54 protein-coding genes and 2 pseudogenes (1 of these 56 cut by a window edge) are annotated in these 55,462 nt (G+C 71.0%); 21 read left to right on the top strand and 35 right to left on the bottom strand.

Annotated elements, in window-relative coordinates; genetic code table 11:
- Window positions 1-852, bottom strand: the 5' portion of a protein-coding gene (locus ACZ4SA_RS17940; protein WP_468275261.1) for an APC family permease. Its footprint begins 420 nt before the window's first position; the window shows 852 of its 1,272 coding nt (coding positions 1-852); it begins with the start codon at window positions 850-852; the stop codon falls past the left edge of the window.
- Between the two features lie 312 nt (window positions 853-1,164).
- On the opposite strand from ACZ4SA_RS17940, the pseudogene ACZ4SA_RS17935 reads away from it, so the two are divergent.
- Both ACZ4SA_RS17935 and ACZ4SA_RS17930 read left to right on the top strand, forming a co-directional pair.
- A pseudogene (locus tag ACZ4SA_RS17935) lies at window positions 1,165-1,215 on the top strand (hypothetical protein); the annotation flags it as partial.
- Between the two features lie 220 nt (window positions 1,216-1,435).
- A complete protein-coding gene (locus ACZ4SA_RS17930) occupies window positions 1,436-1,981 on the top strand; it encodes a recombinase family protein (RefSeq protein WP_468275259.1) in 546 nt (181 codons plus the stop codon).
- A 59-nt stretch (window positions 1,982-2,040) separates the two neighbouring features.
- On the opposite strand, the gene ACZ4SA_RS17925 is transcribed toward ACZ4SA_RS17930, so the two are convergent.
- The 3 genes from ACZ4SA_RS17925 to ACZ4SA_RS17915 form a co-directional block, all read right to left on the bottom strand.
- Window positions 2,041-2,205, bottom strand: a complete 165-nt coding sequence (locus ACZ4SA_RS17925) for a hypothetical protein (protein WP_468275478.1) — start codon at window positions 2,203-2,205, stop codon at window positions 2,041-2,043.
- A 149-nt stretch (window positions 2,206-2,354) separates the two neighbouring features.
- Window positions 2,355-3,122, bottom strand: coding sequence for a class F sortase (locus tag ACZ4SA_RS17920; RefSeq protein ID WP_468275258.1), 768 nt, complete (start codon window positions 3,120-3,122; stop codon window positions 2,355-2,357).
- A 125-nt stretch (window positions 3,123-3,247) separates the two neighbouring features.
- A complete protein-coding gene (locus ACZ4SA_RS17915; RefSeq protein WP_468275256.1) occupies window positions 3,248-4,342 on the bottom strand; it encodes a hypothetical protein in 1,095 nt (364 codons plus the stop codon).
- Window positions 4,343-4,977: 635 nt separating this feature from the next.
- Here ACZ4SA_RS17915 and ACZ4SA_RS17910 point away from each other — a divergent pair.
- The gene (locus ACZ4SA_RS17910) at window positions 4,978-5,232 is read left to right on the top strand and encodes a hypothetical protein (RefSeq protein WP_468275254.1); all 255 of its coding nucleotides are present in this window, start codon (window positions 4,978-4,980) and stop codon (window positions 5,230-5,232) included.
- On the opposite strand, the gene ACZ4SA_RS17905 is transcribed toward ACZ4SA_RS17910, so the two are convergent.
- From ACZ4SA_RS17905 to pgfA, 14 genes are all read right to left on the bottom strand, one after another.
- Window positions 5,226-6,821, bottom strand: a complete 1,596-nt coding sequence (locus ACZ4SA_RS17905; RefSeq protein ID WP_468275251.1) for a polyamine aminopropyltransferase — start codon at window positions 6,819-6,821, stop codon at window positions 5,226-5,228. The two genes, ACZ4SA_RS17910 and ACZ4SA_RS17905, sit on opposite strands and share 7 nt — an antisense overlap.
- 7 nt (window positions 6,822-6,828) lie before the next feature.
- A complete protein-coding gene (locus ACZ4SA_RS17900; protein WP_468275249.1) occupies window positions 6,829-7,266 on the bottom strand; it encodes a DUF350 domain-containing protein in 438 nt (145 codons plus the stop codon).
- Window positions 7,267-7,317: 51 nt separating this feature from the next.
- The gene (locus ACZ4SA_RS17895) at window positions 7,318-7,719 is read right to left on the bottom strand and encodes a DUF4247 domain-containing protein (RefSeq protein ID WP_468275247.1); all 402 of its coding nucleotides are present in this window, start codon (window positions 7,717-7,719) and stop codon (window positions 7,318-7,320) included.
- A complete protein-coding gene (locus tag ACZ4SA_RS17890) occupies window positions 7,716-8,210 on the bottom strand; it encodes a DUF2617 family protein (protein WP_468275245.1) in 495 nt (164 codons plus the stop codon). The genes ACZ4SA_RS17895 and ACZ4SA_RS17890 overlap by 4 nt, the downstream gene beginning before the upstream one ends.
- Complete coding sequence (locus ACZ4SA_RS17885; RefSeq protein ID WP_468275242.1) at window positions 8,207-8,338, bottom strand: hypothetical protein; 132 nt, start codon at window positions 8,336-8,338, stop codon at window positions 8,207-8,209. Before ACZ4SA_RS17885 ends, ACZ4SA_RS17890 begins: the two co-directional genes overlap by 4 nt.
- Before the next feature lie 86 nt (window positions 8,339-8,424).
- The gene (locus ACZ4SA_RS17880) at window positions 8,425-9,195 is read right to left on the bottom strand and encodes an FkbM family methyltransferase (RefSeq protein ID WP_468275240.1); all 771 of its coding nucleotides are present in this window, start codon (window positions 9,193-9,195) and stop codon (window positions 8,425-8,427) included.
- Window positions 9,192-9,401 (bottom strand): Trm112 family protein, encoded by a 210-nt coding sequence (locus tag ACZ4SA_RS17875; protein ID WP_468275237.1) that lies wholly within the window; start codon window positions 9,399-9,401, stop codon window positions 9,192-9,194. The genes ACZ4SA_RS17880 and ACZ4SA_RS17875 overlap by 4 nt, the downstream gene beginning before the upstream one ends.
- Before the next feature lie 54 nt (window positions 9,402-9,455).
- A complete protein-coding gene (locus ACZ4SA_RS17870; protein ID WP_468275234.1) occupies window positions 9,456-10,337 on the bottom strand; it encodes a hypothetical protein in 882 nt (293 codons plus the stop codon).
- A gap of 4 nt (window positions 10,338-10,341) precedes the next feature.
- On the bottom strand, window positions 10,342-11,061 hold the full coding sequence (locus ACZ4SA_RS17865) for a class I SAM-dependent methyltransferase (RefSeq protein WP_468275231.1): 720 nt from the start codon (window positions 11,059-11,061) through the stop codon (window positions 10,342-10,344).
- Window positions 11,058-12,377 (bottom strand): condensation protein, encoded by a 1,320-nt coding sequence (locus ACZ4SA_RS17860; RefSeq protein WP_468275228.1) that lies wholly within the window; start codon window positions 12,375-12,377, stop codon window positions 11,058-11,060. Before ACZ4SA_RS17860 ends, ACZ4SA_RS17865 begins: the two co-directional genes overlap by 4 nt.
- Window positions 12,377-16,846, bottom strand: coding sequence for an alpha-(1->3)-arabinofuranosyltransferase (locus tag ACZ4SA_RS17855; RefSeq protein WP_468275468.1), 4,470 nt, complete (start codon window positions 16,844-16,846; stop codon window positions 12,377-12,379). The genes ACZ4SA_RS17860 and ACZ4SA_RS17855 overlap by 1 nt, the downstream gene beginning before the upstream one ends.
- Entirely contained in the window at window positions 16,843-17,562 is a 720-nt protein-coding gene (locus ACZ4SA_RS17850) for a class I SAM-dependent methyltransferase (RefSeq protein WP_468275226.1), read from the bottom strand. The genes ACZ4SA_RS17855 and ACZ4SA_RS17850 overlap by 4 nt, the downstream gene beginning before the upstream one ends.
- Complete coding sequence (locus ACZ4SA_RS17845) at window positions 17,559-18,764, bottom strand: glycosyltransferase family 4 protein (protein WP_468275224.1); 1,206 nt, start codon at window positions 18,762-18,764, stop codon at window positions 17,559-17,561. Before ACZ4SA_RS17845 ends, ACZ4SA_RS17850 begins: the two co-directional genes overlap by 4 nt.
- A gap of 167 nt (window positions 18,765-18,931) precedes the next feature.
- Window positions 18,932-19,915, bottom strand: a complete 984-nt coding sequence (pgfA, locus tag ACZ4SA_RS17840; RefSeq protein WP_468275221.1) for a cell envelope lipid trafficking protein PgfA — start codon at window positions 19,913-19,915, stop codon at window positions 18,932-18,934.
- Window positions 19,916-20,099: 184 nt separating this feature from the next.
- On the opposite strand from pgfA, the gene ACZ4SA_RS17835 reads away from it, so the two are divergent.
- Together ACZ4SA_RS17835 and ACZ4SA_RS17830 are read left to right on the top strand one after the other, a co-directional pair.
- Entirely contained in the window at window positions 20,100-20,252 is a 153-nt protein-coding gene (locus ACZ4SA_RS17835) for a hypothetical protein (protein ID WP_468275219.1), read from the top strand.
- On the top strand, window positions 20,249-21,457 hold the full coding sequence (locus ACZ4SA_RS17830; RefSeq protein WP_468275216.1) for a PucR-like N-terminal domain-containing protein: 1,209 nt from the start codon (window positions 20,249-20,251) through the stop codon (window positions 21,455-21,457). Before ACZ4SA_RS17835 ends, ACZ4SA_RS17830 begins: the two co-directional genes overlap by 4 nt.
- 159 nt (window positions 21,458-21,616) lie before the next feature.
- Here ACZ4SA_RS17830 and ACZ4SA_RS17825 read toward each other — a convergent pair whose 3' ends face one another.
- From ACZ4SA_RS17825 to ACZ4SA_RS17815, 3 genes are all read right to left on the bottom strand, one after another.
- Window positions 21,617-22,303 (bottom strand): HAD family hydrolase, encoded by a 687-nt coding sequence (locus ACZ4SA_RS17825; protein WP_468275214.1) that lies wholly within the window; start codon window positions 22,301-22,303, stop codon window positions 21,617-21,619.
- Window positions 22,304-22,327: 24 nt separating this feature from the next.
- Window positions 22,328-22,810, bottom strand: a complete 483-nt coding sequence (locus ACZ4SA_RS17820) for an Lrp/AsnC family transcriptional regulator (protein ID WP_468275212.1) — start codon at window positions 22,808-22,810, stop codon at window positions 22,328-22,330.
- Between the two features lie 105 nt (window positions 22,811-22,915).
- Complete coding sequence (locus ACZ4SA_RS17815) at window positions 22,916-25,636, bottom strand: SpoIIE family protein phosphatase (RefSeq protein ID WP_468275210.1); 2,721 nt, start codon at window positions 25,634-25,636, stop codon at window positions 22,916-22,918.
- 274 nt (window positions 25,637-25,910) lie between these two features.
- Between ACZ4SA_RS17815 and ACZ4SA_RS17810 the strand changes: the two genes are divergently transcribed.
- The 3 genes from ACZ4SA_RS17810 to ACZ4SA_RS17800 all read left to right on the top strand — a co-directional run bounded on the left by ACZ4SA_RS17810 (window position 25,911) and on the right by ACZ4SA_RS17800 (window position 30,165).
- Window positions 25,911-27,131: an FG-GAP-like repeat-containing protein gene (locus tag ACZ4SA_RS17810; protein WP_468275207.1), complete on the top strand. Its 1,221-nt coding sequence runs from the start codon at window positions 25,911-25,913 to the stop codon at window positions 27,129-27,131.
- A gap of 374 nt (window positions 27,132-27,505) precedes the next feature.
- Window positions 27,506-29,023 (top strand): FUSC family protein, encoded by a 1,518-nt coding sequence (locus tag ACZ4SA_RS17805; protein ID WP_468275465.1) that lies wholly within the window; start codon window positions 27,506-27,508, stop codon window positions 29,021-29,023.
- 92 nt (window positions 29,024-29,115) lie between these two features.
- Window positions 29,116-30,165, top strand: a complete 1,050-nt coding sequence (locus ACZ4SA_RS17800) for a lactonase family protein (protein WP_468275204.1) — start codon at window positions 29,116-29,118, stop codon at window positions 30,163-30,165.
- A 279-nt stretch (window positions 30,166-30,444) separates the two neighbouring features.
- Here ACZ4SA_RS17800 and ACZ4SA_RS17795 read toward each other — a convergent pair whose 3' ends face one another.
- Window positions 30,445-31,365, bottom strand: a complete 921-nt coding sequence (locus ACZ4SA_RS17795) for a sirohydrochlorin chelatase (RefSeq protein WP_468275202.1) — start codon at window positions 31,363-31,365, stop codon at window positions 30,445-30,447.
- Between the two features lie 99 nt (window positions 31,366-31,464).
- Window positions 31,465-32,448, bottom strand: a complete 984-nt coding sequence (locus tag ACZ4SA_RS17790) for an N-acetylglucosamine kinase (protein WP_468275200.1) — start codon at window positions 32,446-32,448, stop codon at window positions 31,465-31,467.
- Window positions 32,449-32,577: 129 nt separating this feature from the next.
- On the opposite strand from ACZ4SA_RS17790, the gene ACZ4SA_RS17785 reads away from it, so the two are divergent.
- Window positions 32,578-33,255 carry a uracil-DNA glycosylase gene (locus tag ACZ4SA_RS17785; RefSeq protein WP_468275197.1) on the top strand — a complete coding sequence of 226 codons (678 nt, stop codon included), beginning with the start codon at window positions 32,578-32,580 and terminating at the stop codon, window positions 33,253-33,255.
- Window positions 33,256-33,610: 355 nt separating this feature from the next.
- Entirely contained in the window at window positions 33,611-33,979 is a 369-nt protein-coding gene (locus ACZ4SA_RS17780; protein ID WP_468275194.1) for a hypothetical protein, read from the top strand.
- A 95-nt stretch (window positions 33,980-34,074) separates the two neighbouring features.
- On the opposite strand, the gene ACZ4SA_RS17775 is transcribed toward ACZ4SA_RS17780, so the two are convergent.
- Complete coding sequence (locus tag ACZ4SA_RS17775) at window positions 34,075-34,758, bottom strand: hypothetical protein (protein WP_468275192.1); 684 nt, start codon at window positions 34,756-34,758, stop codon at window positions 34,075-34,077.
- Between the two features lie 318 nt (window positions 34,759-35,076).
- On the opposite strand from ACZ4SA_RS17775, the gene ACZ4SA_RS17770 reads away from it, so the two are divergent.
- Complete coding sequence (locus tag ACZ4SA_RS17770; protein WP_468275189.1) at window positions 35,077-35,406, top strand: hypothetical protein; 330 nt, start codon at window positions 35,077-35,079, stop codon at window positions 35,404-35,406.
- 218 nt (window positions 35,407-35,624) lie between these two features.
- Here the strand turns inward: ACZ4SA_RS17770 and ACZ4SA_RS17765 are convergent, their stop codons facing one another.
- Window positions 35,625-36,857, bottom strand: coding sequence for an NAD(P)/FAD-dependent oxidoreductase (locus ACZ4SA_RS17765; protein ID WP_468275187.1), 1,233 nt, complete (start codon window positions 36,855-36,857; stop codon window positions 35,625-35,627).
- A gap of 286 nt (window positions 36,858-37,143) precedes the next feature.
- Here ACZ4SA_RS17765 and ACZ4SA_RS17760 point away from each other — a divergent pair, with 286 nt between their 5' ends.
- Window positions 37,144-37,323 (top strand): hypothetical protein, encoded by a 180-nt coding sequence (locus ACZ4SA_RS17760; protein ID WP_468275184.1) that lies wholly within the window; start codon window positions 37,144-37,146, stop codon window positions 37,321-37,323.
- A gap of 107 nt (window positions 37,324-37,430) precedes the next feature.
- Entirely contained in the window at window positions 37,431-37,781 is a 351-nt protein-coding gene (locus ACZ4SA_RS17755; RefSeq protein WP_468275181.1) for an alpha/beta fold hydrolase, read from the top strand.
- Between the two features lie 119 nt (window positions 37,782-37,900).
- Here ACZ4SA_RS17755 and ACZ4SA_RS17750 read toward each other — a convergent pair whose 3' ends face one another.
- The gene (locus tag ACZ4SA_RS17750; protein WP_468275463.1) at window positions 37,901-39,142 is read right to left on the bottom strand and encodes an LmeA family phospholipid-binding protein; all 1,242 of its coding nucleotides are present in this window, start codon (window positions 39,140-39,142) and stop codon (window positions 37,901-37,903) included.
- Between the two features lie 119 nt (window positions 39,143-39,261).
- Window positions 39,262-40,347, bottom strand: coding sequence for a WD40/YVTN/BNR-like repeat-containing protein (locus ACZ4SA_RS17745; RefSeq protein WP_468275178.1), 1,086 nt, complete (start codon window positions 40,345-40,347; stop codon window positions 39,262-39,264).
- A 221-nt stretch (window positions 40,348-40,568) separates the two neighbouring features.
- Between ACZ4SA_RS17745 and ACZ4SA_RS17740 the strand changes: the two genes are divergently transcribed.
- The gene (locus ACZ4SA_RS17740; protein ID WP_468275460.1) at window positions 40,569-40,859 is read left to right on the top strand and encodes an ArsR/SmtB family transcription factor; all 291 of its coding nucleotides are present in this window, start codon (window positions 40,569-40,571) and stop codon (window positions 40,857-40,859) included.
- Between the two features lie 36 nt (window positions 40,860-40,895).
- On the opposite strand, the gene ACZ4SA_RS17735 is transcribed toward ACZ4SA_RS17740, so the two are convergent.
- Window positions 40,896-42,269 carry an FAD-dependent oxidoreductase gene (locus tag ACZ4SA_RS17735; protein ID WP_468275176.1) on the bottom strand — a complete coding sequence of 458 codons (1,374 nt, stop codon included), beginning with the start codon at window positions 42,267-42,269 and terminating at the stop codon, window positions 40,896-40,898.
- 183 nt (window positions 42,270-42,452) lie between these two features.
- Window positions 42,453-43,136, bottom strand: a complete 684-nt coding sequence (locus tag ACZ4SA_RS17730) for a DUF305 domain-containing protein (protein WP_468275174.1) — start codon at window positions 43,134-43,136, stop codon at window positions 42,453-42,455.
- Between the two features lie 179 nt (window positions 43,137-43,315).
- Here ACZ4SA_RS17730 and ACZ4SA_RS17725 point away from each other — a divergent pair, with 179 nt between their 5' ends.
- Window positions 43,316-44,827 (top strand): LVIVD repeat-containing protein, encoded by a 1,512-nt coding sequence (locus ACZ4SA_RS17725; RefSeq protein WP_468275171.1) that lies wholly within the window; start codon window positions 43,316-43,318, stop codon window positions 44,825-44,827.
- Here ACZ4SA_RS17725 and ACZ4SA_RS17720 read toward each other — a convergent pair.
- The 5 genes from ACZ4SA_RS17720 to ACZ4SA_RS17700 form a co-directional block, all read right to left on the bottom strand.
- Window positions 44,803-45,456, bottom strand: a complete 654-nt coding sequence (locus tag ACZ4SA_RS17720) for a TetR/AcrR family transcriptional regulator (RefSeq protein WP_468275168.1) — start codon at window positions 45,454-45,456, stop codon at window positions 44,803-44,805. The genes ACZ4SA_RS17725 and ACZ4SA_RS17720 overlap by 25 nt on opposite strands.
- A 190-nt stretch (window positions 45,457-45,646) precedes the next feature.
- The gene (locus ACZ4SA_RS17715) at window positions 45,647-46,366 is read right to left on the bottom strand and encodes an HAD family hydrolase (protein ID WP_468275457.1); all 720 of its coding nucleotides are present in this window, start codon (window positions 46,364-46,366) and stop codon (window positions 45,647-45,649) included.
- A 24-nt stretch (window positions 46,367-46,390) separates the two neighbouring features.
- Complete coding sequence (locus ACZ4SA_RS17710; RefSeq protein ID WP_468275165.1) at window positions 46,391-47,083, bottom strand: phosphatase PAP2 family protein; 693 nt, start codon at window positions 47,081-47,083, stop codon at window positions 46,391-46,393.
- A gap of 28 nt (window positions 47,084-47,111) precedes the next feature.
- Entirely contained in the window at window positions 47,112-48,047 is a 936-nt protein-coding gene (locus ACZ4SA_RS17705; protein WP_468275162.1) for a M56 family metallopeptidase, read from the bottom strand.
- Between the two features lie 119 nt (window positions 48,048-48,166).
- On the bottom strand, window positions 48,167-48,727 hold the full coding sequence (locus ACZ4SA_RS17700) for a DUF5134 domain-containing protein (RefSeq protein ID WP_468275161.1): 561 nt from the start codon (window positions 48,725-48,727) through the stop codon (window positions 48,167-48,169).
- 208 nt (window positions 48,728-48,935) lie between these two features.
- Here ACZ4SA_RS17700 and ACZ4SA_RS17695 point away from each other — a divergent pair, with 208 nt between their 5' ends.
- Complete coding sequence (locus ACZ4SA_RS17695; protein ID WP_468275158.1) at window positions 48,936-49,508, top strand: GNAT family N-acetyltransferase; 573 nt, start codon at window positions 48,936-48,938, stop codon at window positions 49,506-49,508.
- A gap of 45 nt (window positions 49,509-49,553) precedes the next feature.
- On the opposite strand, the gene ACZ4SA_RS17690 is transcribed toward ACZ4SA_RS17695, so the two are convergent.
- The gene (locus tag ACZ4SA_RS17690; protein ID WP_468275156.1) at window positions 49,554-50,237 is read right to left on the bottom strand and encodes a glycerophosphodiester phosphodiesterase; all 684 of its coding nucleotides are present in this window, start codon (window positions 50,235-50,237) and stop codon (window positions 49,554-49,556) included.
- A 487-nt stretch (window positions 50,238-50,724) separates the two neighbouring features.
- Here ACZ4SA_RS17690 and ACZ4SA_RS17685 point away from each other — a divergent pair, with 487 nt between their 5' ends.
- From ACZ4SA_RS17685 to ACZ4SA_RS17665, 5 genes and pseudogenes are all read left to right on the top strand, one after another.
- Complete coding sequence (locus tag ACZ4SA_RS17685) at window positions 50,725-52,122, top strand: DUF6421 family protein (protein WP_468275154.1); 1,398 nt, start codon at window positions 50,725-50,727, stop codon at window positions 52,120-52,122.
- A 23-nt stretch (window positions 52,123-52,145) separates the two neighbouring features.
- The gene (locus ACZ4SA_RS17680) at window positions 52,146-52,901 is read left to right on the top strand and encodes an SDR family NAD(P)-dependent oxidoreductase (RefSeq protein WP_468275454.1); all 756 of its coding nucleotides are present in this window, start codon (window positions 52,146-52,148) and stop codon (window positions 52,899-52,901) included.
- The gene (locus tag ACZ4SA_RS17675) at window positions 52,898-53,959 is read left to right on the top strand and encodes a threonine aldolase family protein (protein ID WP_468275451.1); all 1,062 of its coding nucleotides are present in this window, start codon (window positions 52,898-52,900) and stop codon (window positions 53,957-53,959) included. Before ACZ4SA_RS17680 ends, ACZ4SA_RS17675 begins: the two co-directional genes overlap by 4 nt.
- Before the next feature lie 83 nt (window positions 53,960-54,042).
- Window positions 54,043-54,618 carry a transglutaminase-like domain-containing protein gene (locus tag ACZ4SA_RS17670; RefSeq protein ID WP_468275150.1) on the top strand — a complete coding sequence of 192 codons (576 nt, stop codon included), beginning with the start codon at window positions 54,043-54,045 and terminating at the stop codon, window positions 54,616-54,618.
- Window positions 54,619-54,638: 20 nt separating this feature from the next.
- A pseudogene (locus tag ACZ4SA_RS17665) lies at window positions 54,639-55,330 on the top strand (B3/B4 domain-containing protein).
- The last annotated feature ends 132 nt before the right edge of the window (window positions 55,331-55,462 follow it).

The raw sequence follows: 55,462 nt of genomic DNA, 5'->3' as shown, positions 1-55,462 counted from the left end.
CGCAGCCACCGCAGCGCCGACGCGGACGACGGGGACGAGCCAGTCGGCACCCGCGGCCCGGGCGGCATCCGACAGCGGCGCCGCCGCCTCGGCAAGCCCGTCCGGCCCCAGCACCACCAGGACGGAGACAGCGACGACGGCGTAGACGACCAAGGTGATGCCCAGCGCGATCGGAATGGCGCGGGGAATGGTTCGCTGCGGGTCGCGGACCTCCTCGCCGAGGGTGGCGATGCGCGCGTACCCGGCGAAGGCGAAGAACAGCAGACCCGCCGCCTGCAGCACCCCACCGACGGTCGCGTCGTCCCCGATGTCGAGCCGGACCGTGTCCGCCGTACCGGAGGTGAGCGCGCCGACCACCACCGCGGCGAGCACCGCCAGGACCACGGCCACGATCGCCCTCGTCAGCCAGGCCGACTTCTGCACCCCGGCGTAGTTCACCGCGGTCAGCGCCACCACCGCGGCGACCGCGACCGCATGAGCCTGGCCCGGCCACACATACGAACCGACCGTCAGCGCCATCGCCGCGCACGAGGCGGTCTTACCGACGATGAACCCCCACCCTGCGAGGTAGCCCCAGAAGTCGCCCAGGCGTTCACGGCCGTAGACGTAGGTGCCTCCCGACGCCGGGTACCGAGCCGCGAGCCGGGCCGAGGAGGTTGCATTGCAGTACGCGACCAGGGCTGCGAGCGCCAGGCCGAGCAGCAGCCCGGACCCGGCCGCGCGAGCCGCCGGGGCCAGAGCGGCGAAGATGCCGGCGCCGATCATCGAACCCAGACCGATCAGGACCGCGTCGGACACCCCCAGCCGCCGGTGCAACTCGTCCGGCACCCCGGCGGTCGATGGCTTGCTCATGGCCCCACTCCTTCGGCGGCGGCGCAGCCGCACGTCTTACAGAATCCGATATCGGCAGACGATACGGGACCAGACAGGCCACCTCGACCGCGCCCCGGGCCAGAGGTGCACACACGGTGATTCTCATAAATGAGTGGTTCTGAGAGATCACGAACCCACATCGGACCGTGTCCGGTTTGCCCCTGATCTTCGTTCTCACAACCTCTCGCAAAACGCCATTCGCACAATGCCCCTCGCGATAGGTTCTGCGACATGCCCCAGCTCGCCTAACCGGCCGTCGCCGTCGAACAGTTCGACTGCCCCACCTGTGAGGTGCCTGCCGGAAGCACCTGCCGCACCCGCGGCGGCAAGGTCGCCCCGAAGTACCACACCCCGCGCTTCATGCTCGTCCCCCAGCTCCGCGCCGAGCTGGAGGTGAAGACCCCCGCCGACCGCGGCCCCGGCCGCGCGTGGGAGATGGGCCCGGCGATCGACGCCGCGGTGCCCGAGGCCGCGACGAAGCCCACGAGGGTGGGGTACGCCCGGTGCAGTACCGCCCAGCAGGAACTCCAGAGCCAGCTCGACGCCCTGGAAGAGGCCGGGTGTGACCCGGTTCTCGGAGAAGATCAGCACCCGGGTCAAGGTGAGGCCGGAGTTCGTCAAGGCGATGGACTTCGCCCGAACCATCAAGAAGGCCGTCCCGCACCAGCGGGTGATCTTCACCGTCCACGAGATGAAGCGGCTCGGCCGCGGCGCCGCCGAACCGCTGACCATCGCCGAGGACCTGCGCCACCACGACATCCAGCTCGAACTCCTCACCGGCCCCCTCCAAGGGGTGTACGACCCCTCCGGGCACGGCGCCGCCCTGTTCGCGTTCTTCGCCGGCATGGCCGAGTCCGAGCGTGAATACATCCGGGAGAAGTCTCTCGAAGGCCAAGCCTCCGCCCGCGAGCGCGGCCGGCACGGCGGACGGCCCAAGGCCGTCGACGACGACATGGCCGCCTACGCCCGCAGCCTGCGGGCCAACGGGGTCTCCGTCCCCGAGATCGCCCGCAAGCTCGTCATCACCTCGGGCAAGAACCAGGGCAAGCGCCCCTCGGTCGCCACCGTCTACCGCATCCTCGCCGAGGACGACGACGGCGCCGAGTGAGACCGGCCGTACGAAAGTCGTCCCGGATACTCCGGCTGCGGCCTCTCAACGGCTCAAGATCAACTCATTGCCCCTTTGACCCGTATCTCGGCGATACCCGCGGTAAGCAGGGGCCGGATCTCGCGGACGACGTTCCCGATCGAGGACCTGCTCACGTCTTCCAGCACATCGGCGAGGACGTCCAGGGTCGGCTGGCAGGACATGCAGACCCTGATCAGAGTCATGCTCGAGTCCGCGGATGCAGGACCTCGCCGTGAGCGAGGAGATCCGCGCAGGTTGCTGGACAAGCGCTCCCTGGCGCATCGTGCCGGGGAGGCGGCCGTTCCGCCCATTCGCAGGTTCCTGTAACGCCCGGTCGGCTTTCGAGGCAGGATCAGCGCTTCGGCTTGGCGGACAGCGAAGGCGTGGCCGAGTCGAGATGCGCGAAGACGACCACGTTCTCGGTGTAGTCCTTGGCGGCGCGGTCGTAGGCGCCACCGCAGGTGATCAGTCGTACCTGGGCGGTCGCCGTGTCGGCGTAGACCCGCTTGTTGGGGAAGTTGTCCTTGCGGAAACTCTCCACGGAGTCGACGACGAACTCGGCGATGGTGCCGTCCGCGCGCCGGATGCTGAACCGGCTGCCCCGCTTCAACTCGCTGAGCTCGACGAATACGGCAGGGGAGGTCTTGGTGTCGAAGTGTCCGCCGATGATCGAGGTGCCGATCTCGCCGGGGGAGGGACCGGCGGCGAACCAGCCGACGAGGTTCGCATTGTCAGCAGGCGGCGGGTCCAGCTGACCCGACGAGCCGATGGCGAGGTCGGTGAACGGTGCGTTGACCGAGATCTCCGGAATCACCAGGCGGACCGGCGAGGACCGGGGGAGCGACAGCAGTTTCGCCTTGGCGGCGGCGGAGCGCTTGGGGCTGGGTGAGGCGTCCTTCGGGGCTGCCGGAGCGGGGGAGGGCGCGGACGAGCCGGCAGCGGAGGGGGACGCGGACGAGCTTTTCGCGGGAGGCGCCACGGACGGCCCGGCGGCGCAACTGGTGACCAGACTGACCACCAGCATGACCATGGCGATGGGCCACAGAAGGATCGGGACAACATGCCGGGACGGACGGGTGGACCACGACGACCTCGACGCGGAAGGCAGGCCGGCCACCATGTGACAACACCTCACTCAAAACCGGTTACAGCAGGAAGAGACACGGGCCATACGGAAAGAGACATGGGCTGTGGCCGCCGCCCAGCAGGCCGGCGGCCACAGCCACACGTCATTCGCGATCACACTCAGGCGGTGGTGCCGCTGTTCGCGCCCTTGCGGCGGAGCATGTAGCCGCCGGCGCCCAGGCCACCGAGCAGCAGCAGCGCGCCGGCTGCCATTCCGCTGCCGGAGTTCGCCAGGCCGCCACCACCGGTGTGCATGCCACCGTCGGGCTTGTCGTGGTCGTCCTTGTCGTCCTTGTCGTAGTCCTTCTTGTCGTAGTCCTTGTCGTGGTCGTCCGTCTTGTCGTGGTCGTCCTTGTCCCAGTCCTTCTTGTCGTAGTCCTTCTTGTCGTAGTCCTTGTCGTCCTTGTCGTAGTCCTTCTTGTCCTTGTCGTCCTTGTCGTCCTTGTTCCAGTCGTCCTCGTTCAGGCCGGCAAGGGCGCCGCCACCGGTGTGCAGGCCACCGTTGGGCTTGTCGTGGTCGTCCTTGTCGTCCTTGTCGTAGTCCTTGTCGTAGTCCTTCTTGTCGTGGTCCTTGTCGTAGTGCTTGTGACCCTTGTCGTGGTCGTCCTTGTCGTAGTCCTTCTTGTCGTAGTCCTTCTTGTCGTGGTCCTTCTTGTCGTAGTCCTTGTCGTAGTCCTTCTTGTCGTGGTCGTCCTTGTCGGACTTCTTGTCGTAGTCCTTCTCGGAGTCGTCCTTGTCCCAGTCGTCGGACGTGATCCCGGCAAGGGCGCCACCACCGGTGTGCATGCCACCGTTGGGCTTGTCGTGGTCGTCCTTGTCGTAGTCCTTGTCGTAGTCCTTCTTGTCGTGGTCCTTCTTGTCGTGGTCCTTGTCGTAGTGCTTGTGACCCTTGTCGTGGTCGTCCTTGTGGCCCTTGTCGTAGTCCTTCTTGTCGTAGTCCTTGTCGTAGTCCTTGTCGTGGTCGTCCTTCTTGTCGTGGTCGTCCTTGTCGGACTTCTTGTCGTAGTCCTTCTCGGAGTCGTCCTTCTTGTCGTAGTCCTTCTTTTCGTAGTCCTTCTCGGAGTCGTCCTTCTCGGAGTCGTCCTTGTGCTCGCTGCTGTACGAGGAGTCGTCCTTCTCCCAGTCGTCGCTCGCCTGGGCGTAGACGCTGGGGGCTGCGATCGCCATGGCCGCTGTGGCGGTAGCTGCGGCGAGCAGAATGCGGGCAGAGCGCATTTCACGTTTCCTTTCGTCGCGACTGCGTCAGCTGACATCCCGTCGGCTCATCGGTCCGCAGGGGCGACGTGATCCACCGTCAGTCAGCACGCAAGTCCGCACCACTCGGGATGCTCCTTGCGGGGAAGGCTGTGGGCTCTTCGGGTGACGCGGGCCGACAGCACGGCGGGGTCCTCGAGCATGGGCGGCGGAGCGCCGGCGGCGGGGCCGACGTTGCCCTGGGGGCGGTGTGCCGGGTCGGGGTCCAGGCGAGCGAACACGGTGTTTCGGAGGGCCGTTGGCCCGGCCCGAGGGCTTCCTCGGGCCCCGGCCACCCGGTCGGACGATTAACCCGTTCGCCGCGACGCGCGGGCCGATATGCGTCTTTCTGCACTATCGGCCGCATCGATCTGCTTGTCTGCTGCGCGTCGACGTCGCTTCCCGGTGGTGTCCGGAACGGTGTCGGAGACGTGGATGCGCAAGGCAGCAGTCGCCCTCACGCCGGTCGCCTCGGTGATGGCCGTGCATTCGGCCATGGACGTCGCCCTGCCCCTGAACCAGAACTGACATAGGGCGACGCGATTGCGACGACCGGTTGCTCCTGCCGGGGCATCCCGTCGGACATCGCGCCATCGGCCCGGAACGCGAGCGACGACATGGCCGAACACACCGAGTCCTGGAGCAGCACCCAGATTCCCGGCCTCGAGGTCCGTACGGACGGAGCTGGGTTGGTCGCCATGAGGCTGTGGGGCTGGGAGGGGGTCCTGCCGCTGTCCCTCATCCGCATGACCAGCGTCCTGCCCACGGATGTAGCAGCCGCCGGCCACATGACCACCCTGCCGAACGTGAACGGGAACGAGAACGGGGACGGGGACGGGGACGGACGCCGGAGTACCGACTCGTCTCAGTAGTTCTGCCATTCGTGGCGGGTGTACTCCAGGACCACGGGATCCATCAGCGTGCTGGCACGCACGTTCTGGGGGCGGCGGTCCACGGGGAAGACCGTGGCGGCCTCGAGGACGGCGTCGTCCAGGAAGCGCAGCGGCGGGGCGTCCTCGGCCAGGCGCAGCTGCGGCGGTGCGCCGGCGCCGGGGGTGGCCAGGACGTAGCCCCAGTTCCCGAAGCTCGGGACGTCCACCTGGTACTCGGTGGTGCGGTAGCCGGCCGCGCCGATCGTCTTGGCGATGGACCAGTACGACTTGGGGGCGAAGAACGGGGAGCCGCCCTGCACCACGACCTGGCTGTCCGGGTTCAGAACGTGCTCCAGCAGGTGGTAGAACTCGACGGAGTACAGCTTGGCGAGAGCCGCCGTGTCCGGGTCGGGGAAGTCGATGAGCACCGTGTCGTAGCGCTGGTTGGCGTCCCGCAGCCATTTGAAGGCGTCGGCGTTGACGGAGGTGACGCGGGGGTCGGCGAGCGCGTCGCCGTTCAGTTCGCGGAGCGGCCCGAACGAGCGGGCGAGCCGTGTCATCGCCGGATCGAGATCGACGAGCGTCACCTTCTCGACGTCGTCGTAGCGCAGGACCTCCCGCAGGGCCAGCGCGTCGCCGCCGCCCAGGATCAACACGGAGGAGCGTTTTTTCGACAGGCCGGGGTGGACGAGCGCCTCGTGGTACCGGTACTCGTCGACCGAGGAGAACTGCAGGTCACCGTTGAGGAACAGCCGGGTGTCCTGCTCCCCCGTGAAGGCGGTGGACCGGGTGACGACGATGTCCTGGTACGGGGTGGTCTCCGCGTGGACGATCGGGTCGCGGTAGAGCTGCTGCCGGGCGGTGACCTCGATGTCGTCCGCCAGCACGTACACCGAGCCGAGCACCGCCAGGACGGCGGCCACCCCGGTGAGCAGCGTGTTCCGCACGACACGGCGGGTCTCCCGGCGGAAGATCCACAGGACGACGATCACGCCGGCCACCGCATTGACCGCCCCCACCACCAGGGCGCCCTTGAGCTGGCCGAAGGTCGGCAGGAGCAGCAGGGGGAAGCACAGTCCGCCGACGAGCGCTCCGACGTAGTCCACCGCGAACATGTCGGCGACCGCACTGCCTGCCTCCTGCCGTCTGATGCGCTGAAGCAGTGTCATCAGCAGCGGTATCTCGGCCCCGATGAGCAGGCCCACCAGGAAAGAGACCACGACCATCGCCGGCATGTAGACCCGCAGCCAGGCGAACGCCATATAGAGCACGAGCACCGACAGACCGCCGGCCAGCGCGAGCAGTGCCTCCACGAGGGCGAAGGCGCCGACCGCGCGCCGTTGCAGCGGCTTGGCCGCCAGCGAGCCGACGCCCATCGCGAAGACCATCACGGAGATGACGACGGAGGTCTGCATCACCGAGTTGCCGATGAGATAGCTGCCCAGCGCGGTCAGTGCCAGTTCGTAGACCAGGCCGCAGGCCGCGCAGAGGAACACCGAGAACAGCAGCAGGAAACGCGCCGCCCGCGAATGCGCCACGGGTGGGGGAGGCAGGGCGGGAGTGGTGCGGTCGAGCAGGGTGGTGCCCATGGGGTGGCTACGAGACCGCGGCGCCGACCATGAAGGCCGTGCCGATGTACATCGCGGCCTGGACCCAGGCGGCGGGATGGGGGCGGTCACCGTTGTCGTCGAGCACGGCGTGGCCGAGGCGGCCCGGGGTCAGGAGACCGACGACGACGGAGATGAGGGTCATCACGGCGACTCCGGCGAGACCGTACAGCAGGGTGCTGAACAGGCCGAGGCCGAGCCCCTGCTCCGACTCGCTGGCCCGGATGGCCTGGTCGATGACGAGGCCGATGGCGATCGTCTGACCGGCGAGGAGAACGGCGGCGCCGCGGTTGCGCTCCGTCCACACCACATGCAGGAGCTTGCCGGGGGTCACGAGGTCGAGAGCGATGAAGCCGACCGCCATCACGATGAAGCCGACCAGGCCGTAGAGCAGGGCGTTCCCTGCCGACTCGAAGATCTCTGCCACGGGGATGCCTTTCGGGGACGTCGAGGAGTTCGAACGGATGAACCGGAGGAGCTACTTGCCTTCGCCGGGGCCGCCGCCGCGGAACGAGGCGCTGTCCGGGTCGGGCCACGCGGACCGGATGCTGGACTTCCAGCGGTAGTAACCGGTGCGGTAGTTGTCGATCTCGATCCGGCTGCCGCTCTTGTGGGGGGTGATCGCGACGATGTCGTCCCGGTAGCGGAGCAGGACGGTGTCCTCGTCGTCGATGCGGTCACGGGCCGGGGTGTGACCGTCGATCTCCTTGGCGACCCCGGAGGTCGAGTCGCTGCTGTCGACGTAGCCGGCGCCGGCGGCGGTGTACTCCTGCCGGATCCAGGGCGACGGCACGCTGTTGCCGTCCTCCGGCTCGCTCGAACAGGCGGTGAGCAGGGCCGTGGCGAGAATCGTCACGCTGATGAGTCGGGCGGTCTTCATCGGGCCTCCAGCCGGGTGTGCGTCGCCACGATCTGGCGGCTCTGCGGGTACGTGTGCCAGGTGCGCCAGCCCGGTCCGGTGCCGTGCCGCTCGACGATCAGGGCGGTGACGGCTTCCGGGGAACCGGGGAACACTCCGTACAGCGACTCCGGGTCCGCTTCGGACCGGCTGCGTATCCACGCCACCTGTTCGCTGAACTCGTCGGCTGCGAAGTGCTGCACGCGGGCACTGAAGCGGTAGTCCCAGGCGTCGAACTCCTGCGCGGCCGAGTCCGGCAGGCCTCCCGCCACGCCGGGCAGGCAGGCCACGGTCTCCCCGACCGGCCCGGCGAAGACCTGATGGGAGGCGCCGAGGAGCCTGAGCTGGAGGTCGAGTCCGGCAACCGTCAGGTCGCGCACGGCCAGTGCCTCGAGCGGCGGCCGGCCCAGCGCGAAGGACAGCTGTTCCGCGTCCGTGTCCAGATAGGGGGTGCTGAGTGCTATGCCGCTCACGTGCCGCTGTCCCGGCGGATGTCGGACGCCTGCACGGCGGGGCGCTCATCCGGCACGGTCGTCCTGGTGAGGACGGCTCGGACGACGGCGCGTGCGGCGGCGCCGGGGACGGCGCGCTCGGGCTTCAACGATGATCCCCACGACTTCGGAACGGGCAGCGAGCGCGCTGAGTATGGCACAGGGGTGAGGCGTCACTCACGTGCGGGGAGAGGCGTCACTCACCGCCGGGGCGTCGGCCCTCCGGCAGGAACAGCACCGAGTTGATGTAGCGGCCGCCGCGCGGCACCACGGCCCGGCGCAGCAGCCCCCGGTGTACCAGGTGCTCGGTCCTCGCCTGGTGCACCGCCAGGTCGAAGTCGCTCAGTGGCACCCATGAACGAGCGGCCAGTACCCAGCCCCTGTAGCCCTGGCCGGTCAGCAGGGCGACGACCGGTGCGATGGGACGGATACGCGTCTCCAACTCGACGAGCAGCGCGGGGCGCTGCCTCTGCAGCAGACCCGACGCGCCCAGCAGCGCGGGCAGTTCCTCGCCGTCGACGTCCACCTTGACGAAGCCGACGTCGCGGAGACCGAGGCTGTCGATCGTGAGGCAGGGGACGTCCAGGCTGTGGGCGTGGATGTCCCGGCGGGCGAGCGAGGAGACCCCCCGATCCCCTCGGTCGCCCGCCGGAAGCCACAGGCGTGCCATGCCGGTGCGGTCGCTCGCTGCCGCCTGCACCACTCGGGCGTTGCCCGGCAGGGACGACTCGAGGTATCGGGCCAAATGGGGAACGGGTTCGACGGTGACGACGCGCGCGCAGCGGGCGGCGAGCCGGCGCGACCAGGGGCCGTACCAGCCGCCTATGTCGAGCGCCGTGCCACCCGCCGGGCAGAAGTCGGCGAGCCGCTCCAGCTCCGGCTCGAAACGGGGGTAGACGGCGCAGGCGGCGGAGCCGACCCAGCGGGTGGGCAGGCGGGCGGCGACCGCTGCCGCCAGGGTGGTCACTCGGCGGCCGTCCGCAGGTACCTGTTGTGGTCCTCCTCCGTGACCCTGCTCCCGGAGGAGGGGAGCAGTTGGGGAATGCCGTCCAGGATGGGGTAACTGAGCTGCAGCCGTGGGTTGTACAGCAGGTTCTGGTCGGCCAGGAGAGTCAGCGGGCCCTTGTCGAGCGGGCAGGCGAGGATGCGGAGCAGCGGGTCTTCGGGGTCCATGGGGGCTTCCTTGCGGTCGGGGCGATCCGGTCGGGGAAGGGTCGAGGGAGCGGGTCAAGGGGACGGGTCGTGGCGGGGGAGCGCGAGGAGCACCGACAGCGCCAGCGCGGTGCCGGCCACCCGGAGCGTCAGCAGCAGCGGATCCTCGGGCAGCGTCTCGCCGAAGGTGAGCGTCCCGAGCACGGCCGTGAACAGGCAGGTCACCGTGGTGCAGACCGGCACGATGAGCGAAGCGCGGCAACGCTGCAGCGCCGCCTGCGACATGACCAGACCGGCCGCCGCGGTGAACAGCAGCAGATAGGGGTACGGGGACGTGAACAGCGCGCGGGCGGTGTCACCGATGTCGGAGCCGGTCAGACGGCTCGACGCGCCCTTGATCGCCAGTGAGCTGACTCCGTAGAGCAGTCCCACGGCCACGCCGTAGCCGATGCCGTTCGTCGGCACCCGGTGCCGTTTGCGGGACCGCTCCTCGACCCGTCCGTACAGCCACACGCCCGCCGCCAGTGTCGGCACGCACACGAGAAGCACCAGCGCCCAAGGAGCGCCGCTGCTCACCACGTCCTCGTCCTCACGGACCGAGGCGACGACCATCAGCAGGGCGACGAGTACGGCGCCCAGCGCGTAGCGCTCGCGCCCCGACGGCTGTTCGCCCAGGACGGCCGACGACAGCAACAGCAGCAGGACGAGACCGGAGACGAAGATGCCCTGCGCGGCGGCGATCGGCAGCGCGCGGTAGACGACGAGCTGGGCGGCGAAACCGGCGGCCAGCGCCAGCGATCCGGCGATCCACAGCGGGCTGGTCAGCAGCACCAGCACGACCCGCACCGGCCTGCGGGCCGCCAGCGTGGGCAGCCCGCCCAGTGCCCGTTTCTCCAGTACGAAACCCACGCTGTACAGCAGGTTGGCCATCAGTGCGGCGCCCACGCCCCACCACATCGCGTCACCCCCGCCGCGCGTGCGCGAGCAGGATCGACGCCGCACCGGGCACGGCGCACGCCGCCCGGTCCAGCAACCGCAGCGCACGCGGCACTCCGTGGAACGGCGCCCCGGTGATCCGGACGTCACGGAAACCGGACGCGGACAGGTACGAGCGGAGGGCGCGGGCCGTGTACAGCCGCAGATGGCCGACCACCTGCGTCCCGGGCCTGCCGTGGATGCCGCGCAGACTCACCTCGGAGAACACCGGCTGCACGCCGGCCAGCAGCAGGACCCGGTTGTACCAGGCGGCCAGGTTCGGAGTGGACAGCATCAGATGGCCACCGGGCCGCAGCACGCGGCGCAGTTCGTCCAGGGCGTGGTCCGGATCGACGAGATGCTCGATGACCTCGCTGAACAGCACCGCGTCGGCGCATCCGTCGGCCAGCGGCAGTCCGCAGTCGAGTTCGCCGCGCACCACATAGGCCATACGCGGCCGGGCGCGGCGCAGGGCGTCCTGAGACCAGTCGACGCCGACCAGGCGGTGACCGGCGAGAACGGGGGACGCCGCCCTGGCGGCGGTGCCGTCGCCGCAGCCGACGTCGACGATCAGCCGGCCCGGCGTCGCGCCGAGCGCCTGCGCCAGCAACCGCGCCTGGCGTCTGCTGCGGGCGTCGCCCGATGCGACGGGGACGGCGGGGTCCTCGTAGAAGTCCCGCAGAGTCGGCGAACCGGTGCTGCTCACGGCGCCTCCGTCGATTCGAGGTGGTGGGCGAACAGGTCGCGCAGGCGGGCGCCGTCGTCGCCGCAGAGCAGGCCACGCGACCAGCGCAGCACCAGATGGAGCCGGCCCCCGGTGGACGCCGTGGTGACGGTGAGGCCGCGCGGCATCCGGGCCGGCGCGGAGAACCAGACCGCGGCGGCCAGGCCGGCGTCGCCGAAGTCCAGCGGATACGGAACCCGGCCGATGTTGCTGAGCAGCGTCGTCGACGTCCACGGCGCGGCCAGCACCCGCAGTGTCCGGGTCACCAGCGCCCGTACGGCGACCGGTGCCACCGGAGCGGTCAGCAGGCCCGCCGCACGGCCCAGTTGCGGACGCGGCCGTGCCTTGAGCGCCCGGGTCCGTTCCGCGGTACGGCGCAACAGGGCTGCGATGTCCGTGCCGGCGGCCACCTCCGCCGCGGTGAAAGCGACCTCGACGAGCCGGGTGCCGTTGCCGATCGGCATCTCGGGGCCGCGGCTGCGGTCGTCCACCGGCATGGTGATGCGCAGCGGCCGGGTGGGCGCGCCGTGGACCCGGTTCCAGTCGGCGACGGTCAGGGCGGTGGCCACCAGGAGCTGGTCGTTGACGGTGTACGGTGCGCCTGACTCCTTTGCCGGTACCGGCAGTTCGGCGACGAGCATCCCGTTGCCCGGGGTCGGCCCCGGCGAGCCGGCCGCGACCCGTGCGGGTCTGGCCGCGCCGGGTACGCGGCGGGCGCCGTGCGGCGCGGCGGGTACGGACGCCGGGCGGGCCGGGGGCGGTACGGCCGGGGCGGGGCGGTTGCTGTAGATCTCCGCGGCCGTCGCCGCGATCCGCAGGCACGCCGGGCCGTCGAGCGCGGTGTGATGGAGCGTGAACACCAGCACGCAGCCGCTGCGCCCCGGCTCCTCGACGACCTCGAGCCGCAGCGGCGGTGACGACGTCAACGGCGGCGCCTCGGCGAGTGCGCGCTCGCGGGCCCGGGCGAGCGCGCCGGGGGCGCGCGGCGGGAAAGTCACCACCTCCGTGTCCGGCCCGTCGGTCAGCTCCCACTCATAGCGACGCGCGAGCGTGCCCCGCGCCCGCTCGCGCATCAACGCACGCGGGTACCGGCCGAGGGCCTCGACGAACGCGGCCCGAAGACGGGCCGGTTCGACGCGGCCGGGGAGGTGGATCTCGATGTGCACCGTGTTTGGCTCGGTGTCCTGTGCACAGTGCCGTGCGATCTCGTCGACGACGGGAAACGGCACCCGGGGTAGCTGCCGGCCCGGCACGGCGGGGGCGGGGGCGGAGGAGGACGGACGGCGCACGGTCGCCATCAGACGCCCCCTCGGGGGTGCTCGGGCGGCTGCGCGCCGCTACGCCTCGTCCACGGCCCGGGCCCGCCGGCGGGCGGCTGCGTGCGGGGGCCGTCCGCGACTGCCCTGGGCGGCGGGGCGGACGGGTGTGGTCCGGAGGCGGGTGCGCGGGGCGGGCCGCTTCGGCTGTTCTCGTGCCCCCCTGGGCGCGGCCCCCAGCCTGGGTCCTCGGGCGCAGCGCCCGCCGTCCGGCCGCCTTCCCGGTTTGCTGCCGGCCGGGGTCCGCCGGACGACTCCGACCGGCCCGACACCCCGGGATCGCCCGACGCCCCCGACGCCCCCGACGCCCCCGGCGCCGTCGCGCGGTGGGTGCCGGTGGGGGCGCCGCGGTCGCGGCCCACGGACACCAGTGCCGCGAAGAGCGCCGTCAGCGCCAGGAGTTGGGCCGCAGGCCCGTACGCCCCCTCGCCGAGCGACGGTCGTCCCCCGCCGCCGACCACGGCCACCGCACCCGCCCCGGCCATCGCCGCGAACGCGAGCGGCGCGAGGAACACCGGGCGCAGCCACGCCACCAGGGCCAGTACGGGCACTGCCACGGCCACCGGGCCGGCGACCGCGACGGCCACGGCCGTCAGGGCAACTGTGCCCAGCAGCAGACCCGGTCCGGGCGGCGGTGCGACCGGTTCCGGGGCCGGCCGGGTGCGGCGCCCGAAGAGCGCGAGACCCAGCAGCACGACGAGCAGCGCCCCGGCGCCGATCAGCCCGGCCTCGTAAACGGTCGACGGCGCGTACTCGAGCGTCACCGTGCCGCCCTGGCCGGCCGGCACGAGCCAGGCCTGCTGCCAGCCGTCGATCCGCAGCGGCCGCAACTCCCTGCCGTCGAGCGTTGCCTTCCAGCCCGCGTTGTGGTTCTCGTGGATCTGCAGATACGAGGCGTCCCCCGGTCCGACCCGCACCGAGCGACTGTCGCCGCCGCGCTCGTCGCCGCCGCCCTCGACCTCCAGCCGGCGCGCCGCGTCGGCGACGGCCGGCGGGGTGCCGGTGGTCAGGGTGACGGCGGTGACGGCGAGGGGACCCGCGTCCCCGGCCTCGACGGTGTGGGTGCGCTCGTCGAACTGCACACGGCTCCGGTCGGTGCACACACTGACCGCGACGGGCCGGCGTCCGGTCAGGTCTCCGATGCGTCCCTCGGCGCGCGTTTCGAGGAACTGTCCGTCGACGGACAGGACCGGTCCCTTGCCGCACGGCAGTGTGAACGTCCGGTCCGGGTCCGGCTGCGGAGTCCGGAACTGCTTCAGCGCGGGGATGTGGACCTCGCTGAGTCCGACCGGCAGTTGCAACTTGTCGTCGGCGACCGGATTGTGGAGGGTCAGCGGCGCCGCGCGGGAGATCGTGATGTCCATGCGGTCGGTGGTGATGGGGGAGAAGCGGGCCATGCCGTTCTCGTCCACGGCGGCGACCGCCGTTCCGTCGGGCGAGCTGACTTGCACCTGCTCCGGCCGGGTGGACAGTCCGCCGGCCGCCGCGAAGACGATCTCGCCGACCGAGGTCTTCTTCGGCCAGGACAGATGGAGCACGGGCCGCTCACCGGCGATCCAGGCCGTGGTGAGATCGCCGTCCGTGAGATTGCGCGGGCTGAGGTTGGTCCCGAGGTTCGCGGTGGAGTCGGCGCTCACGACGATTTTGTCGCGCCGGCCGGTGAGGGAGAACAGCAGCGAGTCGAGGGCTTCGCCGGGCACGGCCAGGGCGGTGGCGCCGACGGTGTACGCGCCGGAGCGGGCTGCCGTGAACTGCCGGTGCAGGCCCACTTCCGACGGCACCGCGGACAGCCCGCCCGGGTCGCTGCCCCGCCGCAGGGAGTACACGACGGCGTCCGCGCCCTCCCTGGGTGCGTCCTGCGGCAGTTCCAGCATCCGCGTCACCTGCACACCCGGGACGGAGATGTCGGTGAATCCGGCGCCGGTCAGCCCGGGCCGGCCCTGCTGCGACTGAAGGATCGTCACCTTCAGCCAGGTGGCGACCCCTTCGGGAGCGGCTACCTGCTGCACCGACCCGTCCGGCCTGAGGGGACTCGTCCGGCTGCCGAGGTCGGTCTCGACACGGACGACCGTGGGCGCCGCCCGCACGTTCCCGCTGGGCAGCGGGGTGAGCTGCACAGCGGCGGGGACGGCCGTCGGGCCCGTGAAGTCGATCCTGACCCATTCGCCCTGAGGGGACCCCGGGGACCCTTCCGCCCACCCGGTGTCCGGGTTGCCGTCGAACGCGTTGGCCGGGTCGTACTGCGGCAGGTGGAAGAGCCAGTTGCCGACGGACGAGGCGCTGACCGAGTCTGCGCCGCGCAGCACCGCCGACGTCTGGTGCCGCGCGGCGGACAGCGGCAGGATCTGCCGCGGCTCCGCTCCCGGGTCCTGGACCGCCTCGGGTGCGTTGCGTTCTTCGCGGGTGTACGTGTGGGACGTGTTGGAGTTGACCAGACCGAAGCGGGTGTCGGCGCGGCGCATCCCGTCGCCCGCCGCGTACAGCGCCGGCCGGTCCACGCCCGGATGCCCGTCGCCGGCAAGGACGGCGGGCCGCCCGGTGAGCGATCCGCCGGCGGACAGCGGCAGCAGCGACTCGGGGCCGCCGCTGACGACTGCCGTGGCCGACACCGGCGTCAGCCGCGCCCGGCCCGGCCACTGCGTTCCTGCGGGCGGTTCGTAGATCTCCACCGCGCGCTGCCGCGGGAACAGGCCCTCCACCTGCACCGGTGTGTCGTCGGCGATCCGCCCGCCGGTCAGCACCGGACCGAAGCCTGTGACACGCCGGTACCCGGACGCCTCGAGGGTGCGCTTCACGGTCGTGGTGGGGATGTGCCCGAGCTGGCCCGGGTCGAGATCATTGCGTACGACGACGTAGTGCAGCCCCGCGCGCTGCAGATACGCGCTCAGGCCCGGCACCTCGCCTCCCGTGGTCAGCGCCTGCTCGACGGCGTCCATCGCGCGGCGGTTGCCCGGCGTGCCGAAGGGGACGTAGTCGCGCTGCGCCCAGGGCGAGCGGGCCAGAACGTCGAGGGGCTGGTCGATGGGGGAGCCCCAGGTGTAGATGCCGTGGGCGGTCGCGGGCACGACGAGAGCCCGGTCGTCGGCCGAGTTCTCGGCCAGCCAGTCCGCCGTCGTCTCCCAGTACGCGGGCAGCTGCCGGAACGAACCCGGCTGCAGAATCGAGCCGTTGACATACGGCCAGCACAGGCCCGGCAGCACCAGGACGGCGGCAGCGGCCGGGACGAAGCGCCGACCGCGCACACGGGCGGTGCGGGTGAGCACGGCGGTGAGGTGCATGAGGCCCAGCGCCAGCGCCAGGGCCAGGCCGGTCTGGAACTTGTAGACGTTGCGGAACGGCACCAGCGGCCCGTTCAGCCAGTCCTGCACGGTCGTGTGGAACGGGCCGCCCTGCGACCCGCCGTACCCGGCGAGCGTGACGAGGCCGACGGTCAGCGCGGTCACCACCAGCCAGCGGCGCTCCGGCAGATCGCGCCGGGCGAGACCGGCCAGACCGAGGGCGGCGGCGAGTGCCGAGCAGGCGACGACGACGGCCGAGGTGACGATGGTCCACCCGGCGGGGAGCCAGGCCTCGCCGAAGTTGAGATAGCCGACCCAGTTCCCCGCGCCGCGCAGTACCTCGGTCGCCGACATGGTGGCGGTGGTGGTCTGCGAGGACTCGACGTACGGCATGAAGTTCTCGCCGTACGTGCCGAGCAGGAGCAGCGGCACGATCCACCACGCGGTCGCGAGAACCACCGCGGGTGTCCACCAGGCGATGAGCGCCCGCTTGCGGGGGCCGCGGGGCCGGCACAGCAGGTAGAGGCCGACGGGCAGCAGTGAGGCCAGGGTCGACGCCGCGTTCACACCGCCCATCAGGGGGATCAGCAGCGCCGAACGTGCGGCGGCGATCCGCGGGCTGTGCCGCGGGTTCGTCAGCGGCAGCAGCACCCACGGCAGCATCGCGCCGGGCAGCGCCGCCGCGGAGGTCGACCCGACGACGATGGTGTACGTGGGCCACAGAGCGTAGACGGCCGCGCCGAGCAGCCTGCTCCGCGCGGAACCCATCCCCAGCCGCTCGGCCAGCCGCAGGGCACCCCAGAAGGCCGTGGTCACGACGATGGAGAGCCACAGCCGCTCCGCGAGCCAGACCGGTATGTGCAGCAGGTCGGCCACGGCGTGGAACGGCAGCATCGGGATCACGTAACCGACGTACTGGTCGGCGATCCCGCCGAACCCGGCACGGTCGTGCCACAACTGGCCCAGGTCGCTCAGGAACTGCCAGGGGTCCGCGACCACGCCCAGCTTCGTCTCGAACGTCATGCGTCCGGGCGACACCGCCAGGAAGGCGACGAACACCGCCGCCCAGAACCCCAGCAGCCAGCCGCGCGACCGCGGTCCCGGTGAGCGTTCGGGGGGCGGGCCCGGCGCGGTGGGGCGGGCGGGCGGTCGTGTGTGGAGCGCGCTGGTCATGAACACCGCCGGAGAATGAGGAGGAGGTTCCAGGTGGCGAACTCACGCAGCCCGGGCACACGGGGAACGAGCTCGGGGAGGACGGGCCAGTAGCGCGAGCGCGCGGAGACCACGTCCACGTCGTCACGGCCTCGCACGTGGCGCAGGGTCGGCCCGACACCGATCGCGAACAGGTTCTCGCCGAGCCGGTGCTTCGCGGGCCGTCCCGCACGGCGTTCGTAGCGGGCACGCGCACGCTCGGCGCCCAGATAGTGCCAGGGCGCCCACTCGTGGCCGCCCCACGGCGAGAGCCAGTTGGTGTACGAGACGTAGATCAGGCCGCCGGGCCGGGTGACCCGCACCATCTCGCTGAGGAACGTCCACGGGTCGGCGACGTGCTCCAGCACATTGGAGGAGAAACAGATGTCGGCCGAGCCGTCGGCGAGGGGGAGGAGGTAGCCATCGGCGACGACCGTCCCCTCGACCGGTTTCCCGGCCAGTTCCGCGGGATCAGGCTCGAACAGATAGCTGCGCGCCCCGCGGCGTGCGAATTCACGAGTGAACCAGCCGCTGCCGCCGCCGACATCGGCGACGACCCGGCCCTCCAGCTTCATGTACCGCTCGACCTGGTCGGCGGCGTCACGGGCGAGCAGCGCATAGGCGGCGGCGGGGTCGGTCTGCTCCCGCATGAACGCCCGGAACAGAGTGAGGGAGCGGCGCAGTGACGGGTCCTTCACGCGAGCGCACCGCTCGCCGCCGGAGGAGTGCCGTGCCCAGGCGTACGCGTGGCATCCATCGCTTCCGCCGCCACTGCCGCGAACTGCCGTACGGTGCTGCTCCAGCGGAACGCCGCAGCCCGTTCGGCGGCGGCCTTCCCCATGCATTCGCGGCGGTCGTCGTCGAGCGTCAGCGTGCACCATGCCGCGGCGAATGACGACTCGCCGCGGGCCAGGACTCCGGTGACACCGTCCTCGACGGAGTCGCGCAGTCCCGGTACGTCGAACCCCAGGGCCGGCGTCCCGCGCGCACCGGCCTCCGTTACGACCAGCCCCCAGCCCTCGACGGCCGCGGGGTGCAGCAGCAGCCAGGACTCGCAGAGCAGCCGGTGCTTCTCGGCCTCCGAGACGTGACCGGTGAAATCGACGCCCTCACCGGCGAGTCGCTCGAGGCGTTCACGCTCCGGCCCGTCACCGACGACGACGAGCCGGCCGCCGGTGACGGGCCGCACCCGCTCCCACAGGCGCAACAGCAGATCGATGCGCTTGTAGTCGACCAGCCGGCCGAGCGCCAGGAACAGCGGTGTCCGCGACCGCGGGCTACGGGCGGCCGGTTCGTGAACTCCGTTGTGGACCACCCGGATCCGCCCGTCCGGCACACCGATCGCCCGCAGGGCGCCGGCTGTGGAGGGGGAGACGGCGACCATCAGGTTGCCGCGGTGGGCACGAGCCAGCGCCCAGTGTTCGAGGAGCCGCCCGGCACCTGCCACCGGCGCCGGGAAGCGCATGTCCCAGAGCTCGGTGTGCACATGATTGACCAGGCAGACGGTGGGGCCGCGGTGCCACAGCGGGGCGAGGTACGGCATGCCGTTGCAGACCTCGACCAGCAGGTCGCATTCGCCGACCTGCCGTGCGAAGGCGGAGCGGGCGCCCAGGTAGTGGCCGAGTCGTCCGCCCGCCGACACGACGCGGTACGGCCGGTGCACGGCCGGTCCGCCGCAGAGCAGGGTGATGTGGTGGCCGAGGTCGGTGAGGCCCTGTGCGAGCTGATGTATCAGCAGCTCGGAGCCGCCGGCGGCGGCGTTGCCCAGATCGCGGTGGGCGAGGAAGACGATGCGACGCGGCGGCTCGAGTGCGTCCGGTAAGAAGGGGTGCCGGCCGTGGCGGTGAGCCGGCGGGAGGGGCGGTGCCTCGAGCAGTGGGGGAGGTACGTGCTGGGGCATGGGTGCTCCAACTCGTTTCGGGGTGCGGAGGGGATGGGGGGACAGGGATCGGGGGAGGGGAAGCGCGGGCGAGGGGCGACCGGGGGGCCGTGCTTCGGTGGGGACAGCCAGTTTTCGACATGCCGTCGGCGCGCGGCTACTCACGGGTATGACAACTTCGGCGGCTCTCAGACGGGCTGACTCGTCACCAAGTGAGCATCCGTACGATCCGGCGTCGGCCGGCGACCCCGAGCCACCAGAGCGGCGCCCGCGAGTGCGAGCACCGCTCCGAGCGCCCCGGCACCTGCCGGCGCGGTGGTTCCGAGGGCCGCGATCTTGTCGCTGTCGCGGGAGGCGAGGCCGACCTGCTGCCGCTGGGTCTCTGCGGTGAACGCGATCCGCTCGCTCTCCAGCAGCACGACGGCGTCCTTGTCCGACCCTGGCGCGCGCAGCGTTTTACGGGGCCCGATGGCCGCGTGCACGATGCGGCCGGTGCGCCGGTCCACGACCAGCTCGATCGCAGTGTTGGCGTACCACTCCTCGGCCAGCACCTGGGGCGTCCGGTCCCTGCCGACCAGCCGTCCCGGCACCTGCCGCACCCCGGTCCTGGTCGGCGGGACGCTGCCGGTGAACCGCAGGCCCTCGTAGCCCTGGATCTTCTTGACGCCGCTGTAACGGAGTTGGACCACGCCGCCGAGCGTGCCGTCCCACCAGCGGTAGGAGCGTTTCTCGACATCGAAGGGGAATTTCAGGTACGCCTCGCCGTCGAAGACGGGCGACTCCTCGCAGCAGTGCACCGGCTCATTGGTGGCGCGGTCGGTCACCCAGCGCTCCAGCGTCCACTGCAAGGAGTCCCGGGTGTCGGAGGCGGGCAGCGTGGCGTCCGAGTCGACGGAAGTGGAGACGTCCCACACCGCGTTGCCGCTCTTCTCGCTGTCGGCCACGTCACCCCGGACCTGCCGGGTCACCGTGATCCTCTTCCCGTGCACCGTCCGCACCTTCGAGGTGTCGAAGTAGCTGCCGGTGCCGGTGAACACGGTGGTGGTGTCGACGTCGATCGGTGTGCGTTTGGCCTGGGGTGTGACGTACCAGGCGAGAAGGGGGGCCAGCACGAGCAGGAAGACCCCTGCTCCCAGCAGGAGAAGGGAGGTCGGTGAAGCGGTACGGCGCATCCGGGCACTCCTGGATCGAAGAACTTCGCAGGGAGATGCACGGGCCCCGGGCCGGTCAGCCCTCGAGGGTTCACGACAGTAGGCAGCACTTGACTATCTGTCAATGTACAGTCAACACTGTGCGTCCAGCCGGTGGGGGCCGGCTGACGGGTGGGGGAACTCTCCAGCAAGGAGCTGACCCGACATGCGCAGACTGTTCGTCGCCGCCGTCACAGCGGCGTTCGCCGCGGCGCTCGCCGTGGGCGCGGCCTCAGGAATCGTGGCGCTGCTGAACGCCACGCCCGACCAGCCGAACGTCCCTCTGATCAGCTACGACACCGCCCAACCCGGACGATGACCCGCCCCGCGTGGAGCGAGGTGCCCAAGGAGCAGGTCGACCGGTTCGCCGCCATCGCGCTGGGCGAGGCGGGCGAGCTGGCACAACAGATCCTAGGCGAGATCCGCCGAGAACATCCCCACCTCAGACTCGTCGAGGACGACTCGGGCGAGCCCATGGCGCTCGTCGGAATCCGCCGCGCCATCGAAGGATTCGTACACAATCTGGCGTCGGGCGCCGGGAATCCGCGCGTACCGCCCGAGGTCTTCCAGGAGTTCGGGCGCGGCGAAGGGCGGGACGGGCGCAGCCTCGACTCGCTCCAGGCCACCTACCGCCTCGGGGTGAGGCTGGCCTGGCGCAGGTTCGCCGAGATCGGCCAGCAGGTCGACATCGCCGCGCCCGCCATGTACGAGCTCGCCGAATCCGGTTTCGAGTATCTGGACGGCCTCGTGGAACAGTCGGTACGCGGCTACGCGGAGGCCGCCGCCCGCCGCGCCAGTGAACGGCTTCGTCTGCAACGCCAGTTGATCGACCGACTGCTCATGGAACACCGGGGCGACCAGGCCGGTACGCTCGGCGAACGGGCGGCCCGCATCGGCTGGGAACTGCCACGGACCATCGCCGTGGGCGTTCTGATGCGCCCCGCCAGGGAAGCCGTCGCCCCGGCGGTGGAGCCGGGCATCCTCCTCGACATGGAGAGCGAGCAGCCGCGGATCGTCATTCCGGAGCCGTGCATCGCCGGCCGCGCCGAGACGCTGCGGCGCGCCACGGCCGGCTGGTCCGGCGCGGTCGGCCCGCCGGTGCCGCTGGCGGCGGCGGCGAAGTCGCTGCGCTGGGCGGAGACGGCGGTCCGGCTCGTCGAGGGCGGACTGCTGCCCGGCGGCGAGGTGCTGCACTGCACGGAGCGCACGGAGGAACTGGTGTTACTACCGTCCGCGGAGCTCATTGACGCGGCGGCCCACCGGTGTCTGGCCCCCCTGGAGAACACGGGGCCCTCTCAGGCCCGCCGTCTGGCGGAAACCCTCCTCGCCTGGCTCGAAACGGCGGGCGGCGCCCCGGAGGTGGCGCACCGCTTGGGCATCCACCCGCAGACGGCGCGCTACCGGCTGCGGCAGATCCGCGAGCTGTGGGGGGAGGTGCTGGAGGACCCCGACCGCCGCTTCGAGATGCTCCTCGTACTCCGTGCCCGCCGGCTGCGCGGCGAGGTAGGGGCCGACGGCGACTGAGTGCAACGCTCCCGCGTCATACCGCGGCGGCGTCGCGGCGCTTGGTGGCACAACGCTCCCGTGTCATCGCGCGCCGGTGTCGCAACGCTCCTGTGTCGCACCGCTCTCGTGTCACAACGGTCCCGTGTCGCACCGCTTGCGCGGCACAACGCGACCGCGTCACACCCCGCCGGTGATCCACCCGTACGCGGCTTCCGCCGTGAACTCCCGCTGCCCGCCAGGAAACAGCAGGTCGGCGGCGAGGAACGCCGGCTCGTCGGCCGTACCGGCGACGTACGGGACAGCGATGCAGCGCATGCCCGCCGCGTTGGCCGCCGCCGCTCCCGGCGGCGCGTCCTCCACGACCACGCAGTCGCCCGGCTCTGCGTGCAGCCGGCGCGCTGCCTCCAGGAAGACATCCGGTTCGGGTTTGCCCCGCCCGACCTCCTCCGCGGAGACGGTGACGGCCATGTGGGCGGCCAGGCCGGTGCCCTCGAGCACGGCCTCGATGGCGGCGCGGGACGACCCGGACGCCACCGCCATCGGCACGCCCTGCGCGGACAGGCGCGCCACCAGCGTGCGCATCTCGGGAAACACGTCCGTCGAGGCGCGCGCCAGCTCCAGGTAGGCGCGGTTCTTCGCGGCCAGCAGCTCGTCGAGCGGTGCGTCGATGGCGTGCCTGGCGCGCAGGATCTCCAGCGTCTCCCGCGTTCCGATGCCGATGAACTCCGTGTGCTCGGCCCAGTCGAATGCGAGCACCCCGTGCGCGGCGAGGACCCGGCGCCCCGCTTCGAAGTAGTTCGGCTCGCTGTCCACCAGGGTGCCGTCGAGATCGAAGATGACCGAAGGGGTACGCGCGGTGCTCATGCCGTCCAGCATGCCAACGCCTCTTCAGGGCTTTGCACCGGCCGAGCGTCCCACCGATTCGACCAGGGGCAGCAGCCGGTACGGCACCCGCTCGCGCAGTGCCATCTCCGTGCGGGTGCGCACCACACCGGGCAGGTTGATCAGGTGCTGGATGACGTCCTCGAGATGTCCGTTGTCCCGTGCCGCGACCCTGGTCAGCAGGTCTCCGCCCCCGGTGATCGAGAATGCCTCGATGATCTCCGGCACGGCCGCCAGCGCATCGCCCACCTCGTCCAGATGCCCCTGCGTCACCTCGATGTGCACGAAGGCCAGCACCGGGTGGCCCAGCGCGACGGGGGACAGGAACGGACCGGTCCCCGTGATCACACCGTCGCGCTCCAGACGGTCGACCCTGGCCTGCAGCGTGCCGCGCGCGATGCCGAGGATCCTGGCGTACTCGCGCACGCTCGTGCGCGGCTGCTCGATCAGCAGCCGCAGGATGCGGGTGTCGAGTTCGTCCACCGCCATGGTCCTTCGGACCCTTTCACGACGGGATCAGTCATGGATGCCCACAGTACCAATGGTGCTGTGAGTGCCGTCCCCGCCGGGCCACTGGCCCCGCCGGGCCCCGGGTCACCACGCCAGGTGGTCGAGAAGCGCCTCGCCCGCCGGCGCCTGTCCGTCGATCAGGGGCTGCTCGGCCCAGATCACCTTGCCGGTCGGCGTGTACCTGGTCCCCCAGCGCGCGGCGAGCCGGGCCACGAGGAACAGGCCGCGCCCGCCCTCGTCGGTAATGGCGGCCTGCCGAAGATGCGGGGAGGTGCTGCTGCCGTCGGACACCTCGCAGATCAGGCTGCGCTCGTACAGCAGCCGCACATGGATCGGCTCGGAGCCGTAGCGGATCGCGTTGGTGATCAGTTCGCTCAGCACCAGCTCCGTGGTGAATCCGACCTCGTCCAGTCCCCACTCGTCCAGTTGGCGGCTGCACGCGCTGCGGACGGGTGCGACGGCGGCGGGGTCGCGGGGGACGTCCCAGATGGCGACCCGGGCCGGGTCCAGCAGTCGGGTGCGGGCCACGAGCAGCGCGATGTCGTCGCGGCGCGGAGAGGGGACCATGGCGTCGAACACGGCCTCGCAGATCTCCTCGGGCGGCCGGTCGGCATGGTCGGACAGGATGGTGCGCAGGACGTCGAGACCGGAGTCGATGTCGCGGTCGCGGTGCTCGACCAGTCCGTCGGTGTACAGGACGAGCCGGCTGCCCTCCGGCAGACGCACCTCGGTGGTCCCGAACGGCATGCCGCCGAGGCCCAGGGGAGGGGAAACGGGCACCTCCAGGAACTCCACGCCGCCGTCCGGACGCACGAGGGCGGGCGTGAGATGCCCGGCCGTCGACATGCTGCACATGCCGGAGACCGGATCGTAGATCGCGTACAGACAGGTGGCTCCGGTGATTCCGTCGCCGCCGCCCCCGACGGGCTCGTCCTGGTCGATACGGCTCACCAGGTCGTCCAGGCGGGCCAGCAGCTCGTCCGGCGGGAGATCGAGGGTGGAGAAGTTGTGCACGGCGGTACGCAGCCGTCCCATGGTCGCCGCGGCGTGCAGTCCGTGGCCGACGACGTCGCCGACGACGAGGGCGACCCGGGCCCCGGGCAGCGGGATGACGTCGAACCAGTCCCCGCCCACCCTGGCCTGCGCGGGCAGATAGCGGTAGGCGATGTCCAGAGCGCTCTGACTGGGCAGGACGTGCGGCAGCAGGCTTCGTTGGAGGGTCTCCGCCATGCGGTGCTCACGCGTGAAGCGGCGGGCGTTGTCGATGGCGACGGCGGCGCGCGCGGTCAGCTCATTCGCGAAGGACAGATCGTCCTCCTCGAAGGGTTCCGCCCGTTCCGCACGCCAGAAGTTGACCAGCCCGAGCACCACACCACGCGCCTGCACCGGCGCGGTGATCAGCGAGTGGACACCGTAGGCGAGGGCGGCGTCCGCCCCCTCGGGATCCTGCGCCCGCCAGCTCTCGGCGACGGTCAGATCGGCTTCGAGCGTCGCATGGCCGCCGGCCAGGGCTGCCGCCATCGGCGTGGTGCGGGACACGAAGCGGATCACATCGCCGACCGGCTGGAAGGGGTGGTCCGCGCGGATGCCGCACAACGCGGCCCGGCGCATCTCCGTGGGCACGCCGGACGGCTCGTCTCCGTGCAGCACCGGCTCCAGCAGCTCGACGGTGACGAAGTCCGCGAACCGGGGGACCGCCACGCGTGACAGCTCGTCCGCGGTCCGGACCACGTCCAGCGTGGTGCCGATGCGTACCCCGGCGTCGTAGAGCATCTTCAGCCGCCCGCGGGCGACCTCGGCCGTCCCGGACAGCGCACGGAGCTCCGTGGTGTCCCGCAGCGTCGCCACATTGCCGGTACTGCCGCCGTACGGTGCCGTCGGCCGCGTGTTCACGGCCAGCAGCCGGTCCCCGGCCGGGTGCACCTCGTCGGTCACCGCACGGCCGGAGACCAGCAGATCGGCGATGCCGGGGTCGAGGTCCAGGTCGGCGACAGGGCGCCCGTCGGCGTCCGGCGGCAGTTCGAGCAGCCGGCGCGCCTCGTCGTTGGCCAGCATCAGCCGGCCGTCGCCCCCGACGATCAGCACGCCCTCCCGCACGGCGTGCAGGACCGCGTCATGGTGCTCGTACATCCGGGTCATCTCGGTGGGGCCGATGCCGTGTGTCTGCCGCCGCAGCCGGCGGCTCACCAGGGCGGCGCTGCCCGTGGCGAGGGCGAGCGCCGCGGCGCCTGACGCGAGGAGCACCGGCAGTTGGCGGTCCATCGCGTTGCCCACGTTCTCGATCTGCACTCCCGCCCCGACCAGTCCGACGACGGCCCCGTCGGGACCGAAGACGGGGACGATCGCACGGGCCGCGTCACTGGGCTCACCCTCGTAGATCTCGGTGAACGCCTCTCCGGCGGTGGCCCGCCCGACGCCCATGTTGCGCCGGCCGACCAGGTTGGGCTCGGTGTCCGCGTACCGGGTGCCGTTCGGGGACATCACGGTGATGAAGTCGACCCCCGATTCCTGCGCCACACCGGCCATCAACGGCTGCAGTACGGCGGTGGGGTCGGGAGACCGCAGCGCCGCCAGGGTGCCGGGAGCGTGAGCGTAGGACGCGGCGGCCGCCAGCGACCGGTTCTCCGCGTCCTCCTCGCTGTCGTCCCGCGCCTGCAGTACGAGGGCGGCAACCGCGGCCACGATCAGCAGCACCGCGACGGCGACCTGCAGGAAGAGCACCTGCCCGGCGACGGTGCGAGCCCCCAGCAGGGACTGCGCTCGTCGCCGCAGGCGCCGCGACGTGTCGGGCCTGTGCCCGTTCATAGCGCTCCACTCCCGGGGGTCTGGCGGCGGCGCCGGGCGGACGCACCGGACGAAGGCCGGCTTGCCGCAAACCTGACCGGGTGGACGGCCCGGTCATGCCTCTTTTCTAGCATCCGGTGGACTATTCGGGTCGTCTATGGTCATTTCGCTCACACTGCTGCGCGTGCTGACCGCCCACGAGAAGGCAACGTCCGAGACAAAGTGATCACTCGGCAGGTATCTTCCTCTCGCGGCGCGTCGAGGGTCTCTCCGTGCCGCGTCAGGGAGGGAACACATGCGCATATCACTGCTTCGGCGCGTGGTCACGCTGGCCACAACGCTGGGGCTCACCTCGCTCGGGCTCCTCGGCGCGGGCGCGGCGCCCGCGCAGGCCGCGATCGGCGACTGCCCGGCGGGCTACTTCTGTGCCTGGAAGAGCGACAACGGCACAGGCACCATGTTCAAGACGAACACGGACAAGGCGACGCTCGGGACCTGGGACAACACGTTTCAGTCGGTCGTGAACCACACGTCCAAGTTCGTCTGTCTGCACGACAATGCGAACTACGACAAAAACGGTGGCGTCGACGTGTGGGGGCCCGACCCCGCGGGGACCGAATGGGGCTACTCCCATCGCTCCGTCAGCTCGGTGCGGTTCGTCCTCACCGAGCGGGAGTGCATCCTTCCGCCGTACCCGCAGTGGTACGCGCCGACCGCGCCCCAGGCGGCGGGCTTCGGTGACCTGAATGCCGACCGGCGGGCCGACGTCCTCGTCCGGGACAAGGCGGGCCGTCTGTGGTTCCTGCGCGGCGACAACACCGGCCAGCTGGTCGGCAAGAGCGGCTGGAACGCCATGAACGCCCTCGTGCGGCACGGCGACTTCAGCGGTGACGGCCGCGAGGATGCGATCGCCCGCGAGGCGTCCACCGGGAAGCTGTGGCTGTACCCCGGCACCGGCACCGGCAGCCTCGGTGCGCGCAAGCTCATGGGCAACGGCGGCTGGAACGCCATGAGCCGGCTCGTCGCCTACGGAGACCTCTCCGGCGACGGCCGCTCGGACCTGCTGGCCGTCGAGAAGTCCACAGGCAAGCTGTGGCTGTACCCCGGCACCAGCACCGGCAGCCACGGTGCGCGCAAGCTCATCGGCAACGGCGGCTGGAACGGCATGAGCGCCCTGGTCGGGGCGGGCGACATGAACGGCGACGGCCGTGCGGACCTGATCGCCCGCAAGGCCTCCACCGGGGAGCTGTTTCTGTACCCGGGCAGGACCGGAGCTCTCGGGTCCCGTGTGCTGATCGGCAACGGCGGCTGGAACGTCATGGACACGTTCCTGGGCCTGGGCGACGTCTCCGGCGACGGCCTTGGCGACCTCGTCACCACCACCAAGAGCAGCTATGTCGGCCAGGCGTGCCGGGGCGTCGGGTGTCAGCTCGTCTACGTGGGCCGCGGAACCGGCGCGCTGGCGTCGCGTACGGAGACCGCCGACGACTGGTGGAACCTGAACGGCGCGTTCTGATCCAGGGGCAGGACCTCTGGGCAAAGGGCCTCCGCTTCCGAGCGGAGGCCCTTTCGTCTTGTGCGGCACTGTCCGGACACCCCAATGACAAGGCTGCTGACACCGCACTACCGGGCGAACAGGTGCGGGAACGGAAGTCCGCGCGGCTGCGGAATGTCCTCCCGGGGGCGCAACACGGTGCTCGGGGGTCCCCGGCCGTGGTCCATTGGCCCGCTGCACCGCCCACTGACCCGTGCCTCGGGTGGGCCAATGGCACAGTCGGGCGAGGGCGGCTTGAGCCACCGGGCCCCCGGATGGTGTCATAGGGCCGTCAACGGCGCTGCGGAATCCGCGGCGCCTTTTTCATGCCGAAGTCGAATCAGGGGCGGGAAGCAGTGCTGAAGAGGATGTTCGTGGCTCCGGACCCGGGGCGGCTGCGACTGCGCAGTGCCTTCCGGGCCGTCCTCGGCACCGGCCTGGCCGTGGCGTTGTGCGGCCTCACGGGCCACACGCTCAACGCGATCGTCGTCGGCGGCCTCGCCGCACTCCTCGCGCTCTTCACCGTCACCGACCCGACGGTCCGCGGCCAGATGATCACCACCGCGCTGCTGCCCGCCGTCGGCTTTCCCGTGCTCGCCGCGGCGGCGTTGCTGCACGACTACGCAGCGCTGCGCGACATCGTCTTCCTCGCCGTAGCGGGCGCCGGGGTGTACGTCCGGCGCTGGGGTCCGCGCGGCCACTCCCTGGGCGTCTTCGCGTTCATGACGTTCTTCGTCACCCAGTTCCTCCACACGCGGCCCGGTCAGCTGCCGGAGCTGTACTCCGCGGTCCTCCTGGCGGTTACCGCCTCGTCGCTCGTCCGCTTCGGCGTCTGGTGCTACGAGAAGAACGCCGCGCCGCTCATCGTGCCCGCCCTCCCCGGTGGCCGGGGAACGGCTCGCACCACCACCCGGCAGGCCGTGCAGGTCGCCGCGGGCGGCGCGTTCGCGCTGGTCGTCGGCCAGCTCGTCTCCGGGGACCGTTGGTACTGGGCCGTGGGCGCCACGTGGTGGATCTTCGTCAACACCGCGTCGCGCGGTGAGACCCTGGTCCGCGGCTTCCGACGGGTCCTCGGCACACTCACGGGCATCGCGGTGAGCCTCGTCGTGGCGGTGCCCCTGCACGGCGAGGTGGTCCCCACGGCCGCCCTCGTCGCGGTCTGCGTCTTCGGGATCTTCTACACCGCCGCGGTCTCGTACACCTGGATGATGCTCGCGGTGACGGTGATGGTGGGCTTGCTCTACGGGCTCCTCGGCGTGCTGACCCCCGCCCTGCTCGCGCTGCGTCTGGTCGAGACCGGCGTCGGTGCCCTCGGCGCCGTGCTGGCCGTCACCTTCGTGCTGCCCGTCACGACCCATGCCACGACGAACGCCTGGGTCGAGAGCGCGCTCCACTGCGTACACGGCTGTACCACCGCAGCGGCCCGCCGCATCGCGGGCGACCCGGACGCGGACCCGGCCCCGCTCGCCGCGGAGCTGGAGGCCCTGCTCGGCCGCGCCCGACTCTCCCTGGCCCCGCTCGTGCACCCGCTCAGCCCGCTACGGGCCCGCAAGGCCCGTGCCCGGCAGGTTCTCGCGCTGCTTGACGACTGTGCGCGGGAGGTACGGGGCCTGGCCGCCGTCGCGGCCGACCCGGAAGCCTCCCACGACGCACGCCTGTCCGACGCCTGCCGACGCGTCGAGGCCGCCCTCGCCATCCTGGTCGGGTCCCGCGGTCCGATCCCGGCACACGCCCCCACCCTCGGCGCGGGCAGCGTACGGCTACGCCCGGGTGCCGAAGCCGCGCTGAACCACCTGCACAGCCTGGAACGGGCGCTCGCCGACCTCGCCGTGCCCCTGCGCAGCTCTCCCCGGTCCTCGCTCGCGGGTTCCTGAGACGGCACGGTCCCCTACGGGCCGCCCAGATTGGTATGGACCAGCTGCTACCGTCCGGCGTGGACCTTGCACGCTGAAGAGGGGACAACGCAGTGGCCGGACAGAGCCCGGGGCGGGCCTTCATCGGATCGTTCACCTCGGCAGGCGGGCGGGGGATCATCGCCGCTGCCGTGGACCCCGAGACCGGAGCCCTGGCCGAGACCGGGGCGAGCGACGCCGTCACCGACCCCTCGTACCTCGCGACGGTGACAACGGCGGCCGGAACCGCCCTCTACGCGGTCTCCGAGACGGCGGACGGGGCGGTGGCGTCGATCGACGTGACCGGGGCCGCCCCGCGCCCGCTCGGCGAGCCGGTGCTCGTCGGCGGCGAAGGCCCCACACACATCGCGGTCTCCCAGGGGCACCTGCTCACCGCCAACTACGGCTCCGGCAGCGTCAGCGTCCTGCCCATCGGCACCGACGGCGCTCCCGGACCCGTCGGCGGCGTCATGCAGCACGAGGGCCGCGGCCCCGTCCCGGACCGCCAGGCCGGACCCCATGCCCACCAGGTGCTGCCCGACCCGTCAGGCCGTTGGGTGCTCAGTGTCGACCTCGGAACCGACTCCGTACGGATCTGCGCGCTCGACACCGCGGCGGACGCGCTGGTCCTCCACGGCGAGACCCCGCTGCGCCCGGGCACCGGGCCGCGCCATCTCGCCTTCCACCCGGCCGGCCGCCATGCCTATGTACTGGGCGAGCTCGAGCCCACGGTGACCGTCTGCCGGTGGGACGCGGCGGCCGGGACCCTTGAACCGGTCGGCGAGACCGCCGTGCTGCCGGCCGGCACGACCGGTCCCGCCTATCCCTCCGAGCTCGTCGTCTCGCACGACGGCCGCCGGATCTGGTCCGCGGTCCGCGGCCACGACAGCATCGCGGTGCTCGACCTGGACGAGACGGGGGAGCGGGCGCGGCTGGTCACCACGGTCCCCTGTGGCGGGCACTGGCCGCGCGACCTGGCACTGGACCCGACGGGCCGTCGCCTCTACGCGGCGAACGAGCGCTCCGGCGACGTGACCTGGTTCACCATCGACCAGACCACCGGCATCCCGCAGCGAACGGGCTCGCTCACCGTCCCGGCGGCTTCCTGCGTCGTCTTCGCCTGACAACCCGGAGCCGGGCACCATGCCCGGACCGTTGCCGGGCCGGTGCCGCCCGCCGCGGCGGACGGCTGCCGGGCCGGTGCCGCCCGCCGGGCCCGAGCTGCCCGCCTGGCCGGACGCCGTGCCCCCAGCGCTGCCGGGCGTCGTGAGGACGGCCGGGCGGCGCGGAAACGGCTGGACGTCGCGGGACGGCACGCAGGGCCCGTACCGGGGACTCTCGTCACCCGCTACGGGCCCTGCGTGCGATGCTCCTGCTCGGCCGCGACAGCCGTACCGGTCACGTCAGTGGGGCTGCGCCCCTTGCGGCTGGGGCGCGATGCCCAGCGCGGTCGTGTACTGCGACAGCACCAGCCTGCCGATGGCCGGGTACGCGCCGAGCGCCTCGGCGGCGGCACAGCCGGCCTCCTTCGCGGCGGCGTCGAGCAGGCCCTCCGGCAGCTCGGGTCCGACCAGGTACGGGGCGAGCGCCAGCTGCACCGAGCCGGAGCCCCTCAGTTGCTCGGCGATGGCCGCGACCGAGCCCGGCTCGTCGAGCGCGGCGGCCATCACGGGCACGGCCAGGCGCGCGGCGAGCAGCATGCCGGTGATTCCCGCCGCCTGCACGGCCTCCTCGCCGCCGACGGTGGCGAGGATGATGCCGTCGGCCGCGGTGGCGACGGTGAACAGCCTGGCGCGGTCGGCGCGGGCGAGACCGGCCTCGGAAAGGCGGACGTGCACGGCCTCGGCGAGCAGCGGGTGCGGGCCGAGGACGTCGGTCAGCTCGGCGGCGGCACGGCTGTCCATGACCGCCTGCCGGATGCGGCGCATCAGCGCGTTGTCAGGGCCGGCGAGCAGCGGCACCACGACGGCGGCGGGGCCCTCCGGCTCCGCGACCTCACGGCCGGCGGCCTTCGCGATCTCGTACCGCTCGGTGCGCCGGGCGGCGATGTGCGCGAGCACGCTCTCCAGCGTGGGGTACTCCGCGCCGTCGCCGTCGAGGTAGCCGATGCCGACATCGAGGCCGGGCAGCTCGGACCGGGTGATGCTTATGACCTCTTCGGCCAGGCCGCGCGTCGTGGGCGTGGGGGTGCCGGGGACGGCGAGCACGAGGGCGGGTGCGCCCTCGGGAGCCGCCACGGGCTCCGGGCGGCGGTGTCGCCCGGACTGGCGGGGTCGCGGCATTCGTACAGGCAGGCCGGGTGCAGGCCCGGTGGAGGAGCTCATGGCGCCGCATGCTACTGGTTTTGGGGGCGCGGCTGTTCGGGGAGGGGGCGGCCGCGCGTCATCTGTCCATATTTATCCGCTTGACACTCCGTGAGCGCCTCACCCCCTTCTGTCGGGAACCTGCAACAGGGTCGGATGGGTCGGCAGGAGCAGCCCGTCCTCCGCGAGGGCTGCTGCCAGACGCAGGGCTCCGAAGAGCGGATCGCCGTCCGCGGTCACCTGGCGGGCGTGCGGCAATTGCTCGGCCAACTCTGTGCGCAGAGGCGCGAGAAGTGGCTCGCCGAGCTTCAACAGTCCGCCGGTGAGCGCCACTTCGCAGTCGCCCGTCACTTCGCCGGGCAGCGGGCACACCGCCGCGGCCGACTCGGCGATGTGCCGCGCGGCCTGCTCGAGGATGCCGGCGGCCACCGCGTCGCCCTGTGCGCACCGGGCGACCTCCGGGGCGAACGAGGCGAGCACCGCAGGCCGGTCGGTCCGGGGGTAGAGCAGTCCCGGCACCTCCCAGGCGGGGCCGAGGACCGACTCCATACGTTCCAGGAGTGCTGCCGAGCCGCCGCGCCGCCCGTCGTACTCACGCAGCGCGGCCTCGAGGCCGGCTCGGCCGATCCACGCTCCGCTTCCGCAGTCGCCGAGCAGATGCCCCCACCCGTCGGCGCGACGCCAGGCGGTCAGGTCCGTGCCCAGCGCGATCATTCCGGTGCCGGCGGCGATCACGGCCCCGGGCCGCCCGTCGAGGGCTCCGGCGTAAGCGGTGACCGCGTCGGCGGCGAGGCCCACCCGCCGTACGCCCAGCGCGCTGTCCAGCGCCGCGGGCAACTCGGCACGCAGCCGGCCGCCCAACGTCCCCATTCCCGCCGCTCCGATGACCACGGCCGACAACGGGCCGGCGCCCCCGGCTCGCTCCAGCAACGCCCGCGCCATCGGCACCAACTGGTCGAGCATGTGCCCGGCATCGATCCCGTCGCCGCCGGTGCGCACCGGTTCGCGCGAGACGGCAGTCTCGGCGTGCTGGAGCTGTGCGGCGTCGGCGAGGGCAGCGCGCAGCCCGGAGCCGCCCGAGTCCACACCGAGGACCAGGCTCACGGGTGACCGCCCAGGCGACTCATGGACACTCCGGGAAGAAGAGGGATGACGACGGCGCAGAGCCTATCGCCGGCCTCGTTGGACCTGCATGTCCGACCGGGTGTGCGTGGGCCGGTAGGGTGACGTCCTGTGGCAGCACGACCGTTGAGTGAACTGGTGGAGCCCGGCTGGGCCGAGGCGTTGCGTCCTGTGGCGGGGCGTATTGCGGCGATGGGGGACTTTCTGCGAGCGGAGATCGCAGCCGGTCGCACCTATCTGCCGGCGGGGCAGCATGTACTCCGTGCCTTTCAGCAGCCCTTCGACGAGGTCCGCGTCCTGATCGTCGGTCAGGACCCCTACCCCACCCCGGGAATGGCCATCGGCCACAGTTTCGCCGTGGCACCCGAAGTCCGGCGTCTGCCCGGCAGCCTGGAGAACATCTTCCGGGAGCTCCACACGGACCTCGGTCTGCCGCGCCCTTCCAACGGCGATCTCACGCCCTGGACCCGGCAGGGCGTGCTGTTGCTCAACCGTGCGCTGACCACGGCACCCAGCAAGCCCGGCGCCCACCGGGGCAAGGGCTGGGAGGAAGTGACCGAGCAGGCCATCCGTGCTCTCGCCGGACGAGGCAAGCCCCTGGTGTCCGTGCTGTGGGGGCGGGACGCACGCAACCTGCGCCCGCTGCTCGGCGATCTCCCTGCCATCGAGTCCGCACATCCGTCGCCCATGTCGGCGGACCGCGGCTTCTTCGGTTCCCGGCCCTTCAGTCGCACCAACGACTTCCTCGTACGGCAGGGAGCGCAGACGGTGGACTGGCAGCTGCCGTAGGAACGAGGTGGCCCGCAGGCATCCCGGCGGACCCGACGGGGCCGTCCGCACTAACCGGCCGTCACGGGATCTTTTGACCGGTTCCGCACCGCCACCTGCGCTTTCTCCTTCCGACGGTCTCCGGCGGGGGTGAAGTGGGCGTGCCGTTACGGGCGATCGTGCCGACTGTTGTGTACGGGAGGCGGATGCCGACGAATCTTTGGCGCCGTGCCGGAGATGCCTCCCGATGAGGAGCGCCATGCGTGTTTCACGAACTTGTACAGGCCTGGCCGGAGCAGCTGCCGTTCTGCTGCTTTCACCCTCTGCCGTCGCGTGGGCAGACGGTCCGACAGCGAGCGGGCCGACGGATGTGAGAGTGAGTCCGTCGCAGGTGCACCAGGGTGCGACGTTGTCGGTCTCCGCGTCGGGCTGCACCAGCGGCGGCACGGTGAGATCGGCCGCCTTCCCCACCGTGACACTGCCGGCCGGGCCGAGAACGACGGCAACGGCGCGGGTGTACAACACCGCCACCGTCGGTGCCGCCACCCTGAGCGTGCAGTGCGGCGCCCGCAGCGCGAATGCCACGTTCACCGTTCTCAGGGGCGCCGCCGCGCAGGGTGGTGTCGGTGGTTCCCGGACGCCGAGCGGGGTCGAGGTCGCCGCCGGCAGCGCGATGACCGGCCTTGCTGCCTGCGCGGGGGCGTTCCTCGTCGCCCGCCGCCGCGGCAGCCGTAGCCACGGCTGACGGCGATGTCGCGGCCTGCCTGCCCCCGTCGTGCGTCAACGGGCGACCGGCCGGGGCGGTTGTCACGCCCCGGCCGAACGGGAGTGTGGCAGGTGTCAGTTGGCAGGGGCCTGGTAGAGACCGCGGCCTGCGCGGTGGGCGCGCGATGTGGCAACGAGACGGTCAAGGGTGCTGCGTACGGTGTTGATGTCGCCCGCGGTGTTGTCACGTCCGAGGGCCTCAGCGACGTCGCGGGCACGCAGCGCGGTGTCGGCGCGGCCGGCCAGTACCGCGATCACCTGTTCGGTGAGCCCGCCGGTGTCCTGGGCCGATGCCGCGGCGGGAGCCGGCGCCTTGGCCGCCTTGGCCTTGACCGCCTTGGTGCCGGTGGCCTTCTTCTTCGGACCGCTGTTGTCGGCTGCCTTCGGGGCGGTCTTCTTGCGCGGCGGGGCAGGGGCCTTGCGTGTTGTGGAGGGGCGCGGGGTTGCTGACCTCTTCTGCGCGGGCACGGTGACTTCGGCTGCCTGCGGTGCCTCCGCAGCCGGGGCCGGCTCGGGTGCGGCATCGGCGACCGGTTCGACGGATGCCGCTTGGGCGGTCGGCGCCGCGACCTCGGTGCGGGGCTGCGGGAGTGCGGTGCCTGCCAGTGCATTGAGCGCGGTCAGAGCGCCGCGCACGGACTCCAGCCGCTCGGTCACCTGTGCAAGTTCCTTCTGCAGCGCCTGCTGGTGTGCTTCCAGTTGGGGCAGTTCGGCCTGGAGCATGGTGGTTGTGTCGGCGAGGCTGCTGGCGCTGGTCATGGTGGGCTCCCTGGGGGGTGGGTTGGGCGAGGGTCATTGTTTGTTGTGATGCAGGGTACGGCCGGTGCGTTTGGTTTGTGGCATCGAGCCGTGATGTGACCGCCGTCGGTGGGTTTATGGCAGGGAACCGCGTGCAGCCACCGCCTATGTGAGACCTTTTTGGTTGGCCCGTGTCGATGGGACGAGCTCAGGCTCGGCAAGCAGCAGCCCCTGGGACGTTGTGGGGTTGCTGAGGAACGGCTCCGGCGGAGTCGCGCCGTACGGGACATATTCTCCGCGAGGCATGACGAGAGGCATGACGAGTGGAGGGCCGTACAGGTGGCGGAGAGCAGGAAGAGCGTTTCTGCCGAGCGGTCCTCGCGGGCGCCGCCGCGGCACGGCGGGCGGCGCCAGGGCGGCGGGCGGCGCGGCACGTTGCTCGACCCGTCGACCGGCGAGGTCACCGAGGACGCGGTCGTCGTGATCCGTGACGGGGTGGTGAGGGCGGCCGGGGCGCGGACACACACCGCGCTGTCCGCCACGGCCGCCTTGCCGCAGGCCCATGCCGCCGTCCCCGGCGTCGACGCACTGCCGCACGGCAGCGGCCCTTCCAGGGCCGTGGTCTTCCGCGACGTCCGCCCTTCGGCGCGCAGCATCCGGTCGACCTGACGGTCGTGGACGGCCGGAGCTCGGACCGGCACGGGGGCGGCGTCGAGATCCACCTGCACGACCGCGGCGAGAAGGGGCTCACAGCGCTGCACGGCATCATCGGCCGTACACGCGCGCTGTCCCTCCGGGGCAAGGTCACCGTCAGCCACGTGTTCAGACGGGGAGCTCGTGGGCCACGGGGTTGTCCGGACCGTGAGGTCCTGGAGCGAGGAGGTCGCTCAGCCGAGGAGGTCGCCCAGAGGTACGTCGGAATCGGCGAGCCTTTTCGTGTCGACCGGCTGCTCGGAGGTCACGAGGGCGCGGATGGGGTCGGTGACGTCCCAGACGTTGACGTTCATCCCGGCCAGCACCCGGCCCTCGGCGAGCCAGAACGCGATGAACTCCCGGGTGTCCTTCCGGCCGCGGAAGACGACCTGGTCGTAGCCGCCGGGTTCGACGTATCCCGTGTACTCCATGCCCAGGTCGTACTGATCGGTGAAGAAGTACGGCACCCGGTCGTACGTCAGGTCCCGGCCGAGCATCGCCTTGGCCGCGGCCTGGGGCTGGTTGAGGGCGTTGGCCCAGTGCTCGACTCGGATGTGCTTGCCGAGCAGCGGATGGAGGGCGTTGGCGACGTCCCCGGCGGCGAAGATGTCCGGGTGCGAGGTGCGCAGCTGGGCGTCGACGCGGATGCCGTTGCCGACGTCGAGGCCGGCAGCGTCGGCGAGCTGGGTGTTGGGGGTGATGCCGACTCCGACGACGACCGCGTCGGCGTCGATGCGGCTGCCGTCCGACAGGAGTACGCCGCTCGCCCGGCCGTCGGCTCCGGTGATCTCGGCGACCTGAACGCCGAAACGCAGGTCGACCCCGTGATCGGTGTGGAGGTCGGCGAAGATCTGGGATGCCTCGCGGCCCAGCACGCGCAGCAGGGGGAGTTCCGCCATCTCCACGACCGTGACCTCGAGACCGGCCGCGCGGGCGGCGGCTGCCGTCTCCAGGCCGATCCAGCCGGCCCCGATCACCGCGACGCGGGACGCGGACGCGAAGGTCTCCTTGATGCGGTCGCTGTCGGCGAGTCGGCGCAGGTAGAGGACTCCGTCGAGGTCGTCCCCGGGCACGGGCAGGCGGCGCGGTGAGGAGCCGGTCGTCAGCAGCAGCTTCGCGTAGCCGATGCGGCTGCCGTCGGACAGAGCCACCTCGTGTCCGGCGGGGTCGATCGTGGAGACGGTGCTGCCGAGGCGCAGGTCGACATCGTGCTCGCCGTACCACTCGTGGGGGTGGACGTAGACGGCGTCGCGTCCGTCCTTGCCCATCAGGTAGCCCTTGGAGAGCGGCGGGCGTTCGTAGGGGTGCTCGTTCTCCTCTCCGAGGAGGACGACGTCGCCGTCGAAGCCCTCTTCGCGGAGCGTCTGCGCCGCCTTCGCACCGGCCAGGCCGGCTCCGACGATCACGAATGATCCGCTGGCGGTCATGTTCTCTCCTCTGCCGCGTTGGCTCGCAAAGCAATGGCTTCCGCTCGGCGAGCCGGCCCTGCGGTCGCCGCACCTGGCCACGCCATGGTCCTTGATGGTGCTGCATTGCAGGCGGTTGGTGAGTTCCTCGGTGTGTCTGCCGACCGGAAGGCCGCTTCACATCGACTCGACGGCCCTGGCGTCTCCCGGTGCCTCCCGGGGGCCTCCAGGTGTCTCCAGGTGACGATCTGATTGCGGTCGCCCGGTGGTGAGTTGCCTCGGCCGCCTGCTGTCCGTTGAAGCGGATATGGACAGAAGGAAAAACGATTTTGGTGGCGGCTGCGTCCTGTGCGAGGACCTCTTCAGCCGACCCAGGACCAAGCCCCCGGTACCGGCGCGGGCCTGGTGGGTCCAGGTGCTGGGCACCACGCTCGCCGCCGCTCTGATCGTGACCGGCTTGGCGGCCGTGGCCGTCACCGCCCCCTGAGGCGACTCGCCGGGCTGCGGGGACTCTCGGACGGTCAGCCGTGCACGCGCTTGGTCACCGCATCACCGGCGGCCGACGACTCGAGGTAGAACTTCCGCATCGCGTCGGTGCGGCCAGCGGTCTCCTTCGGCGGCGGACGGGTGGGGGAGGGCTGGGCAGCCGGTCTGGAGCATCACAACGGCGGATGGCTCCCACGCTTCGACCGTGACGTGATGGTCGCCTCGCTGGCGGAGAACTCCCTCCGCTCGTTCCGGCCCGAATGGCGGCAAGTCACCTGTCCCACCTTGGTCGTGCTCGCCCAGTCGAGCTTCGTCCCCGGGCCGGACGTCGACGCGATGCTCGAGCAGCGGCCGGAAACGCCGGCGGTGAGTGTCCCCGGAACAGGTCACGACCTGCACCTCGATCAGCCCGAAGTCCTTGACGACCTCCTTCTGAGGTTCCTCGAAGGCCTTGGCTGATCGACAGGTTGTGACCGGGGTTCGTCGCCGGCGTCTGCGGCGTCGTGGCCGTCCCGACTGGGACGACCTCCTTCTCGTCGCCGGTGTCCGCGGCGTCGTGGCCGTCCCGACCGGCCGTCCTATCGCGTCCTGGGTCGCTCCGGATTGAGCGCTGCGCCGAAGTTCATACCGCTGCCGGTGAGATCCACGTGGATACCGTCACGTTCCACGACGATATTGCGCAGGCGTACGTCTCCCGGCACCGTCTCCGGCAGTGCTACGGAAAGAGAGAACCGGTCGGCCAGTTCCGGCGGGCGAAGCTGCAACAGCGCTCCGACGAGGTCCGGGTCGATGCCGACCTTCTCCAGGATCACAGGATGGTCGACGACAAGGTCGATCAGGTTGACCTTCGTCAGTCTCTGGAGGAACCGGGGTGAGCCGGTGAGCCGATGGAGCTCTTTCTCGCTCCGCAGCGCCCGGTCCATATGGGACTTGGGAATGCCGAGGCGCTCCACGACCGCAGGCAGGTCGAACAGCGCTTTGATGCGCGCTGTTTCGCGGCTTATCCGGCCGGCTGCTTCGGGGTGCAGGCGCAGGCCGGCGTGATCGGGATCCTTGCCGGGCCTGTAGGTGAACAGGCGCGGCACGTCGAGCCGTACGTTCTCGAGCGTGGTGGACACCGCGCGGTCACCACTTTTGCCGACGCGTGCCTGTGCCGCCACGGTTACCGTGCGGCCGGCGACAGGCAGCGATCCGGCGATGCGAACCGCATCCGGTCCGGAACATGTGAACTCGAGGCGCGAAGCGCCCAGCTCCCGGTTGAGGTCGTCGAAGGACAGCAGAACATCGCCTTGCATGTGCTCGACGAAGGCGCCTCGCACCGAGGTCGGGAGGTCACCGACCAGGCGGACATCCCGGGCGGCTACGTGTACTTCGGCGATGGAGACCTTGTCGGCGGGAACGTCCGGCAGGTCGAGGTCGGCATGGTCGACCCGGTTGCGGGCCAGTTGCGTCAGGAACGGGAATCCGATGATGTCGACGTCGGGCCGGGCGGCGAGGCCGAGGGAGTCCTGGATGCCTTCTTCGGCCTTCTCCTCCGCGTAGATCAGGGCCAGGCGGTCGCAGAGGACGAAGAGAGTGCCGGCGACGACGACTGCGACGATGAACTTGAGGGTGATGGGGACGGCCGCCAGACGGCTTTTGCCCCGATGATTGGGTGGAGCCCAGTCCTCTCGCTCGTCATCTGACGGGATGGCGCGTACTGGGGGGAGACGAGGCAGGCGCTCCGGTGGAAGGATGGAATCCGGTTCTGGATCTGCGAATTGGGCCAGTTCCTCGTACGGATTGTATGAATGAGTCGATATGCGTGTGGGGGGTCGCATCGCCACATCCCATCACGACGACCATGGTCCACCGCAAATCCGGTGCACGGAACTCGCGTTGGGCGATCGTACTGGGCTACGGCCGGACCCTGCCCACGCGCCTCTTCCGGGCGAACGCGTCACCGCATGACAGCCGCCCGTACGCACAGCACATCCGGCAGGTGCGAGGCGAGCAGCTGCCAGGTGTCGCCGTCGTCCGCGCTCGCGTACACCTCACCGTTGCGGTTGCCGAAGTAGACGCCGGCCGGGTCCGCGTCGTCCGTGCACAGGGCGTCCCGGAGCACCGTGCCGAAGTGCTCGCCCTCCGGGAGGCCCGCCGACAGCTCGTCCCAGGTGTCGCCCGCATCGCGCGTGCGATAGACGCGGCAGCGGCGTCCCGCCGGGACGCGGTCCGCGTCGGCCGTGATCGGGAAAACGTACGCCGTGTTCGCCCGGTGGGGGTGGGCGGCCATGGCGAAGCCGAAGTCGGACGGCAGCCCGGCCCCGATGTCGGTCCACTTCGCTCCCGCGTCGTCACTGCGGAACACACCCCAGTGGTTCTGCAGATACAGCCGGTCCGGATCGACGGCGTCCTGCGCGATCTTGTGGACACACTGGCCGAACTCCGGATTCGGGTCGGGCAGGAAGACCGCGGACACACCCTGGTTGGACGGTGCCCAGCTCTTCCCTCCGTCGCGGGAGCGGAACACCCCGGCCGTGGACACGGCCACCGTCACCGCCTCCGGATCGCGCGGGTCGGTGATCACTGTGTGGACCGCTTCACCACCGCCGCCCGGCACCCACTGGGAGCGGGTCGGGTGCTCCCACAGGGGCCGGACCAGCTCGAAGCTGCTGCCGCCGTCCTCCGAGCGGAAGAGCGCGGCGGGCTCCGTGCCCGCGTAGACCACCTCCTGGTCCCCCGAGGAGGCCGGGTGCAGCTGCCAGACCCGCTCCAGTGACGCTCCGGTGTCCTTCGGGAACTTGACCGCCGGCTTCTCCGGCTCGATCCAGGTCGCGCCCAGATCGTCGGAGTGGAAGACGGAAGGGCCCCAGTGCGCGCTGTCGCCGCCGACCAGCAGCCGGGGGACCGCGCGGCGGGTGTCGATCCCGATCGAGTACACCGCCTGCGCGTTGAAGTGCGGGCCGTTGAACTCCCATGTGCCGCCGCTCCTGCGGCCGATGAAGAGTCCCTTGCGCGTGCCTACGGTCAGCAGAACATCGGTCATGGCCCGATACCTCCAGGACGCCTTTGTCTCGGTTATGGGCCAGTCTGCACCCGACCACTGACAGTGGCCGGTAGGACGCTCTTCGCGCAGGTCGGCCCGGCAATGCAAATACAGACTGCCTGCCGGGCCGAAACTCATCGGCGCGCACTCGTCGGCGTGGGTCTCCGCCGCGCACGGCGCCGTGGGTTCTCCTCAGACGGAGCGGTGGTGTGCGGCGGGACATGGACCTCGCCGCCGAGTACGCGCGGCGCGTGCCGGGCCCAGAAGGGGTTGCGCTCGCGGCCGGTGAGACCGACCTGACCTGTTCGGACATCGACCTGCCCGTCACCAGGTCGACGACGACCCACCACTTCCGCGTGCTCCGGGAGAACGGCGTGATCCGTCAGACCTACCAGGGAACCGCCAAGATGAACGGCCTGCGGCGCGACGATCTCGACGCCCTGTTCCCCGGTCTGCTCGACCGGGTGCTCGAAGCGGCAGAAGGTCAGGCGCGACGCCTCGGCGACACCTGAGACGCCCCCGCCGCCGCCGAGGCGACACCGCCGGCGTCACTGCTCCCGGTCACCCGGATCGGCCGGCCCTCCGACGTGCGCCGCGCCCAGCAGCCCCGCCCAGTCGGAGATCTTGACGCGCGACCGCCCCAGGCTGCGGCCCAGTGCCGTCTCCGCCTCCTCGATGGCCAGCCATCCCGTCCATCGCACCGGCCGGTGCCCCGATGCCCACAACACGGCCACGGGGTCCGCGGCGACCGGCCGCTGCGCGAGCGCCGACGCGTCCTCGAGCAGTGAGTTCACCGTCTCCTTTGCGCACGGCCGGTTGCTGCCGATCACTCCGGTCGGCCCCCGCTTGATCCACCCCGCCACGTACTCGCCGGGCGAGAAGGCGCCGTCCCGCAGCACCCGCCCCGCCGCGTTGGGCACCACGCCGCGCTCGGCGTCGAACGGCAGACCGTCCGTCGGCACGCCCCGGTAGCCCACCGCGCGCAGCACCAGCTGCGCCTCCACGTCCTCGTACGCGCCGGTGCCGCGGATGCCGCCCGTGCCGTCCGGCGTCGTCCGTTCGAAGCGGACCCCGCCGACCCGCCCGTCCCGCTCCAGCACTTCCACGGGCCGCAGGAAGAACCGCACGTGGATACGGCGCGGCCTGCCGTGCGGCGGGCGGGCGGCCCACTCCCGTACGACCGTGAGGTTCCGGCGGACGATCGCGGGTACGGCCGCCGGATCGGCGTACGCCGGCTCGAGCGCGAGGTCCGCCGGGGCCACCAGCACGTCCGCGCCGGGCAGGGCGCCCAGCTCCCGCAGCTCCTTGGTGGTGAACTTGGCCCCGGCCGGTCCGCGCCTGCCGACCATGTACACGTCGCGCACCTGGCTGGCCTCCAGCGCCCCCAGTGCGGCCTGGGGGACGTCCGTCCCGCGCAGCTCGTCCGCGCCGCGCGCGAGGATGCGCGCCACGTCCACTGCCACATTGCCCGCGCCGATGACGACGGCCGCCCGCGCGCCGAGCGCGAAGGCGCCCGGCGCCGCGTCGGGGTGGGCGCTGTACCAGGAGACGAAGTCGGTGGCCGAGTGGCTGCCGGGCATATCCTCACCGGGAATGCCGAGCCTGCGGTCCCTGGCGGCGCCCACGCAGTACACGACCGCGTGGTAGAGCTCCAGGAGCTTCCCGGGATCGAGGCCGTGGGAGCCCACCTCGACGTTGCCCAGGAAATCGATCCGCTCGTCCTCCAGGACGGACCGCAGGTTGTTCTGCAGCGACTTGATCTTCTCGTGGTCGGGGGCCACTCCGTAGCGGACGAGTCCGTACGGGCAGGGGAGACGGTCGAGGATGTGCACCCGGACATCCGGCACGGCGGTCTGCTGGACGAGGGCCTGGGCGGCGTAGACCCCGCTGGGGCCGGAACCGACGACGGCGACGCGAAGCACGGCTGCGCTCCTTCCCGCAGGGGGGAATTCCAGCATCGCACTGGTGCGCCGCGCTGGGGAGCCTTGCGCGGGGTCTCCTTGCCGGCGTGTCCTCCGGCCGTGCCCCCCCCGTGCCCCCCGTGCCCCCGCCGGGCCGAGCATGTCCGTGTCCTGCGGGCGTGTCCGCCGTCCCTGCCCTCCCGCTCACATCTCGCGCATCCGGCCGATCTCGGCGGTCTGCTGTGCGATCACGTCGTTCGCCATCTCCTCGACCAGGACGTTGTTGCCGTTGGAGAGGACCTCGGCGGCCATCGTGATCGCCCCCTGGTGATGAGTGATCATGAGCTTCAGGAAGAGCTCGTCGAAAGCTCCGCCCCCGGCGGCCCGCAGCTGCTTCAGCTGCGCCGTGGTGGCCATTCCGGGCATCGTGCCGTGGTCGTGCCCGTGCCCGCCTGCCTTGGTGTCCCCGCCTGGCCTCTCCTCGCCGCCGTTGTTCTTCAACCAGCCGCGCATCGCGTCCACTTCGGGCTTCTGCGCAGCGGCTATGCGTTCCGCGAGGCGCTTCACCTGCGTCGACTCGGCACGGTCCGGGGCGAGGGCGGTCATCTCCAGGGCCTGCTCGTGGTGGACGACCATCATCTCCGCATAGCCGAAGTCCGCCGAGTTGGGGCTCTCGTCGGGTGCGGCCTTTGCGGCCTCCTCTGCGGACAGGGTCCTGGCCGGCTCCCCGGGCTTTCCGGGTGCCACCACGGACGGCCCGCCGGAGCCCGCCGCCTTGGGCGAGCCGTCGGAGCTCGACTCGCAGGCGCCCAGGGTGAGCAGGGCCGCGGCGACCGCCGCAGCCACGGCGGAGCTGCGGACCGGCCTGGTAGGGCGGCGGTTCAACACGGTTACCTCCCGGGGAAGTTGGGCCTCATCGACGACCGCCCTCACTTACTTCACGTGTGTCGTTGATCAGAAACCTTGATGACTTCCGTGTTGCCATCTGTTGAGATGTGCATGCTAGGGAACATACTGCCTGGGTCCGTGAACCGTTCAACCACGAACGGCTATCAGGGGAGGACGCAGTGAACCTGTTGCACACCACCCGAGTGCGACGCAGACGACTGGGAGTCGGCGCGGCCGCGGCCGGCCTTCTCGCCACACTGCTGGCGGCGGGACCGGCGGTTGCCGTCCCCGACCCGGGCGACGCGCCCGCCCGGGAGAAGGTCTCGGCCGGTCAGGCGGCGGACGCCAGGTCGGCCATCCAGAACGGCGAGATACCCGGCGTGGACGAGGTCGTCACCAGCGACAACGTCGAGCACGTGACGAACATCCCGAAGGACGCGCTCGCGGGAACCAACTCTGACCTGGCCTTCCAGGGCCGGTACGCCTTCGCCGGAAACTACGACGGCTTCCGCATCTTCGACATCGGCAACCCGAAGAAGCCCAGGACCGTCTCGCAGGTCCTGTGCCCGGGGTCGCAGAACGACATCAGCGTCTCGGGCGATCTGCTTTTCCTGTCCACCGACTCCTCGCGGAGCGACAACTCCTGCAACAGCACCTCGCAGCCGGCGACCGAGAAGTCGTCCTGGGAGGGCATGAAGATCTTCGACATCAGCGACAAGAGGAACCCGAAGTACGTCGCCGCTGTCGAGACGGCGTGCGGCTCGCACACGCACACGCTGGTGCCGGAGCGCAGGAACGTCTACGTGTACGTCTCCTCGTACTCGCCGAACGCGGCGTTCCCCGACTGCCAGCCGCCGCACGACGGAATCTCCGTCATCAAGGTGCCGCGCAAGGCGCCGGAGAAGGCGGCGATCGTGAACTTCCCGGTGCTCTTCCCCGGTGAGGGTCCCGACGGCGGCGGCAACCCCGGTTCGCCCACCAACCCCGGCGTCTCCAAGACCACCGGCTGCCACGACATCACGGTCCTGCCCTCCAAGGACCTGGCGGCGGGTGCCTGCATGGGTGACGGCATCCTCTTCGACATCGACGACCCGGAGCATCCGAAGGTCATCGACCGGGTCCAGGACAACGTCAACTTCGCGTTCTGGCACTCGGCAACCTTCAACCAGCGGGCCAACAAGGTCGTCTTCACCGACGAGCTCGGCGGCGGCGGCGGGGCCACCTGCAACGCCGAGATCGGTCCGAACCGCGGTGCCGACGGCATCTACGACATCGTTGGCAAGGGTGACCGGCGCAAGCTTGTCTTCCGCAGCTACTACAAGATCCCGCGACACCAGGCCGACACCGAGAACTGCGTGGCGCACAACGGCTCGCTGATCCCGGTCAAGGGCCGCGACATCATGGTCCAGGCCTGGTACCAGGGCGGCGTCTCCGTCTGGGACTTCACCAACTCCTCGAAGCCCAAGGAGATCGCCTACTTCGAGCGCGGCCCGCTGAGCGCCACCACCATCTCCACCGGTGGCTCCTGGTCCGCGTACTACTACAACGGCTACATCTACTCGAACGACATCGCCAAGGGCTTCGACGTGCTGAAGCTCAGCGACCGGCGCACCGACGCCGGCAAGAAGGTGCGCATGCACGAGCTCAATGTGCAGACGCAGCCGGACTACTTCGACGACTTCGACAACTGATCCGGGATGTGCCCAGGTGCCCCGCCGGGCGGGAAATCGTCCGGCGGGGTGCCGAGCTCCCATTCCAGTCCGTACCGCTGGAACAGCTCCGCGCGCAGCCGTGCGCGGGGCATCGGCACGCCCGGCAGCAGCACCGCGAAGACCGCTCCCATCAGCAGCGCACGCAGCAGGGGATAGTCGGTGTCGACGTCCCGAGACCCGTAGCGCTGCACCGTGTCCCTCAGCAGGGCGGCGAGCCGCTGTTGCTCCGGGCACTGAACGAAACCGTCGGCCTGCAGAATCCCCGCCATGTGTGTGCGCATCAGGACGGGATGGCCGACGGCCAGGCCGAGAATGGCGTCGATGGCCCGTGCCAGCCGCTCGTGCCCGTCCTCGGTGTGCGGCTCACGCTCCAGCGCCGCCTGGAGCGTGCGGTGCATCAGCCGGTGTACGGCCGACTGCAGCAGCTGGCGTTTGCCCGGGAAGTAGTACGAGACCAGCCCGCGTGCCGAGCCCGCGCGGTCGGCGATGTCGCCGAGCGTGGTGGCCTCGTAACCACGCTCGTCGACGAGTTCCAGCGTCGCCTGCAGAAGCCGCTCGCGGGAACGTCGACGAAGCTCTTCATTGACCGATGCGCTTCGCGGGGACATGCTTGACTCCTGCGTTGACTGGCTCTCAGCCAATATACTCAGCGCGTCCCGCCGTCCGGCCCTCGGGGCAGGTCGGCGAGTCTGCTGCCCGAACCGGGCGACGCGGGGGATCGTCCGGTTCGGGGGCTTTGTCCTGCCCCCAGTCTCCTACAGCCCCTCGCCGTCCCCTACCGTGCGGCGCTCCGGTCTCCTACGGTGCGTCGCGCGGATCGACGGCTTCGAGCACCGGGCGGAGCCCCGCCGGCCGCTCAGCCACCGGCAGGTGGTCCACGAAGAGGACCGCGCAGCCCAGATCGGCGGCCCCGCCGTCCGCGCGCCGGTCGTCCCCCACCATCAGCACCTCGCGCGGATCGCGGCCGAGGCCCTCGCATGCCGCACGGAAGAGCCGGACATCGGGTTTCTGTACGCCGTGCTCGAACGACAGCGTGTAGGTGTCGATCAGCGGGTCCACGCCGTGATCCCGGAAGACGGGCCGCAGGTCCCAGCCGATGTTGCTGACCACACCTACGCTGATGCCCCGCTCGCGCAGGCCGTGCAGTACCTCGGCCGCATCGGGGTAGGGGCGCCACGCCCGAGCCGTCATATGGCGGTCGTAGAGCGCGTCGTACATACCGTCGTCCGGCATACCGTCGTCCGGCAGGCGCACCTCGCGCGCGAGACCCGTGTACGCGGCCCTGTGCGTCTCCATGCTCGTGTCCCGCACCGCCCACGGGGTGGCCAGATGGTCGGGTATGCGTCGGGGCTGGGCCCCTCCCGGCAGTGCGCCTGCCGCCTCCAACCGCACGGCGCACTCGTCCAGTTCCTTCTCCGCCACGACATGTCCGCGCTCGCGGAGCACGGCACGCAGCCAGTCGCGCGTCGACTCGATGCGGAACAGCGTGCCGGAGAAGTCGAAGAGCACAGTTCTGATCACCATGGGCCGATCTTCGACGGGTCAGCGTCCGCGGGGCAAGGCCGCGCGCTCGTACGTGGCGACGGCGAGAGCGACGACGCACACCCCGAGCAGCCATCCGCCGATCACGTCCGAGGGCCAGTGGACGCCCAGATAGAGCCGGGTGAAGCCGACCCCTGCCACGGAGGCGGCGGCGGCCGCCACGCACCCCGCCCAGAGACGCCCGGTGACGCCCCACCGCCGCGACAGCCAGAGCAGCAGCCCGCACGTGACGACGGCCGTCATCGCATGCCCGGACGGGAAGGCCGCGTAGTGCGCCGCGTCGACGGGATCGGGCCACTGTGGCCGATCACGCCCCACGGCGGCCTTCACGGCCTGCTGAAGGGCCGCCGCGACAGCGCTGGTCACCGCCACCCAGACGGCGAGCAGACGTTCCCTGCGCAGCCACAGCCACACGACGGCCGCCGCAGCAAGCAGCCGCATCGCCCACGGGTCCCACACCCAGTCGGTCAGTACTCGGTTGACCTGTGTGAAGGCCGGTTCGGTCAGGGCGGGGCCGTGCAACGCGTCCACGACCGCCTGGTCGAAGGACATCAGCGGGGACCACGAGAGCGTGACGGGCACCAGCATCAACGCGGACAAGGCGGCGAACACGCCGCAGACACGGGCGGGGCCGACCGCCGGCTCCGGCGGTGTCGTGGGGGAGGGGGTGCGGGTGGGGTGGGGGGAGGCCATGAACAGATCCTGTCCCTTTCGTGGCCTTCTATCCCAGCGCGCGCAACCCCGGGACGAAGGCCACGAGCAGCGGTACCACCGGCACCAGGGCGGCGGCGGCCGTCAGCCGCAGCCGATGGCCCCGGGTGAGCCGGGGGATCGGTGCCAGCAGCCGGTTCACCCGGTGCGGCAACTCCGCGTCCGGGGTGGGACATGGCCCGAACACCCCGCGCTCCTCGTTCAGTTCCACCAGCGCCAGCGCGATCGTCAGCCGGCCGAAGCGCCGCGAGGCGACGTCGTCCGCCGCCAGCTCGACCAGCCGGTGCATCTCGTCACGGAACGCGGCGAACACCGGGATCTGCGGGAAGCCGTTGGCCAGGGCCGCGGAGCAGTGCAGCAGCCAGTCGTGCCGGGCCCGCGCGTGGCCCTGCTCGTGGGCCAGTACGGCGTCGAGCCGACGGCCCTCCAGACGGCGCAACGCGGCCGTGGTGATCACCAGTTGAGGGGCCGCGCCCGGCAGCCACCAGGCGTCGGGCCGCTCACCCTCCAGGACGACCAGCGGCTCGCTGCCGGGCACCTCGCCGGGCATCAGCGGGGAGCGCACGAGGAGCTCGGCACGTCGGCGCCTGCGCTGTACATGAGACCTGCGGATCTCCCGCGCGAGCATGGCGCCCGTCCACAGGCCACCGCATGCCAGGATCACTGCGAGCACCGCCGACCACGGTTCGCCGGCCCCCAGGGCGTACGCCTCGACGACCCCGTTCGGCGCCGACGCGAAGACACGGCCCCGCACGAGCTGCCACGCGGCGGCCGCGCTCAACGTCATCGACAGCGCGAACGACAGCAGCACGGCAGCCACGATGCACTGCCACACCCAGAGGGCGACTACGGGCTCGCGCTCCGGCCAGTCGGCACGCGACACGAGGCGCGGTGCGACGACGGCGGCCAGTGCGCCGAGCATGAGCAGCGCGAGCGAGACCATCATGGACCGCAGCCTATGAGCGCGCGGCTACTTGCGGGTATGGCCGCGTACGTCAAGTGACGCACGCCACGGTTTGATCGCGGCCCTGCGGAGCGGTGAAGCCATGGCCGTCGCGCTCCGGCTCACAGGGTCAGCAGCATCGCCAGCATGGCGACCGCCATCGAGACTCTGCAGGCGGGCACGAGCGTGGTCCGTGAGCCCGGGCAGGTCCGTATCGCGAGCGCGCCCCCGCCGGCGGGGGCGCGCGCTATCAGCAGCCGGGGGCCCGAGCGCAGCGCGTACACGGAGAAGTACACGAGCAGTGCGCCCGTGACGACGGGCACTCCACCCGTCGCGTGTCCGCCGTGGCCTCCGGGTCCGCCGGCGGCCATGGCCACCGCCATGTAGATCATCGCGAGGCAGCCGACGAAGTGGTGCAGGTGCCGGCCCGCGCGCCGCAGCGGCCGCATCGCGTGCCCCGCGGCCGCGCCGAAGACCGCCGCGTACACCATCCAGTACCACCGGGGTGGTGTGAACACGGTGGCGGGAACCGCCATCGCGGCCATGCCGAAACCCATCAGCGCCTCCGCGCCGGCCGCCTCGCGCACCGGCCCGGAGCAACGGCGCGTCCGCGCCAGGCAGTACGCCCCGGCCGTGGCGCACAGCACCATGAGCAGCCAGCCGGACATCGCTGGTCCGTGCACGGCGTACCTCCCCCTTCGGCCGGCGTTCCACGTCGGTCGAGAAGTCGATGCCCCCCCGCTGCGCTTCGTACGCGAGCGCACGGGGGTAAAGGGGGAGCGCGACGAGGGCGCAGAAAGAGCTCCGCTGAGGCGGTGACCGGCAGGAAGGCCGGCGGCGGGGCGGGATAGTGTCGTGGCCTCTGCACACCGGGGAACGGAGGGCCACCCAATGGAGACCGCACCGCCGAAGGACTCCGGCGAACTCACCTACCGCGACGCGGTCGAGGCCGATGTCCCGGTGCTCGTCCCGCTGATCGAGTCGGCGTACCGCGGTGACGCGAGCCGGGCGGGCTGGACCACAGAGGCGGACATCCTCGCCGGGCAGCGCACCGACCCTCAGGGCGTCCTCGAGGTCATCACCGCGCCGGGCAGCCGGCTGATGATCGTCGAACGCGACGGCGCGCCGATCGCCTGCTGCCAGCTCGAACACCGCGACGAGGCGGCCTACTTCGGCATGTTCGCGGTGCGCCCGGAGCTCCAGGGCGCCGGTCTGGGCCGCCGGATCATCGCAGAGGCGGAGCGCAGAGCCCGCGAGGCATGGGGCGTCGCGCAGATGCACATGACGGTGATCTCCGTGCGCGAGGAGCTGATCGCCTGGTACGAGCGCCGCGGATACCGTCGTACGGGCCGGATGAGCCCCTTCCCGTACGGCGACGAGCGCTTCGGTATCCCGCAGCGCGAGGATCTCGCCTTCGAGCTGCTCGTGAAGGACCTCGTACCAGGCGGTCGGGACCGCTCGTGAAGGATCTCGTAGCGAGGCGGCTGAGGCCTCGTACGACGGCGGCCGTCAGGCCGTGAAGCGGCCGGTGCGCCGGATCTCGGGGAAGTCGGTCGTCGCGCCGTCCAGCTCGAGAGCGCGCACCAGCCGCAGGTGGTCCTGCGTGTTGACCACCCAGCCGATCACCCGGAGCCCCTCGGCGTGGGCTCGCTCGACGGTCTCCAGTGTCAGCCGGCGGATGTTCAACGCCAGGCAGCGGGCGCCCACCGCCTTCGCCCGGTCCACGATGTCGGCTCCCCAGCGGCTGGCGATCAGCACCGTACGCACGCCCGGCACCAGCGCCGAGATCTCGGCGATCGCCTCGTCGTGGAACGAGGACACCTCGACGCGCGGCACCAGATCCCGCCTGTGCATCACCTCGGCCAGGGCGCGCGCCGCGGCCGCGTCCTTGATCTCCGCCTGGAGCGGTGACTTCACGGCGTCGAGGACCTCCTCGAACACCGGCACCCGCTCGCCCCCGCCCGCGTCGAGCTGGCGCAGTTCGGCGAGCGTCTTCTCCGCGATCGGGCCGTTGCCGTCGGTCGTGCGGTCGACGTCGGCGTCGTGCATGACGGCGAGTGCGCCGTCCTTGCTCAGATGCAGATCCAGCTCGATGGCGTCCATGCCGGACTGCTCGGCGCGAACGAAGGAACGCAGGGTGTTCTCCGGCTCCACGCCCATGACCCCGCGATGACCGATGGTGAGGAAAGTCAAGATTCTCTCGCTTCCGTCGACGGCGGCTCCCGCGGGGCGCAGCCTGGCACCCGGCGGTAAGGACGCAGCCTAACGGCCGCTCCCGGTGACGGAACCGCTCTCGCACGGGGTGTCCGGAAGCCGTCCCCGGTCCGTGTCCGCGCACCGCGGGCGGCGGTCGGAGGGCCGCTTCACCCCAGGGTGGGCGCGTCCTGAGGCGGTTGACGGCGCGACTGCCCGGCGTGCCGCCCAGGGCCGCCGTTGCGACCGCCGGCGTACCGACCGGAGCTGCCGTTGCGACCGCCCGGCGTGCCCCTGAGGGTTGCTGTTGCGACCCCCCGAGGTACCGGGTAGAGCCGCCGATGCGACCGTTATACGTGCCTGCCGCCGCAAAAACTGCGGCGATCAAGGGGGTCGCACGGGATAATTTCCCAAGCCTCTACTTGTGGGAGGGAACCGCACATGGATACGGTGTCTTGACGCGAGGTTCTCCCGTGAAGGAAGTGACATGACGGAAATTCTTGTGCAGGACGTGGCCGCAGGGGGCATATCCCGGGCCGACAGGGTGATCCACCACCCGAGCTGGCCGACGCTCAAGAATGCCGTCGAGGAGATCCGTCCCTGGCAGTCCAAGGACGGCTCGATCGACTTCGACGCAGAGGACGCGCCGGCCAGAGCAGCGGTGGAGGCCGCCCTGGACCGTGTGATCGGCGCCGTGGAGGACCTGTCCCCGCTGCTGCCGCACGACGCCGCGTACCACCGCACCCTCGTGGCCGACCTGCGGAAGTGGGCCGGCACGGGCTTCGAGGTGCCGGACTTCCTGGACTCGCTGCTCGCCTTCCACCCGGCCGCGGACCGCGAGGACGGGCTCCAGCACCTGGTCGTCTTCCCGATGTACACGCAGAACGGGAACCCCGACCGCAATCTCGAGGCCGTCGTCCTCAGGATGGTGTGGCCGGAGTGGCTCTCCGAACTGGAGCGCACCCGGTACGACAACCCGCTCTTCTGCGGCATCACCTTCGAGGACTTCACCGCCGGTTACGACACGAACTCCGCGGTGCTGTTCCCCGAAACCATCGCCGTGCGCGAGGCGCCCGAGCGCTTCACCTGGGGTGGCATCTTCTGCGACCGCGAGGCGGCCCGCTTCCGCGCCGTCACCGAAGAGGCGGTGAGTGTCCTCGGCCTGGAGCTGCCGGACGACATCCGCGAGATGGTCGCCGACCAGAAGCGCTGCGAGCAGGCCTTCGTGCTCTGGGACATGGTCCACGACCGTACCCACAGTCATGGCGACCTGCCCTTCGACCCGTTCATGATCAAGCAGCGCCAGCCGTTCTGGATGTACGGCCTGGAGGAGCTGCGCTGTGACCTCACCGCGTTCAAGGAGGCCGTGAGGCTGGAGGCCGAAGGCAACCAGCACGGCCGTGACGTCCAGTACGCGGTGCTCTTCGACCGGATGTTCCGCTTCCCGGTCTCCGGCGACCGCGTCCGCAACTACGACGGCCTCGGCGGCCAGCTGCTCTTCGCCTACCTGCACAAGCACGATGTGGTCCGCTGGACGGACAACACCCTGAAGATCGACTGGGAGCGTGCCCCGCAGGTCACCAACCAGCTCTGCGGCGAGATCGAGCAGCTCTACCGCGACGGCATCGACCGCCCGAAGCTGGTCCACTGGTTCGCCGCGTACGAACTGGTCTCCACCTACCTGGCGCCCCACCCGGGCTCGCGCTGGGCCAAGGGCCCCGACGCCCTCGACCTGTCCCAGCCGCCCCGTAAGCTCGTCGACGACGTGCTTCCGGACGAGTTTCCGCTGAGCATGTTCTATGAGGCGCTTTCCAAGAAGCTGAAGAACGTGATCGCCTCCACCAAGGGGATCACCGCCGCTTCCGCTTCCGGAGCTGCCGCGTGAGCTCTCGCATCCAGGAGGCGACCATGAAGACCAACGGCAGCGGTGCTCTGGAGGGTGCAGTGGTCGCGGTGGCGGGCGCGGCCGGTCCGGCCGGCCGGGCCGCCCTGCTGAGGCTGGCGGAGGCGGGCGCCGTCGTCGTCGCCTCCGACGCCGACCCGCAGCGGCTCGCCGAGGCGGTGGACGCCGCCAGGTACGCCCACGGCGGGGCCACTGTCACCGGTGACACCGTCGACCTGCTCGACCTGGGCGCCGCGCGCGACTGGGCCGACAAGACGGAGAAGGAGTTCGGGCGGATCGACGGTCTGGTCCACCTCGTCGGCGGCTGGCGTGGCAGTGCCACGTTCGCCGAGACCAACCCCGGGGACTGGGAGCTGCTCGAGAAGCTGCTGATCCGTACCGTCCAGAACACCTCGCTGGCGTTCCACGACGGGCTGCAGCGCAGCGACAAGGGCCGCTATGTGCTGATCAGCGCGGCCGGAGCCTCCAGCCCCACCGCGGGCAACGCCGCTTACGCGGCGGCCAAGGCCGCCGCGGAGGCATGGACGCTGGCCCTCGCCGACGCCTTCCGCAAGGCAGGGGGTGAGCAGGGCCCCACGTCGGCGGCTGCCATCCTGGTGGTCAAGGCACTGGTGCACGACGCGATGCGCGCCGAGCGCCCGAATGCGAAGTTCGCGGGCTTCACCGACGTGACGGAGCTGGCCGAGGCCATCGTCGGAGTCTGGGACCGGCCCGCCCCGGAAGTGAATGGACAGCGTCTGTGGCTGACTCCCAAACCGTGAAGACCGACGCCCGGCGCCACCACGACCCGTCCGTGCGCGGGTTCGCCAGCGACAACTACGCGGGGGCCCACCCCGAGGTGCTCGCGGCGCTCGCCCTCGCCAACGGAGGCCACCAGGTCGCCTACGGCGAGGACGAGTACACCGGCCACCTCCAGCGGATCGTGCACAGCCACTTCGGCCCGACGGCGGAGGCCTTCCCGGTCTTCAACGGCACCGGCGCCAACGTGACCGCCCTCCAGGCGCTCACCGACCGCTGGGGTGCCGTGATCTGCGCCGAGTCCGCCCACATCAACGTCGACGAGGGCGGCGCTCCTGAACGGATGGGCGGGCTGAAGCTGCTGACCGTGCCGACGCCGGACGGCAAGCTCACACCCGAGCTCATCGACCGCCAGGCGTGGGGCTGGGACGACGAGCACCGTGCGATGCCGCAGGTCGTGTCGATCACCCAGAACACCGAACTCGGCACGGTCTACACCGTGGACGAGATCCGTGCGATCGTCGATCACGCGCACGGCCACGGCATGAAGGTCCATCTCGACGGGGCCCGGATAGCCAACGCGGCGGCCTCGCTGGACGTCCCGATGAGGACGTTCACCAACGCCGCCGGTGTCGACGTCATCACCTTCGGCGGCACCAAGAACGGCATGCTCTTCGGTGAGGCGGTCGTCGTCCTGAACCCGGACGCGGTCAGCCACATGAAGCATCTGCGCAAGCTCTCCATGCAGCTGGCCTCCAAGATGCGTTTCGTCTCGGTGCAGTTGGAAGCACTGCTCGCCAAGGACCTGTGGCTGCGCAACGCCCGCCACGCCAACGAGATGGCCCAGCGGCTCGCGGCGGGTGTGCGCCAGGTGGACGGGGTGGAGATCCTCTACCCGGTGCAGGCCAACGCCGTCTTCGCCCGTCTCCCGCACGATGTGAGCGAGCGACTGCAGAAGCGGTTCCGCTTCTACTTCTGGGACGAGGCGGCCGGCGACGTGCGCTGGATGTGCGCGTTCGACACCAGGGAAGAGGACGTGGACTCCTTCGTGCAGGCGCTCAAGGAGGAGATGGCGCGCTAACCGCCACTTGAAGAGCGTATAGGTATACGGTCGATCGAAAAGTCATTGACTTGTGATCGGCCGTTTTCCTATGCTCCCCGACCATGGATCTCATCCAGCAGAATCCCGATCTCTCCGCCTACTTGGCGGCCAACGAGGTGATCGACCATGAGCACCCGCTGGTGCGGGAGGTCGCCGCCCGTCTTGCTCGTCGAGCCTCGGGCTCATATGTATACGCTCGCGCCGCCTATGAGTTTGTGCGTGACGCCGTTCCGCATTCGCATGACACGGGGGACATGAGGGTCACGTGGCGCGCCTCCGACGTGCTGGAGCAGCGCACCGGCATCTGCCACGCCAAGTCGCACGCCCTGGTCGCGCTGCTGCGCGCCGAGGACATCCCGGCCGCCCTCTGCTATCAGCGACTGGACGGCGTGGTGCACGGCTTGGCCGCCGTGCGTTTCCGAGGCGCCTGGCACCGGCAGGATCCGCGCGGCAACAAGCCCGGCGTCGACGCGCAGTTCTCGCTGACGGGTGAACGCCTTGCATGGACACCCGAATCGGAGTCCACTGATATGGACTATCCAGTGCTCTATGCTGTACCGCACTCCGCGGTCCTGAAGGCCTTGCAGGAGGCACCGGACCGCGCGTACCTGTGGCAGACGCTCCCGGCCACACTCTGAACAGCCGAGGCAAGCAGGCGATGACCCTCCAGCTCACCGTGTCCGACGAAGTGCGCGCGCTCGCGCCCGGCTCACCCGCGTCGCCGTCGAGGCGCGCGGACTCGTCAACGGCCCCAGCAGCGCCGACAGCTCGGCGCTCCTGGACGAGGCCGCCCGCCGGCTCGCGACCCGGCTCGACGGGCGCGCTCCGCACGAGGACCCGCACATGGCCGCCTGGCGTCAGGCGTACACGGCTTTCGGTGCCAAGCCGTCCCGTACCCGCAACTCGGCAGAGGCGCTGGCCAAGCGGGCGCTCGCCGACGGCGGGCTGCCCCGGATCAACGCACTGGTCGACCTCTGCAACGCCATCAGCGTGGCGCATCTGATCCCCGTCGGGGGTGAGGACACCGACCACATCAAGGGCGGCATGCGGCTCGTACGGGCCAGCGGCCGGGAGCCGTTCGCCATCATCGCCGGCGGTCAGCCTGCCGAGGAGCACCCCGAGGCCGGCGAGGTCGTCTGGTGCGACGACAAGGGCGTCACCTGTCGGCGCTGGAACTGGCGCCAGGGGGTGCGCACCCGTCTGACGGAGGAGTCGGTGAACGCCCTGTTCCTGCTCGAGGGTATGGGCCCGGGGGCGGCCGGCGAGCTCGAGGCCGCAGCCGCCGAACTCGTCGAATCACTGGAGAAGTTGAGCCCCGGGGCGCGGATCACCGTGCACCCCCGCGCCTGAACGGCCCGAGGAGCGTGTCGGCCATGGCCGGGCCGGCCCTAGGGCGTGTTTCGAAAGTAGCGTCGTCCGCCCGCAGGGCGGGGCCCGCGGCGTCTGGTGCGTGCAATCGCAAGGCGGAGGATCATCCTCGTA

The sequence above is a fragment of the Streptomyces sp. NPDC027962 genome (assembly GCF_055566095.1).
Note: the sequence above shows the minus strand (reverse complement) of the source record. Positions and strands in the feature narration are given on the sequence as shown.

What these genes read in the sequence shown, in the direction of transcription:
- ACZ4SA_RS17925 (WP_468275478.1), bottom strand. Translation starts at nt 2,205, where the DNA reads ATGACTCTGATCAGGGTCTGCATGTCCTGCCAGCCGACCCTGGACGTC.
- ACZ4SA_RS17920 (WP_468275258.1), bottom strand. Translation starts at nt 3,122, where the DNA reads ATGGTGGCCGGCCTGCCTTCCGCGTCGAGGTCGTCGTGGTCCACCCGT.
- ACZ4SA_RS17915 (WP_468275256.1), bottom strand. Translation starts at nt 4,342, where the DNA reads ATGCGCTCTGCCCGCATTCTGCTCGCCGCAGCTACCGCCACAGCGGCC.
- ACZ4SA_RS17910 (WP_468275254.1), top strand. Translation starts at nt 4,978, where the DNA reads ATGGCCGAACACACCGAGTCCTGGAGCAGCACCCAGATTCCCGGCCTC.
- ACZ4SA_RS17905 (WP_468275251.1), bottom strand. Translation starts at nt 6,821, where the DNA reads ATGGGCACCACCCTGCTCGACCGCACCACTCCCGCCCTGCCTCCCCCA.
- ACZ4SA_RS17895 (WP_468275247.1), bottom strand. Translation starts at nt 7,719, where the DNA reads ATGAAGACCGCCCGACTCATCAGCGTGACGATTCTCGCCACGGCCCTG.
- ACZ4SA_RS17875 (WP_468275237.1), bottom strand. Translation starts at nt 9,401, where the DNA reads ATGGACCCCGAAGACCCGCTGCTCCGCATCCTCGCCTGCCCGCTCGAC.
- ACZ4SA_RS17870 (WP_468275234.1), bottom strand. Translation starts at nt 10,337, where the DNA reads ATGTGGTGGGGCGTGGGCGCCGCACTGATGGCCAACCTGCTGTACAGC.
- ACZ4SA_RS17860 (WP_468275228.1), bottom strand. Translation starts at nt 12,377, where the DNA reads ATGGCGACCGTGCGCCGTCCGTCCTCCTCCGCCCCCGCCCCCGCCGTG.
- ACZ4SA_RS17855 (WP_468275468.1), bottom strand. Translation starts at nt 16,846, where the DNA reads ATGACCAGCGCGCTCCACACACGACCGCCCGCCCGCCCCACCGCGCCG.
- ACZ4SA_RS17845 (WP_468275224.1), bottom strand. Translation starts at nt 18,764, where the DNA reads ATGCCCCAGCACGTACCTCCCCCACTGCTCGAGGCACCGCCCCTCCCG.
- pgfA (WP_468275221.1), bottom strand. Translation starts at nt 19,915, where the DNA reads ATGCGCCGTACCGCTTCACCGACCTCCCTTCTCCTGCTGGGAGCAGGG.
- ACZ4SA_RS17835 (WP_468275219.1), top strand. Translation starts at nt 20,100, where the DNA reads ATGCGCAGACTGTTCGTCGCCGCCGTCACAGCGGCGTTCGCCGCGGCG.
- ACZ4SA_RS17830 (WP_468275216.1), top strand. Translation starts at nt 20,249, where the DNA reads ATGACCCGCCCCGCGTGGAGCGAGGTGCCCAAGGAGCAGGTCGACCGG.
- ACZ4SA_RS17825 (WP_468275214.1), bottom strand. Translation starts at nt 22,303, where the DNA reads ATGAGCACCGCGCGTACCCCTTCGGTCATCTTCGATCTCGACGGCACC.
- ACZ4SA_RS17820 (WP_468275212.1), bottom strand. Translation starts at nt 22,810, where the DNA reads ATGGCGGTGGACGAACTCGACACCCGCATCCTGCGGCTGCTGATCGAG.
- ACZ4SA_RS17815 (WP_468275210.1), bottom strand. Translation starts at nt 25,636, where the DNA reads ATGAACGGGCACAGGCCCGACACGTCGCGGCGCCTGCGGCGACGAGCG.
- ACZ4SA_RS17810 (WP_468275207.1), top strand. Translation starts at nt 25,911, where the DNA reads ATGCGCATATCACTGCTTCGGCGCGTGGTCACGCTGGCCACAACGCTG.
- ACZ4SA_RS17795 (WP_468275202.1), bottom strand. Translation starts at nt 31,365, where the DNA reads ATGAGCTCCTCCACCGGGCCTGCACCCGGCCTGCCTGTACGAATGCCG.
- ACZ4SA_RS17775 (WP_468275192.1), bottom strand. Translation starts at nt 34,758, where the DNA reads ATGACCAGCGCCAGCAGCCTCGCCGACACAACCACCATGCTCCAGGCC.
- ACZ4SA_RS17765 (WP_468275187.1), bottom strand. Translation starts at nt 36,857, where the DNA reads ATGACCGCCAGCGGATCATTCGTGATCGTCGGAGCCGGCCTGGCCGGT.
- ACZ4SA_RS17760 (WP_468275184.1), top strand. Translation starts at nt 37,144, where the DNA reads ATGGACAGAAGGAAAAACGATTTTGGTGGCGGCTGCGTCCTGTGCGAG.
- ACZ4SA_RS17750 (WP_468275463.1), bottom strand. Translation starts at nt 39,142, where the DNA reads ATGCGACCCCCCACACGCATATCGACTCATTCATACAATCCGTACGAG.
- ACZ4SA_RS17745 (WP_468275178.1), bottom strand. Translation starts at nt 40,347, where the DNA reads ATGACCGATGTTCTGCTGACCGTAGGCACGCGCAAGGGACTCTTCATC.
- ACZ4SA_RS17740 (WP_468275460.1), top strand. Translation starts at nt 40,569, where the DNA reads ATGGACCTCGCCGCCGAGTACGCGCGGCGCGTGCCGGGCCCAGAAGGG.
- ACZ4SA_RS17720 (WP_468275168.1), bottom strand. Translation starts at nt 45,456, where the DNA reads ATGTCCCCGCGAAGCGCATCGGTCAATGAAGAGCTTCGTCGACGTTCC.
- ACZ4SA_RS17710 (WP_468275165.1), bottom strand. Translation starts at nt 47,083, where the DNA reads ATGGCCTCCCCCCACCCCACCCGCACCCCCTCCCCCACGACACCGCCG.
- ACZ4SA_RS17705 (WP_468275162.1), bottom strand. Translation starts at nt 48,047, where the DNA reads ATGATGGTCTCGCTCGCGCTGCTCATGCTCGGCGCACTGGCCGCCGTC.
- ACZ4SA_RS17695 (WP_468275158.1), top strand. Translation starts at nt 48,936, where the DNA reads ATGGAGACCGCACCGCCGAAGGACTCCGGCGAACTCACCTACCGCGAC.
- ACZ4SA_RS17685 (WP_468275154.1), top strand. Translation starts at nt 50,725, where the DNA reads ATGACGGAAATTCTTGTGCAGGACGTGGCCGCAGGGGGCATATCCCGG.
- ACZ4SA_RS17680 (WP_468275454.1), top strand. Translation starts at nt 52,146, where the DNA reads ATGAAGACCAACGGCAGCGGTGCTCTGGAGGGTGCAGTGGTCGCGGTG.
- ACZ4SA_RS17670 (WP_468275150.1), top strand. Translation starts at nt 54,043, where the DNA reads ATGGATCTCATCCAGCAGAATCCCGATCTCTCCGCCTACTTGGCGGCC.